The sequence below is a fragment of the Wolbachia endosymbiont (group A) of Conops quadrifasciatus genome, from assembly GCF_964027015.1.
Classification (GTDB): domain Bacteria; phylum Pseudomonadota; class Alphaproteobacteria; order Rickettsiales; family Anaplasmataceae; genus Wolbachia.
Genome location: NZ_OZ034722.1, coordinates 57,672 through 115,342, shown reverse-complemented (window position 1 = coordinate 115,342; position 57,671 = coordinate 57,672). Strand labels below are relative to the sequence as shown.

Annotated in this window: 51 protein-coding genes, 1 tRNA gene and 14 pseudogenes (2 of these 66 cut by a window edge); 19 read left to right on the top strand and 47 right to left on the bottom strand. The window is 35.4% G+C overall.

Going from position 1 to position 57,671, the window contains the following annotated elements:
• Nucleotides 1-867: the 3' portion of an iron ABC transporter permease gene (locus AAGD69_RS00620; protein ID WP_341812219.1), read on the top strand. The gene continues 732 nt to the left of window position 1, outside the view; the window shows 867 of its 1,599 coding nt (coding positions 733-1,599); the start codon falls outside the window, past its left edge; its stop codon occupies nt 865-867.
• Between the two features lie 10 nt (nt 868-877).
• On the opposite strand, the pseudogene AAGD69_RS00615 reads toward AAGD69_RS00620, so the two are convergent.
• Nucleotides 878-1,772, bottom strand: a pseudogene (locus AAGD69_RS00615) (Rpn family recombination-promoting nuclease/putative transposase).
• Between the two features lie 508 nt (nt 1,773-2,280).
• Between AAGD69_RS00615 and ltrA (AAGD69_RS00610) the strand changes: the two are divergent.
• The gene (gene ltrA, locus AAGD69_RS00610) at nt 2,281-3,582 is read left to right on the top strand and encodes a group II intron reverse transcriptase/maturase (protein ID WP_341811720.1); all 1,302 of its coding nucleotides are present in this window, start codon (nt 2,281-2,283) and stop codon (nt 3,580-3,582) included.
• 298 nt (nt 3,583-3,880) lie between these two features.
• On the opposite strand, the gene apaG is transcribed toward ltrA (AAGD69_RS00610), so the two are convergent.
• Complete coding sequence (apaG, locus tag AAGD69_RS00605; RefSeq protein ID WP_265033283.1) at nt 3,881-4,282, bottom strand: Co2+/Mg2+ efflux protein ApaG; 402 nt, start codon at nt 4,280-4,282, stop codon at nt 3,881-3,883.
• Nucleotides 4,283-4,378: 96 nt separating this feature from the next.
• Between apaG and AAGD69_RS00600 the strand changes: the two genes are divergently transcribed.
• Nucleotides 4,379-5,443, top strand: coding sequence for a 5-(carboxyamino)imidazole ribonucleotide synthase (locus AAGD69_RS00600; protein WP_264731642.1), 1,065 nt, complete (start codon nt 4,379-4,381; stop codon nt 5,441-5,443).
• A 219-nt stretch (nt 5,444-5,662) separates the two neighbouring features.
• Here the strand turns inward: AAGD69_RS00600 and AAGD69_RS00595 are convergent.
• Nucleotides 5,663-6,686 (bottom strand): annotated as a pseudogene (locus AAGD69_RS00595) (IS110 family transposase).
• A gap of 546 nt (nt 6,687-7,232) precedes the next feature.
• On the opposite strand from AAGD69_RS00595, the pseudogene AAGD69_RS00590 reads away from it, so the two are divergent.
• A pseudogene (locus AAGD69_RS00590) lies at nt 7,233-7,445 on the top strand (toprim domain-containing protein); the annotation flags it as partial.
• A gap of 633 nt (nt 7,446-8,078) precedes the next feature.
• A pseudogene (locus tag AAGD69_RS00585) lies at nt 8,079-9,102 on the top strand (IS110 family transposase).
• 170 nt (nt 9,103-9,272) lie between these two features.
• Here the strand turns inward: AAGD69_RS00585 and AAGD69_RS00580 are convergent.
• The 4 genes and pseudogenes from AAGD69_RS00580 to AAGD69_RS00565 all read right to left on the bottom strand — a co-directional run bounded on the left by AAGD69_RS00580 (nt 9,273) and on the right by AAGD69_RS00565 (nt 12,425).
• Nucleotides 9,273-9,788, bottom strand: a complete 516-nt coding sequence (locus AAGD69_RS00580; RefSeq protein ID WP_341812218.1) for a hypothetical protein — start codon at nt 9,786-9,788, stop codon at nt 9,273-9,275.
• Nucleotides 9,789-9,811: 23 nt separating this feature from the next.
• A pseudogene (locus AAGD69_RS00575) lies at nt 9,812-11,158 on the bottom strand (IS110 family transposase).
• Between the two features lie 244 nt (nt 11,159-11,402).
• Nucleotides 11,403-12,104: pseudogene (locus AAGD69_RS00570) on the bottom strand (transposase family protein); the annotation flags it as partial.
• A 63-nt stretch (nt 12,105-12,167) separates the two neighbouring features.
• Nucleotides 12,168-12,425: a hypothetical protein gene (locus AAGD69_RS00565; RefSeq protein ID WP_341812217.1), complete on the bottom strand. Its 258-nt coding sequence runs from the start codon at nt 12,423-12,425 to the stop codon at nt 12,168-12,170.
• Nucleotides 12,426-12,820: 395 nt separating this feature from the next.
• Here AAGD69_RS00565 and AAGD69_RS00560 point away from each other — a divergent pair, with 395 nt between their 5' ends.
• Entirely contained in the window at nt 12,821-13,108 is a 288-nt protein-coding gene (locus tag AAGD69_RS00560) for a hypothetical protein (RefSeq protein WP_341812216.1), read from the top strand.
• Between the two features lie 15 nt (nt 13,109-13,123).
• Here the strand turns inward: AAGD69_RS00560 and AAGD69_RS00555 are convergent, their stop codons facing one another.
• The 8 genes and pseudogenes from AAGD69_RS00555 to ltrA (AAGD69_RS00520) all read right to left on the bottom strand — a co-directional run bounded on the left by AAGD69_RS00555 (nt 13,124) and on the right by ltrA (AAGD69_RS00520) (nt 18,256).
• Nucleotides 13,124-13,582, bottom strand: a complete 459-nt coding sequence (locus AAGD69_RS00555; RefSeq protein WP_341812215.1) for a hypothetical protein — start codon at nt 13,580-13,582, stop codon at nt 13,124-13,126.
• 135 nt (nt 13,583-13,717) lie between these two features.
• Nucleotides 13,718-13,792 (bottom strand) — tRNA-Gln (locus AAGD69_RS00550).
• The gene (gene cutA, locus AAGD69_RS00545; protein ID WP_341812214.1) at nt 13,783-14,118 is read right to left on the bottom strand and encodes a divalent-cation tolerance protein CutA; all 336 of its coding nucleotides are present in this window, start codon (nt 14,116-14,118) and stop codon (nt 13,783-13,785) included. Before cutA ends, AAGD69_RS00550 begins: the two co-directional genes overlap by 10 nt.
• Before the next feature lie 130 nt (nt 14,119-14,248).
• Nucleotides 14,249-15,083 (bottom strand): annotated as a pseudogene (locus AAGD69_RS00540) (transposase family protein).
• A gap of 132 nt (nt 15,084-15,215) precedes the next feature.
• On the bottom strand, nt 15,216-15,632 hold the full coding sequence (locus AAGD69_RS00535) for a hypothetical protein (protein WP_341812213.1): 417 nt from the start codon (nt 15,630-15,632) through the stop codon (nt 15,216-15,218).
• Between the two features lie 385 nt (nt 15,633-16,017).
• Complete coding sequence (locus AAGD69_RS00530) at nt 16,018-16,506, bottom strand: recombinase family protein (protein ID WP_341812212.1); 489 nt, start codon at nt 16,504-16,506, stop codon at nt 16,018-16,020.
• A gap of 31 nt (nt 16,507-16,537) precedes the next feature.
• Nucleotides 16,538-16,774: a recombinase family protein gene (locus AAGD69_RS00525; RefSeq protein WP_341812670.1), complete on the bottom strand. Its 237-nt coding sequence runs from the start codon at nt 16,772-16,774 to the stop codon at nt 16,538-16,540.
• Nucleotides 16,775-16,954: 180 nt separating this feature from the next.
• On the bottom strand, nt 16,955-18,256 hold the full coding sequence (gene ltrA / locus AAGD69_RS00520) for a group II intron reverse transcriptase/maturase (RefSeq protein WP_341811720.1): 1,302 nt from the start codon (nt 18,254-18,256) through the stop codon (nt 16,955-16,957).
• Between the two features lie 485 nt (nt 18,257-18,741).
• Between ltrA (AAGD69_RS00520) and AAGD69_RS06910 the strand changes: the two are divergent.
• Together AAGD69_RS06910 and AAGD69_RS00515 are read left to right on the top strand one after the other, a co-directional pair.
• Nucleotides 18,742-18,840 (top strand): annotated as a pseudogene (locus AAGD69_RS06910) (IS481 family transposase); the annotation flags it as partial.
• Between the two features lie 90 nt (nt 18,841-18,930).
• Nucleotides 18,931-20,097, top strand: coding sequence for an aspartate kinase (locus AAGD69_RS00515; protein ID WP_341812668.1), 1,167 nt, complete (start codon nt 18,931-18,933; stop codon nt 20,095-20,097).
• A gap of 259 nt (nt 20,098-20,356) precedes the next feature.
• Here the strand turns inward: AAGD69_RS00515 and AAGD69_RS00510 are convergent, their stop codons facing one another.
• The gene (locus AAGD69_RS00510) at nt 20,357-21,169 is read right to left on the bottom strand and encodes a transposase family protein (RefSeq protein ID WP_410529853.1); all 813 of its coding nucleotides are present in this window, start codon (nt 21,167-21,169) and stop codon (nt 20,357-20,359) included.
• 37 nt (nt 21,170-21,206) lie between these two features.
• Here AAGD69_RS00510 and AAGD69_RS00505 point away from each other — a divergent pair.
• A pseudogene (locus AAGD69_RS00505) lies at nt 21,207-21,933 on the top strand (ComF family protein).
• Here AAGD69_RS00505 and AAGD69_RS00500 read toward each other — a convergent pair.
• The 5 genes from AAGD69_RS00500 to AAGD69_RS00480 all read right to left on the bottom strand — a co-directional run bounded on the left by AAGD69_RS00500 (nt 21,915) and on the right by AAGD69_RS00480 (nt 28,709).
• Nucleotides 21,915-23,339 carry a UDP-N-acetylmuramoyl-L-alanyl-D-glutamate--2,6-diaminopimelate ligase gene (locus AAGD69_RS00500; protein ID WP_341812210.1) on the bottom strand — a complete coding sequence of 475 codons (1,425 nt, stop codon included), beginning with the start codon at nt 23,337-23,339 and terminating at the stop codon, nt 21,915-21,917. The pseudogene AAGD69_RS00505 and the gene AAGD69_RS00500 overlap by 19 nt on opposite strands.
• Nucleotides 23,314-24,555 (bottom strand): cystathionine beta-lyase, encoded by a 1,242-nt coding sequence (metC, locus tag AAGD69_RS00495; protein ID WP_341812209.1) that lies wholly within the window; start codon nt 24,553-24,555, stop codon nt 23,314-23,316. Before metC ends, AAGD69_RS00500 begins: the two co-directional genes overlap by 26 nt.
• Before the next feature lie 7 nt (nt 24,556-24,562).
• Nucleotides 24,563-24,847 carry a BolA family protein gene (locus AAGD69_RS00490; RefSeq protein ID WP_341812208.1) on the bottom strand — a complete coding sequence of 95 codons (285 nt, stop codon included), beginning with the start codon at nt 24,845-24,847 and terminating at the stop codon, nt 24,563-24,565.
• Between the two features lie 88 nt (nt 24,848-24,935).
• Entirely contained in the window at nt 24,936-26,858 is a 1,923-nt protein-coding gene (gene dnaK, locus AAGD69_RS00485) for a molecular chaperone DnaK (protein WP_341812207.1), read from the bottom strand.
• 87 nt (nt 26,859-26,945) lie between these two features.
• The gene (locus tag AAGD69_RS00480) at nt 26,946-28,709 is read right to left on the bottom strand and encodes an Rne/Rng family ribonuclease (protein WP_341812206.1); all 1,764 of its coding nucleotides are present in this window, start codon (nt 28,707-28,709) and stop codon (nt 26,946-26,948) included.
• A gap of 149 nt (nt 28,710-28,858) precedes the next feature.
• Here AAGD69_RS00480 and rpmG point away from each other — a divergent pair, with 149 nt between their 5' ends.
• Nucleotides 28,859-29,059, top strand: coding sequence for a 50S ribosomal protein L33 (rpmG, locus tag AAGD69_RS00475; RefSeq protein WP_341812205.1), 201 nt, complete (start codon nt 28,859-28,861; stop codon nt 29,057-29,059).
• Nucleotides 29,060-29,084: 25 nt separating this feature from the next.
• Nucleotides 29,085-29,360 (top strand): helix-turn-helix domain-containing protein, encoded by a 276-nt coding sequence (locus AAGD69_RS00470; RefSeq protein WP_341812204.1) that lies wholly within the window; start codon nt 29,085-29,087, stop codon nt 29,358-29,360.
• 74 nt (nt 29,361-29,434) lie between these two features.
• Here the strand turns inward: AAGD69_RS00470 and AAGD69_RS00465 are convergent, their stop codons facing one another.
• Nucleotides 29,435-30,316 carry a zinc ABC transporter substrate-binding protein gene (locus tag AAGD69_RS00465; protein ID WP_265033318.1) on the bottom strand — a complete coding sequence of 294 codons (882 nt, stop codon included), beginning with the start codon at nt 30,314-30,316 and terminating at the stop codon, nt 29,435-29,437.
• On the opposite strand from AAGD69_RS00465, the gene AAGD69_RS00460 reads away from it, so the two are divergent.
• Both AAGD69_RS00460 and ubiB read left to right on the top strand, forming a co-directional pair.
• Nucleotides 30,308-31,048 carry a metal ABC transporter ATP-binding protein gene (locus AAGD69_RS00460; protein ID WP_341812203.1) on the top strand — a complete coding sequence of 247 codons (741 nt, stop codon included), beginning with the start codon at nt 30,308-30,310 and terminating at the stop codon, nt 31,046-31,048. The genes AAGD69_RS00465 and AAGD69_RS00460 overlap by 9 nt on opposite strands.
• Nucleotides 31,045-32,475 (top strand): 2-polyprenylphenol 6-hydroxylase, encoded by a 1,431-nt coding sequence (ubiB, locus tag AAGD69_RS00455; RefSeq protein WP_341812202.1) that lies wholly within the window; start codon nt 31,045-31,047, stop codon nt 32,473-32,475. The genes AAGD69_RS00460 and ubiB overlap by 4 nt, the downstream gene beginning before the upstream one ends.
• A 172-nt stretch (nt 32,476-32,647) precedes the next feature.
• Here the strand turns inward: ubiB and AAGD69_RS00450 are convergent, their stop codons facing one another.
• Nucleotides 32,648-33,040: a TraR/DksA family transcriptional regulator gene (locus AAGD69_RS00450; RefSeq protein WP_341812201.1), complete on the bottom strand. Its 393-nt coding sequence runs from the start codon at nt 33,038-33,040 to the stop codon at nt 32,648-32,650.
• Between the two features lie 107 nt (nt 33,041-33,147).
• On the opposite strand from AAGD69_RS00450, the gene AAGD69_RS00445 reads away from it, so the two are divergent.
• The gene (locus AAGD69_RS00445) at nt 33,148-33,795 is read left to right on the top strand and encodes a heme exporter protein CcmB (RefSeq protein ID WP_341812200.1); all 648 of its coding nucleotides are present in this window, start codon (nt 33,148-33,150) and stop codon (nt 33,793-33,795) included.
• A 188-nt stretch (nt 33,796-33,983) separates the two neighbouring features.
• Here AAGD69_RS00445 and AAGD69_RS00440 read toward each other — a convergent pair whose 3' ends face one another.
• Both AAGD69_RS00440 and AAGD69_RS00435 read right to left on the bottom strand, forming a co-directional pair.
• Nucleotides 33,984-34,796 carry a transposase family protein gene (locus AAGD69_RS00440; protein ID WP_410529852.1) on the bottom strand — a complete coding sequence of 271 codons (813 nt, stop codon included), beginning with the start codon at nt 34,794-34,796 and terminating at the stop codon, nt 33,984-33,986.
• Between the two features lie 651 nt (nt 34,797-35,447).
• Nucleotides 35,448-36,884, bottom strand: coding sequence for a hypothetical protein (locus AAGD69_RS00435; protein WP_341812198.1), 1,437 nt, complete (start codon nt 36,882-36,884; stop codon nt 35,448-35,450).
• A 156-nt stretch (nt 36,885-37,040) separates the two neighbouring features.
• Here AAGD69_RS00435 and AAGD69_RS00430 point away from each other — a divergent pair, with 156 nt between their 5' ends.
• The 5 genes and pseudogenes from AAGD69_RS00430 to terL all read left to right on the top strand — a co-directional run bounded on the left by AAGD69_RS00430 (nt 37,041) and on the right by terL (nt 42,346).
• Nucleotides 37,041-37,256, top strand: coding sequence for a hypothetical protein (locus tag AAGD69_RS00430; protein WP_341812197.1), 216 nt, complete (start codon nt 37,041-37,043; stop codon nt 37,254-37,256).
• 82 nt (nt 37,257-37,338) lie between these two features.
• Nucleotides 37,339-38,376 (top strand): FtsH protease activity modulator HflK, encoded by a 1,038-nt coding sequence (gene hflK / locus AAGD69_RS00425; RefSeq protein WP_341812196.1) that lies wholly within the window; start codon nt 37,339-37,341, stop codon nt 38,374-38,376.
• Between the two features lie 2 nt (nt 38,377-38,378).
• The gene (gene hflC, locus AAGD69_RS00420; protein WP_010962867.1) at nt 38,379-39,251 is read left to right on the top strand and encodes a protease modulator HflC; all 873 of its coding nucleotides are present in this window, start codon (nt 38,379-38,381) and stop codon (nt 39,249-39,251) included.
• A 3-nt stretch (nt 39,252-39,254) separates the two neighbouring features.
• Nucleotides 39,255-40,739 carry a DegQ family serine endoprotease gene (locus tag AAGD69_RS00415; protein ID WP_341812195.1) on the top strand — a complete coding sequence of 495 codons (1,485 nt, stop codon included), beginning with the start codon at nt 39,255-39,257 and terminating at the stop codon, nt 40,737-40,739.
• Between the two features lie 176 nt (nt 40,740-40,915).
• Nucleotides 40,916-42,346 (top strand): annotated as a pseudogene (gene terL / locus AAGD69_RS00410) (phage terminase large subunit).
• 11 nt (nt 42,347-42,357) lie between these two features.
• Here terL and AAGD69_RS00405 read toward each other — a convergent pair.
• From AAGD69_RS00405 to AAGD69_RS00300, 22 genes and pseudogenes are all read right to left on the bottom strand, one after another.
• Nucleotides 42,358-43,971: a hypothetical protein gene (locus AAGD69_RS00405; RefSeq protein WP_341812194.1), complete on the bottom strand. Its 1,614-nt coding sequence runs from the start codon at nt 43,969-43,971 to the stop codon at nt 42,358-42,360.
• Complete coding sequence (locus AAGD69_RS00400) at nt 43,956-44,696, bottom strand: hypothetical protein (protein ID WP_341812193.1); 741 nt, start codon at nt 44,694-44,696, stop codon at nt 43,956-43,958. The genes AAGD69_RS00405 and AAGD69_RS00400 overlap by 16 nt, the downstream gene beginning before the upstream one ends.
• Before the next feature lie 47 nt (nt 44,697-44,743).
• Nucleotides 44,744-45,031 (bottom strand): hypothetical protein, encoded by a 288-nt coding sequence (locus AAGD69_RS00395; protein WP_341812192.1) that lies wholly within the window; start codon nt 45,029-45,031, stop codon nt 44,744-44,746.
• Between the two features lie 73 nt (nt 45,032-45,104).
• Nucleotides 45,105-45,317 (bottom strand): hypothetical protein, encoded by a 213-nt coding sequence (locus AAGD69_RS00390; protein WP_341812191.1) that lies wholly within the window; start codon nt 45,315-45,317, stop codon nt 45,105-45,107.
• Nucleotides 45,318-45,350: 33 nt separating this feature from the next.
• The gene (locus AAGD69_RS00385; protein WP_341812190.1) at nt 45,351-45,539 is read right to left on the bottom strand and encodes a hypothetical protein; all 189 of its coding nucleotides are present in this window, start codon (nt 45,537-45,539) and stop codon (nt 45,351-45,353) included.
• 302 nt (nt 45,540-45,841) lie between these two features.
• Complete coding sequence (locus AAGD69_RS00380) at nt 45,842-46,441, bottom strand: hypothetical protein (protein WP_341812189.1); 600 nt, start codon at nt 46,439-46,441, stop codon at nt 45,842-45,844.
• Nucleotides 46,416-47,108 carry a zinc ribbon domain-containing protein gene (locus AAGD69_RS00375; RefSeq protein WP_341812188.1) on the bottom strand — a complete coding sequence of 231 codons (693 nt, stop codon included), beginning with the start codon at nt 47,106-47,108 and terminating at the stop codon, nt 46,416-46,418. The genes AAGD69_RS00380 and AAGD69_RS00375 overlap by 26 nt, the downstream gene beginning before the upstream one ends.
• 84 nt (nt 47,109-47,192) lie before the next feature.
• On the bottom strand, nt 47,193-48,095 hold the full coding sequence (locus AAGD69_RS00370; RefSeq protein ID WP_341812187.1) for a recombinase family protein: 903 nt from the start codon (nt 48,093-48,095) through the stop codon (nt 47,193-47,195).
• Nucleotides 48,096-48,309: 214 nt separating this feature from the next.
• On the bottom strand, nt 48,310-49,923 hold the full coding sequence (locus AAGD69_RS00365) for a recombinase family protein (RefSeq protein WP_341812186.1): 1,614 nt from the start codon (nt 49,921-49,923) through the stop codon (nt 48,310-48,312).
• Nucleotides 49,832-50,083 (bottom strand): hypothetical protein, encoded by a 252-nt coding sequence (locus tag AAGD69_RS00360; protein WP_236514494.1) that lies wholly within the window; start codon nt 50,081-50,083, stop codon nt 49,832-49,834. Before AAGD69_RS00360 ends, AAGD69_RS00365 begins: the two co-directional genes overlap by 92 nt.
• Nucleotides 50,084-50,354: 271 nt before the next feature.
• Nucleotides 50,355-50,918 (bottom strand): ankyrin repeat domain-containing protein, encoded by a 564-nt coding sequence (locus AAGD69_RS00355; RefSeq protein ID WP_341812185.1) that lies wholly within the window; start codon nt 50,916-50,918, stop codon nt 50,355-50,357.
• A 235-nt stretch (nt 50,919-51,153) separates the two neighbouring features.
• Nucleotides 51,154-51,690: an ankyrin repeat domain-containing protein gene (locus AAGD69_RS00350; RefSeq protein WP_341812184.1), complete on the bottom strand. Its 537-nt coding sequence runs from the start codon at nt 51,688-51,690 to the stop codon at nt 51,154-51,156.
• A 60-nt stretch (nt 51,691-51,750) separates the two neighbouring features.
• Nucleotides 51,751-52,488, bottom strand: a complete 738-nt coding sequence (locus AAGD69_RS00345) for an ankyrin repeat domain-containing protein (RefSeq protein ID WP_341812183.1) — start codon at nt 52,486-52,488, stop codon at nt 51,751-51,753.
• 184 nt (nt 52,489-52,672) lie between these two features.
• Entirely contained in the window at nt 52,673-53,833 is a 1,161-nt protein-coding gene (locus AAGD69_RS00340; protein ID WP_341812182.1) for a phage tail protein, read from the bottom strand.
• Nucleotides 53,833-54,624 carry a baseplate J/gp47 family protein gene (locus AAGD69_RS00335; RefSeq protein WP_341812181.1) on the bottom strand — a complete coding sequence of 264 codons (792 nt, stop codon included), beginning with the start codon at nt 54,622-54,624 and terminating at the stop codon, nt 53,833-53,835. The genes AAGD69_RS00340 and AAGD69_RS00335 overlap by 1 nt, the downstream gene beginning before the upstream one ends.
• 2 nt (nt 54,625-54,626) lie before the next feature.
• Nucleotides 54,627-54,962: pseudogene (locus AAGD69_RS00330) on the bottom strand (GPW/gp25 family protein).
• Nucleotides 54,963-54,966: 4 nt separating this feature from the next.
• Complete coding sequence (locus AAGD69_RS00325; RefSeq protein WP_341812180.1) at nt 54,967-55,221, bottom strand: PAAR domain-containing protein; 255 nt, start codon at nt 55,219-55,221, stop codon at nt 54,967-54,969.
• Nucleotides 55,222-55,224: 3 nt separating this feature from the next.
• A pseudogene (locus AAGD69_RS00320) lies at nt 55,225-55,688 on the bottom strand (phage baseplate assembly protein V).
• Nucleotides 55,675-55,960, bottom strand: a pseudogene (locus AAGD69_RS00315) (hypothetical protein); the annotation flags it as partial. The pseudogenes AAGD69_RS00315 and AAGD69_RS00320, both read right to left, overlap by 14 nt.
• Nucleotides 55,939-56,904, bottom strand: a pseudogene (locus AAGD69_RS00310) (IS481 family transposase). The pseudogenes AAGD69_RS00310 and AAGD69_RS00315, both read right to left, overlap by 22 nt.
• Nucleotides 56,826-57,401 (bottom strand): AAA family ATPase, encoded by a 576-nt coding sequence (locus tag AAGD69_RS00305; RefSeq protein WP_341812179.1) that lies wholly within the window; start codon nt 57,399-57,401, stop codon nt 56,826-56,828. The pseudogene AAGD69_RS00310 and the gene AAGD69_RS00305 overlap by 79 nt, the downstream one beginning before the upstream one ends.
• A gap of 12 nt (nt 57,402-57,413) precedes the next feature.
• Nucleotides 57,414-57,671, bottom strand: the end of a protein-coding gene (locus AAGD69_RS00300; protein WP_341812178.1) for an ATP-binding protein. It continues 555 nt past the right edge of the window; 258 of the gene's 813 nt are visible here — the last part of the coding sequence; its start codon lies beyond the right edge, outside the window — the gene reads right to left on this strand; it ends in the stop codon at nt 57,414-57,416.

Here is a 57,671-nt window from a genome sequence, read left to right as displayed (position 1 = left end):
TTCGTTGCAACACTAATAGCTATCGAAAAGAAACTACAAAAAAAAGGAATATCTTACTCTTCAATCAACACTAATGCAGATTATCACAACAAACGGAGTGTAAGTGGCACTATACCATTGATCTTTGCTTATCTTATGTGTGTATTGCCGATATTAATAGGTTTTATTTTGCCAATGATTCCGCTCATATATTGGAGCATAGAGAAGGGGTTTTTCATATACGAAGCAAGGTTCTATAATATAATAGCAAATAGCGTTAGTTTATCATTTATCACCGCATTAATCTCAATTAGCATTGCAATAATGATTGGATATACGGCGCGTAAAAGTAAGGTAATCAATAATGTAGCACGTCTCATTTCTTTAGGCTACGCAATTCCAAATGCAATTATCGCAATTAGCATAATAATATTTTTAAGCAGAATATCTTCTTTCATTACTCAATATATTGTGGAAATTAGCTTGGTAGGAACTATTGGCGCATTAGTTTACTCATATTTATTTCGTTTTTTTGCTATATCTTTCAAGGTGGTAGAATCAGGGCTCAAAAAAACACCAAATGAAATTGAGTGGACTGCATATACCATGGGTCATGGGCCTATTTCCACATGTTTGAATGTTCATATCCCTCTCATCAAGAAGAGTATATTATCGGGATTTTTGCTCGTATTTATGGATACTATCAAGGAGCTCACAGCAACACTCATTATAAGACCATTTAATTTTGAAACTATATCAACTAGAATATATGAACTTGTAAGCGATGAGCGCTATAGAGAAGCTGCCCCATTTTCGTTGATAATAGTTATAATAGGCTTAATCTCTACAATAACCTTATTTACACTTGATGATAAGGATAAAAAATAAACGTAACCGTTCACAGATTTCCACTTAATTCTTCAATCTCACTAATAGAAAGGCCAGTAAACTTGACAATAGTGTTGACATCAACATTATTAGCCAGCATTGCTTTTGCGACTTCAATTTTCCCTTCAATTTTCCCTTTCTCTATACCTTTTTGTATACCTTTCTCTTCAGCAAGATCAAGTCTGTATTCAAGAATGGCTTCTTCTTTCCGTAGATCCATTATTCTTTCTTCGTAAGCTACTAAATCTTTTTCGTTCCAACGAAACTTGTCTAATTCATCATATGCTAGCTTTATTATTGGCGCTTTTTCTGCTATCTCTTTTAAGTCCTCTTTTGTTGTTTCTTCTGCGTATTTAAAAAAGAAACACCACCTTTCTACTATACAGTTTCTAACTGCTCTACTTTACTTTTTGAAAATTTGGGCAATTCTATAAAGATAAATTGAAAATCTTTTAAGTAATATCCGTTAGTTTTTATATCACGTATATTATGAGTAGAGATATAATCAACTTCTTCAGGAAGTAAGTTACAATTTGATATAGCAATAAAGAAGACTTTCTTTAAATCAATGTAGTTGCCAGATTTATCTAATTGTCTTGAGTAGGCTTTAGCAGCATATAATTGAGCGCGTTTTTCGAAGCCCTTGTCTCTAGCGAGCTGCATTTCTGCTATATATCTATTTCCGTGAGAATCCTTGCAGAGAACATCAACAATACTTTGTTTATCAGAGGCAACTTCGGGATCCATAATAGTGCTAAGAAACTCAACTTCTTGTATTGCATTTATCTCAGTAAACCCTAAAATATCGTTCAAAAAGTGGATCAGGATATTCTTATTTTTTCCGTTCCAAAGATTTTTTTGAAACACAAATCATTGCGAGGATCGAGAAATTTTGAAAGAGCCATGGCAAAAATGCAAGGTGCGCCAAGAAGTGCGTAAGGAACAGTTGGTGAAAATCTAACTCAGGTAAAGCCTAGCCAGCAATCTGGAACGAACTATTATGCTACGTAAGGTAACAAGCGTAGTAGGGCTAATAGAAGGGACAATATAGGATGCAACGAAAGTAAAGGTATTGAGTCCCGAAATTTTTGACGATATGGAGGTTGACGCTCTCTTGCAGGCGGAAGACAAAATAAGTGATAACGAAAAGGCAAGATATCACTTGCTCCATCGGGATCTAAGGCCGTGTCATGTGTTGAGATGGAACTTACGTGAACTTGGGAGATCCTTTGTATTCCCAATAGGGTACTCTAGAACAAGTCAATAAAGGCGAGGACTGGGGAAAGATACGAAGGAAGTCGGACTAACTGATAGTACTCAGAGTGTGGGAAAGCCACATACAAGGGGAAGCGGTTAGCAATATAGTAACTGGTATAAGGATTGCTATACAAATACAACAGAGATTGGAGGAATATGCAAGGAAAACTAGACCAGATAGTAGAAAGAGCGAAGCGAGATAAACGATTGAAATTCACATCGTTAGTGCATCTGATAAATGCAGAGAATCTTGCAGAGTGCTATAAGGAACTAAAACGAAACAAGGCTTGCGGTATAGACCAGGTAACAGTGGAAACTTACGGAGAAAATCTTGAAGAGAAGCTTAGAACTCTAGTGGATAGCATGAAGAAAAAGCAGTATCAACCGCAACCGGTGAAAAGGGTATATATACCAAAAACTGGGAGCAAAGAGAAACGCGGGCTCGGAATACCATCAACAGAAGATAAGTTGGTACAGATAATGTTAAAGAAGATACTAGAAAGTATTTATGAAACAAATTTTCTGGACAACTCTTATGGATTTCAACCAGGAAGAAGCTGTCATCAAGCGGTCAAAACACTGAATAAAGCAGTTATGGACAAACCAATTAATTACATTGTAGAAGTGGATATCAAGAAGTTCTATGATAATATTCAGCATAAATGGCTAATGAGATGTCTGAGAGAGAGGATAACAGACCCCAACTTATTGTGGTTAGTAAAACGGTTTCTCAAGGCAGGAATAGTTGAAGCTGGACATTATGAAGCAACCGAACAAGGTACACCACAAGGCGGTATAGTAAGCCCAATATTAGCTAAAATATACCTACATTATGTATTGGATTTGTGGTTTGAAAAGAAATTTAAACCTAGATCCAGAGTGAGTATGCAGCTAATAAGGTTTTGCGACGATTTTGTAGTGTGCTGCGAAAAGGAAGAAGATGCGAAAGAGTTCTTGGAATTGCTGAAACAAAGATTAAGAAAATTTGGATTGGAAATATCTGAAAACAAAACAAGAATAGTAAAGTTTGGCAAGAGAGAATGGTATCAAGCAGAAAGAGAGAAACGAAGAAAGAATAGCTTCAAATTTCTTGGATTTACCCATTATTGTGGAAAGAGTCGTAATGGTAGACTAATGATAAAACAGAAAACTGTAAAAACAAGTCTAGCCAGAAAGATTAAAGAAATCAAAGAATGGATGAAGAGAATTCGAAATCACGATCGTCTTAAAGAATGGTGGCAGAAACTCAAAACTAAACTAACAGGACACTATAGCTATTTCGGAATTAGCGGAAATTATCGATGTTTAAGTCAATTCTATCGATCGATAACAAGGCTAGCATTTAAGTGGATAAACCGACGTAGTCAAAAGAGAAGTATGAAGTGGGAGCAATTCAACCATTACTTACTAGTCAATCCACTACCAAAGCCAAAAATACACTATTCTTTATATACATGAGAGCGAATGCTATGAATGCTATTATTGTGGAGCCGTGTGCGGGAAAGCTGCATGCAAGGTTCTTGTGGGGAAGTTATAAGAACAAAACTCAAACAAGAGGTATAGGACTATGACTTCTACCGAACAAAATATTAATAATTATACACTATTATTAACAATTATTCAACCATATTTTTGAAGATAGCTAGTTTCTGTATTTATTTTAAATTGAAGAAAGCTCAAATGAAAGATCATGTTTTGCTAAAAATCACAGAATGCAGTCTAAAAGTGAACGGTTACAAATAAACTATTTTGATAGTTAATGGGGTCTAGTTTTGACGTATGGACTATCCAAAGAAAAGGGTGGTATCATAACCTCAAAAATTTTTATGCTTTCTTCATTCAGAAATTCATACTTACCCTGCATTATTCCTGACGGTGCATTTAAGTATGTTCCACTTGTGTATTTAAATACCTCTCCAGATTTTATCACAGGTTGTTCTCCGATAACACCAACTCCGGCAATTTCATTTATTTTTCCCTTATAATCTATTATTTGCCAATGACGACTTAATAATTGAATAGTTGATTGGCTTTTGTTTTTTATCTTAACGTTATACATCCATACATAGCAATTTTCATAAGGAATGGATTGCTCTTCAATATAAATTGGTAAAACTGTAACTTCAACAAAGTTGGTAGTTAGTGTGTACTCTATCATTATAGAATATTCATGATAAAAAGATAGTATTTTAATTATATACTTTTTTCATAGATTTTTCAAGTATACTTTAATTAGGAAATATCAATTTATAGTATGAACGAACCAGATGCGCTTAGCAAAAAAGTAATAGGAATAATAGGTGGTGGACAATTAGGTAAAATGACTGCTATCGCTGCAACAAAACTTGGACAAAAAACACATGTTTTTGCCAGTGCTAAGGACGATCCGGCTTGCTCTGTTGCTGATGATTTCACAATAGCAGATTTCTCTGATAAGAAAGCGCTTGAATCTTTTGCACAGAGTGTGGATTTGGTCACTATTGAGTCTGAAAATATTCCATGTAGTGCAATTGATATCGATGTAAATTTTTATCCGGGTAAAAAAGCGTTACACATTGCGCAAAATAGGCTTAGAGAGAAAGATTTCATTAGAAGCTTGAGTATAAAAACTGCTGAATACAAAAGTATACAAAATTATAATGAGCTACTGAAAAGCAGTAGAACTTTTGGCTATCCAACAAGGCTGAAAACAACAGAAATGGGTTACGATGGAAAAGGGCAATATGTGCTTGAGAATGATTCTGAAGTGAAGCAATTTGCTTCCTTTGATTGGAATACAGAGTACATTCTTGAAGCAAGTGTTGATTTACTGAAAGAGGTTTCAATAGTCGTTGCAAGAGATAAAAACGGTAAAGTAGCTTTTTTTCCTATAGCAGAAAATTACCACGTTGATGGAATACTTGATACTTCAACAGTGCCAGCTAAAATAGATAGCAAATTAACTCAAGAGGTACAACGAGCTGCAAAGAAAATAGCAAATGCGCTCGATGTAATAGGAATTCTGGCTATTGAATTTTTTGTTACTAAAGATAACGAATTGTTAGTTAATGAACTAGCTCCAAGACCTCACAATTCTTGCCACTGGAGCTTGGATGCATGTAACGTTAGTCAATTTGAACAGCTGGTTAGGATAATATGCGGGCTACCTATGCAGGAAGTAGTATTACGCTTTCCTTGTATGACGAAAAATATAATAGGTAACGATATATATGATTCTCATAAGTATTTGAGCAACGAAAAAGCTAGTTTAACCATATATGGGAAAAAAGAGGTTAGAGATAAGCGTAAAATGGGACATGTCAATATAGATTTAAGTTAATAGTTTTTCTACGTCATTCCGCCACAACTGTACGAACATTGTGATATGATGAGATGTTACATAGTAAACGGTGTCACTCTAGCACGTATTTGTACGAACATTGTTATTTGAGTACACCAGGAAGGATGTCATTCAAGCAGATACCGTCTAGTTAGTCAACAAGAAAATTACAAAATAAGGCAATATTTCATATAAGATTGAAAGTATTTTTTTTAACAATCAGCTAAGTAAACCTTCCTCCAACAGCTTTACCCTGTAGTTTTTGATATGATCTGGATCAAAAGCCTTCTTTGAACCTTAGAACACCAAAAACAATATGGAGTAACTTACGCATCGCAGCTCCCACAATGGCCATATTATGCTTGCCTTTTTCTTTTAATCTCTTGCAAAAAGTCATAATAATAGGATTGTGATTTTTAACTACTATAGCAGGAAAATACATTGCCTTACGTAGTGTTCGTGAACCTGATTTACTTAATCTGGGCTTGGCATATACAGAGGAACCTGACGTTATATTTCGTGGTATAGCTCCAGCATATGCTGCCAATTGCCTGGCATTTCTAAAAGCTTTTATGTCAGGAACTTCAGCTAAGATAGCTATTGCTGATTCCTCTCCTATGCCTGAAATAGTTAATAGAAGTTGAAAATTTTCCAACAACTCTTTGTGTTGCTTTAATAGTTCACGTATGGAGTTTTTTATTGTTTCTATTTTTTGAGCTATATTCATTGCAAGGTCTTCCCAAGCATTTGTAACTTCTTTAGGCAGTCTCTCTTTTTTTTCTAAGTGGTTATTTACTAATGTCAATTCATCTTTTAACGCAGCCGAGCAACGATAAAGATGTTTTAATTTTTTTAACTCAGGAGAAGGTGGTGTCCAACGAGTTGGTTCCTGTCTTTGTCAGTAATCAGCAATAATTTCCGCATCGGTCTGATCATTCTTTTGTCGTACAAGCTTACTTCTTGCATAAGATCTTATGCAAGAAGGATTTACAACACTTACAAAATGTCCAGCATTGTGTAGAAATTCAGCCAGAGCTTCACTATAACAACCAGTAACTTCCATACAAGCTTTCACTTGCTCTACGTTATGTTTTTGTAGAAAGCTCTGCAGACCTTGAAACCGATTATCATCGTTCTTAAAGCTTCTTTTCCTAGTTTCACGTTTTCCTTTTTTACTTATAAATGAGAGAAAAACATCAAAGCGATCTTTTGATACATCTATTCCCAGAAAGTTGTTGATCATATATAACCCCATACGTTACCATTAAAAATGAAAAGTAAGGCTATTCTTGAGGATATAGAATTAGAACCATTTAGGTCTTTCTACGATACCTTCCAGCCTATACCTTTGAGAAGGGAGCTCTTATCTACTTGACAGATTTTATATCTAAGCCCTATGACAGAGTGCTTCCCTTCTCCATCTAATGCTTAAGCTTAAAACATTAGATGCTTTTTACAAGATACAAAACCAAATGCTGCTGCTCCAAGAAGTGAAAAGAGAACTATTATAGCTGCTTCTGTACTGGCAATAGCTGGAGTTGCTTTAGGAATAACTATTGCAGTTTACTTAGAAATGTTGGCGGTTGGAGTTTGTTGTCTTATTGCTGCTGCAATCATATATTGTTGTAATCAGCCTTCAAAGTCACTTGAAAATAGCAAGGTCCAAAGATTTTCTGAAAACGTTCCACAACCCAGTTTGTAAAATTCACAAGAACCATTAAAATATTTTTTTACTTTTCATCGTATATTTCTCAACATATTATCTTTAAGTACTAAAATAATTAACAATATGGCGTTATTAATAGTTGAATCGCCGGCGAAGGCAAAGACGATAGGTAAATATTTGAGTAAAGAGTTCAAAGTAGCTGCATCCTTTGGACATGTGAGGGATCTTCCAGCAAAAAACGGCTCTGTTGATCCAGATAATGATTTTGCCATAAAGTATGAGATTATTGAGAAAGCAGAAAAATATGTAAAAGAGCTGGCAAAGCAAGCGAGTAAAACATCACCTTGCAACAGATCCATCCCAGTGTCTGGGCACTGGGATGACATCTTTTTTCTTGACTCTATATCTCAATGTTCGTACAAACACAAAGGCAGTGCTTGACACTGGGATGACACCTTGACAACCGTAATCCCGCTACGTGTTAGCGGGATCTAGAGATACCGTGACGGTATGACGTAGAGTCAGCGTTAGCCATAACACAACACTTTTATACTCACCAACTCAGTATCCAATCTTGGATCCCGGTGCTTGACACTGGGATGACAAGAGGGGCTACTTTGATGACATCCTCTTGGATGGAAACCAGTGTCAGCTACTTGGATAACACCCTCATAAAGTGAAATGAGATCCCGCTAACACGTAGCGGGATGACGAGAAAGGGGCTACTCAGATGATAACAAAGGGTCTTGTATCTTGTAAAAAGCATCTAATGTTTTAAGCTTAAGCATTAGATGGAGAAGGGAAGCACTCTGTCATAGGGCTTAGATATAAAATCTGTCAAGTAGATAAGAGCTCCCTTCTCAAAGGTATAGGCTGGAAGGTATCGTAGAAAGACCTAAATGGTTCTAATTCTATATCCTCAAGAATAGCCTTACTTTTCATTTTTAATGGTAACGTATGGGGTTATATATGATCAACAACTTTCTGGGAATAGATGTATCAAAAGATCGCTTTGATGTTTTTCTCTCATTTATAAGTAAAAAAGGAAAACGTGAAACTAGGAAAAGAAGCTTTAAGAACGATGATAATCGGTTTCAAGGTCTGCAGAGCTTTCTACAAAAACATAACGTAGAGCAAGTGAAAGCTTGTATGGAAGTTACTGGTTGTTATAGTGAAGCTCTGGCTGAATTTCTACACAATGCTGGACATTTTGTAAGTGTTGTAAATCCTTCTTGCATAAGATCTTATGCAAGAAGTAAGCTTGTACGACAAAAGAATGATCAGACCGATGCGGAAATTATTGCTGATTACTGACAAAGACAGGAACCAACTCGTTGGACACCACCTTCTCCTGAGTTAAAAAAATTAAAACATCTTTATCGTTGCTCGGCTGCGTTAAAAGATGAATTGACATTAGTAAATAACCACTTAGAAAAAAAAGAGAGACTGCCTAAAGAAGTTACAAATGCTTGGGAAGACCTTGCAATGAATATAGCTCAAAAAATAGAAACAATAAAAAACTCCATACGTGAACTATTAAAGCAACACAAAGAGTTGTTGGAAAATTTTCAACTTCTATTAACTATTTCAGGCATAGGAGAGGAATCAGCAATAGCTATCTTAGCTGAAGTTCCTGACATAAAAGCTTTTAGAAATGCCAGGCAATTGGCAGCATATGCTGGAGCTATACCACGAAATATAACGTCAGGTTCCTCTGTATATGCCAAGCCCAGATTAAGTAAATCAGGTTCACGAACACTACGTAAGGCAATGTATTTTCCTGCTATAGTAGTTAAAAATCACAATCCTATTATTATGACTTTTTGCAAGAGATTAAAAGAAAAAGGCAAGCATAATATGGCCATTGTGGGAGCTGCGATGCGTAAGTTACTCCATATTGTTTTTGGTGTTCTAAGGTTCAAAGAAGGCTTTTGATCCAGATCATATCAAAAACTACAGGGTAAAGCTGTTGGAGGAAGGTTTACTTAGCTGATTGTTAAAAAAAATACTTTCAATCTTATATGAAATATTGCCTTATTTTGTAATTTTCTTGTTGACTAACTAGACGGTATCTACTTGGTTGTTGATTATTGTTTTGAATACCAATTTTTTGATCTGTTGCAAGTGCTTCTACTGAATTTTCTGGTTGCAATCTTTCTAGAACTAACAGTATGTTGCTTTCCTCTGGAGAAACTGACTCATTATAGCATCTTTAAATTCTTCATCCGTGTCGCTCTCGCTACTATTTACACAACTATCATTATCTTTTGCATCAAACCACTCATCTCTATCATCTCCATCAATTTGAGTTTCCATTTCCCCTGTGATATTCTCCTGATGATTAAGTAGCTCTTGATCGGGTTGTACAAAGCGTTGCATTGCTTTCACTTCTAACAATCCCTCGATGACAAGGCCGTATTCGCCTCTACTTGGTATGTTTCTATTGTAATTCTGTAAAACACCCTTAATATTTTCACTAAAATATTTATTTATCTCTGCTAGAATTTTTTGCTGTTCAAAAGTAATTTCTTCAGGCTTATTAATGTCTACAATGCACACAACGAAATCTTCTAAGGTTTCTTTCAATTCCGGATGAAGTTCCACATATTGAATTAGCTTATCAGCTAAACCTTCCAGAAATGGCTTAATATTTTCTTTTGTAATAGCATTTTTTTGCATCTCCTGCTTTTGTTCTTCTTCTCCTAAGAAACTCCCTTAACTAGCGCTTCTTGTTGAACTAATATGTAGCCAAATTCCTGTGCTTTTTTGATTAAATTTTTTACAACTCTCTCTTTGTAACGTGTTTCGTAATAGCTCATTCCTTTTTCCACATACTCTTGTCCATATTTCAACATTTGGTAAAAGATGCATGCTAATTTTCTTGCTGTAGAAGTAATTGCTTTTATTGCTCCTAGCCGTTTTTTTAATCTCCTACAATATGCACCCAATGCACTTTTACTATTTCCCACAGCATAAGCAGCCATTCGCAAGGCATTCGTAGCACGATTAATAACTTTACGAGTTTTTGTTCAAAATACTTTTTCTCCTGTAATCTTATTAGCAGGGCTAAGCCCTAACCATGAGGTAAAATGCCTTTCTGATCGCCATTTATTATGATTAATGCCAACTTCCGCAATAATGGTTTGTACAGTTAGTACATCAAATCCAGGAATTTTAGTGAAATCTATACCAGTTACACGATACAATTCCTCACGCAGGGTGAAATTTGGTCTGCCTCTTCTAGACTTATTTTTTTCCTTACCTAACTCTTTACTCTCATCGGACTTCGTCTCTAATGCTTTGTAATAGTTCTCTATACTTTTATCACATTCAATTATTTTTTCTTGAAAAAAATTATATGCTTCATATTCTTGCTTTAATACAAATAAATGTTCTTCTCTATAATCGCCTGTTAATGCTTTTGCTATAGTAGCCTTATCATTCTTCATATTCACACTTCTGAATTCAGCTAGTTTTTTAGGATTCCTTTCACCTTCTACTATTGCTTTAATAATTTGCATTCCTGTGACGCCAGTAATATCGCTTGTCACTTTATGTAAATGAATATTCATTTGTACTAACACCTTTTGCATGCGATTAATATGTTTAGCAGCGTTTTCAATTAAGTTTTTACGTTGCCGAACATAACCACGCAATACACACATTTGATCATCTGGCCTAAATGATCCTTGGATTAACCCATAACTATGTAGTTGTTGAAGCCATTGACAATCCTGAACATCTGACTTTCTTCCAGGTACATTTTTTACATGTCTTGCATTTGCAAGCTTTACTTCAAGTCCATATGATTCAAGTACTTGGAACAAAGTAATCCAGTATACTCCTGTTGACTCCATGGCTACTGTAGTAACTTTACATTTCTTCAGCCATTTTGCTATGTTATGGAGATCCTCTGTAAAGCAGCTAAATTTTTGTATACGCTGTTCATCACTTCCTTCTGGTACACATACATAATGTACAGCTGAACCAACATCTATTCCTGCTGCATCAGGATTCATGATCTCTAATTTACTTTTTGCTTTTTTCATAGTAACTCCCTTATTATAATTTGTAATAGGGAAACGCTTCAGCTTGGAACGGTTAGATAATACAATCTCCTAACCGAGGTAGCCTAAAAAACTCCATCAATGATTTGACCGTTCCTCCCAAAACCATGCTAAACGACGGGTACTTATGGCACCAGTGAAAATTTCGGTTATAACTTCAGAGGCGCTTCCTATACAACTATACTTAAAAACTACTAAAAACTTAAATTGAGGAGTTTCTTCCTGGTTTGACAGATTTCTTCTGTTCGGTGCTAAATGATGCTAATCTTCTATTATGCTCTTTCTGCTCTGGAGTTAATGGCTTTTTACGATACTTTTTATATGGAATTATAACATTGCTTTGCAATTTTTGCCAACCTTGATATCCAGAATCGGCATATTTTATGCTATCGATTGGTAAATATTTTTCTTGTTTCCTTATGCGAAAATCATTAATTCTACCACGATATGAATTTGACACTGATAAAATTCTTCCACCTTCTTCGATAACAATCTCAGTTTTCATAGTGTTGGTTCTTTTTTTTCCTGAATATGATTTCTTCCGTTTTTTACTATCTTCTGGTCTCTGTATTTGCTGTTCTGTAACATCAGCCAGAATCTTCAGTATTTTTTCTGGTGTCATACTTCTATCTTTTGTTATAGTAACTTTTTTGGCAAGTAATGGCTCTATTTTCTTCAGTAACCTACATACATTTGCGTTGTGCACATTGAACAGGCACCCTAAAAATCTATGTGTTATGTAAGTGCGATAGTACAAAATTACGCAAAATAACTTATCTTCTAGAGTTGGTAGTTGTGATCTTCTACCATGGCACTTTTTCTGTTTTTCAACTCTTTTCCACCCAGACCTAACTTTTTCCACTACCTTTTCGAACTCCTCTATAGTTAAACCTGTTATATTACGAAAGTTTCTTGGGTACTTCTTCATGTTATAGTAACTAAAGCTCATTTTTTTACCTTACTCAATCTGCTTATTCTTCTTCTACTTCTCTCACATTATTTTTTCAATCACCTTTTGCAGCAGGTCTTTAGAAACGAAAAAACTTACTTGACAAACTCCGCCAGCCCCCTTATTATGACAATAAGGGTATTTATGACTCAAAACTTGTTTTTGACCTGCAGGCTCAATGACAAAATTCAGTAAAAAACTCAGGGTATTTTTTGGCGGATTACATAAAATTATAGCGACTGAATGTCTTTTTATTTTTTCTACATTCAGCCAAATCGCGCTTATTTTAAGCGTTAGCACATTATTACAGCGCCAGTTTAAATTATTATAGGGTCAAAACTCCCACCAAGGGGCTTCTTTTGCCTTTTTTTTATTTGGTAAATTTCTTAATGTTTGTAGCTAAAGCAACTTAAGAGACCGAAAATGGTGTCATTCCAGCGCGTGACGCTGGAATCTAGTCTTTATTATGCAGCCACTTATTTAAAGTTAAGTTTTCTGGATCCAAGTAGTCAGGGCACTGGGATGACACCTTGACGATTTGAAGAATCGTCATCCCGCTACGTGTTAGCGGATGAGATACCGCGGCGGTATGACAGTTCGCGGCGGTATAGTAACTCGTCATTCCGCTACTTGTTAGCGGGATCTGCTGTTGCGACATAAACTCAAATCAAATTTCAATCCAAAGAGGTATCATTATGTCAAACAATTTCAATTTTAAAGAATTTTTTAACCACTATGAAACAAATAGTACGTCAGATGATATACAAAGGTATTATTTGCTGTGGAAATCAGTAATAGCGCAGGCAATGACTGATGCAGCAAGTCACTGTAAAAAAACAGAAAGCTTGGTAGAGAAACGTAATGCGATTTCTTGGTTGTCAGACTTTAGTCAAGATTTTGTGCACACATGTATATTGGCTGATTGTGATCCGGTATACGTAAAAAACAAAATACAGCCAATCTTAAAAAGCCTTACTAGATAAAACCTTTTTATATACTCAATGAGGTTTACTCCTTTTACCGAAAAAAATATCATTCAATCTCCTATCTATAGTTGCCTCTATATCTTTGATTAATAGCTGCTTTATCATGTTTGCTTTCCGCTTTGCATCTTGAGCGTGATGCTCATTGTTACCACTGTTATTGCTGTAATTATTCCTATCACTATAACTACTGCCACTTGGTTTACTACTGTTACTGAACTCACTACCCTTTTTTCTTCTTGTGCTGAGTATCTGCACTATCTTTTCCTTTAAAAAAGACTTCCAGCCTGTGCTAAGGAACAACTTATAGAGAAAATGCGGAGTAAGGAATGCTACTAATATTCGAATAGAAATTCCGTAACCGAGGTCTTCCCTATTTTCATAATACCACTTGCAATATTGAAATAAATGGTAAAACGCATTTTTGAAAGAGCCAAATTCTACAGCATACCAAAAACCATTGCTGAGAAACATGAGCACAATGCTGGATGTGTAAAGATACATTGTGAAGAGAAACAGTTTCACAATTATATCTTTTAGACTACCTAATATATAATTCAATAATCTTAATTTATAGAAAAGTGATATCATTTCACACCTACTTCAATATGGCTGGGGTGGAAGGATTCGAACCTTCGCGTGACGGTATCAAAAACCGCTGCCTTACCACTTGGCTACACCCCAATACTACTTACATCAATAACACTATTAGCCCAATTAGTAAAAGATTTATTTGCTTTTTCTATGGGCATCACAGCAATAGCTGGCTGATCATAAGAATGCATTGCTTCGATTTTTTCTACAATTTTATCAACTTGATCATTCCTGCTCTTCATAATTGCCACTACTTCACAACTATTACTAATTTTACCTTCCCATAAATATAGAGAATTCACTTCGGGAAATATATTTACACATACAATTAATTTCTCGTTTAACAATTCTTCAGAAACAGTTTTAGCCTCCTTCAAACTTAAAAAAGTTGTATAAATCAAAACTAAATTATTCATTAGAATCTACATAAATGCATTTCTACTATACTCCACTTAGGTTTATTCATGAAGAGAAAATAGATTAAGACCTGCTGCGAATCAAGCAATAAAAAGAAGGAAAGGAGAGGGTGACTAAAATCAAGGTTAACTAAAAGGCGTGCTTAAGATTCACAATACCAGCAATAATATTGAACCTCAGGTTGTATTTTTTCTGAAAATTGCGGTAAACATGAGACATAATCTTAAATATCTTTATCTCACGGATCTTATTTTCTACTCTCATTCTAAATGATGCTAATCTTCTATTATGCTCTTTCTGCTCTGGAGTTAATGGCTTTTTACGATACTTTTTATATGGAATTATAACATTGCTTTGCAATTTTTGCCAACCTTGATATCCAGAATCGGCATATTTTATGCTATCGATTGGTAAATATTTTTCTTGTTTCCTTATGCAAAAATCATTAATTCTACCACGATATGACTTTGACACTGATAAAATTCTTCCACCTTCTTCGATAACAATCTCAGTTTTCATAGTGTTGGTTCTTTTTTTTTCCTGAATATGATTTCTTCCGTTTTTTACTATCTTCTGGTCTCTGTATTTGCTGTTCTGTAACATCAGCCAGAATCTTCAGTATTTTTTCTGGTGTCATACTTCTATCTTTTGTTATAGTAACTTTTTTGGCAAGTAATGGCTCTATTTTCTTCAGTAACCTACATACATTTGCGTTGTGCACATTGAACAGGCACCCTAAAAATCTATGTGTTATGTAAGTGCGATAGTACAAAATTACGCAAAATAACTTATCTTCTAGAGTTGGTAGTTGTGATCTTCTACCATGGCACTTTTTCTGTTTTTCAACTCTTTCCCACCCAGACCTCACTTTTTCCACTACCTTTTCGAACTCCTCTATAGTTAAACCTGTTATATTACGAAAGTTTCTTGGGTGTTTCTTCATGTTATAGTAACTAAAGCTCATTTTTTTACCTTACTCAATCTGCTTATTCTTCTTCTACTTCTCTCACATTATTTTTTCAATCACCTTTTGCAGCAGGTCTATGCTATAGGTTGCAAGCGAGACGTCATACCGCCGCAGTATCTCTAGATCCCGCTAACAAGCAGCGGGATGACTACCCCTACAACAACATTGCAAGTATTGATTTTTCTCCCCATGAGAAGAGTCTGGAAGCTCTTTCACTCTAAACACGATGTTCACATCCTCAAAATTAATCTCAATTCGCTTAACTAACGTTCTAATAATATCACGTTTAGTTAGCCAGTCTGCATTATCAAGACTTGAGTTAATACTAGAGGAAAATCCCTCTAAATTTGTTACTACTAGAGTGAACTCTTGTGTGAGTTTTTTCTGATCAAATGTTTTTTTCTTTTGTTCTTCAACCATTTTTAAGTTTTGTTTCATTGCTTTAATTCTTGGCTCAAATTCTTCTTGATCAATATATTCTTGAGCATAACTATCAATTAACCTTGCAATACCACGTTTTAATTTATCTTCTTGTGCTTCAAGCAAAGCGCTTTTTTGATCTAGTGGTGATTTTTTAAGTTCTGAAAGTCTTCGTTTATACTCCTCTAATACTCTATTCGGATTTTTTAATAGATGCTTTACTTCTTCCTACACAGCTATGTCTAATGTATCTGTACGAATTAATTTGTTGTTACACATTTTATTACCACCAAAACGGTATGAATCCGTGCCAATACAACGATAATACACCTGATTATTAGTTTTTTTTCCTCCTTATTCCTTGCAGTGCTAGTACCATAATATGCATAATTACAAAGCTTACATACTACTAAACCTTGCAATAAATATCTTGCTCCTCTTTGTCTTGTTCTTGCTATTTTTCTATTCTCTGCTAATTGTTCTTGAACTATATCAAATAAATCTTCGTTTACTATACTAGGTACTTTAATATAAATCCAATCCTCTTTTGGAACAGGATAAGTAGAATAATTATCTTTTGGTTGCTCGCAGGAGTTTTTTTTGGTCTTATATGTTTTAATTTTATGCCTAACCTTGTTTTACCAAAAGCTACTTGTCCTCTATAAGCAGAGTTTTTTAACATACTCAAAACTACAGCCCTATCCCAATATTCTTTTCCTGTTCGCTTCATAACGGACATAGCACTTAGCCCACGACATACTTCTCCTATACTCGCTCTTTCTCTTCCTACCCAAAAAAATACTTTACGCATAACTTCAGCTTCTTCTTCATAAATTTCAAATAAGGCTTGTCCTGTCTCTGTATTTTTATTTATATAATGATAGCCATAAGGAGCAGCTCTCATTACACTTATATAATCCTTATTGGCTGCATAAATCTTTCCTCTGCAGCTTCGTTCCATGATTTTTGCACGTTCATATTCTGCTATCATACCTTGCATTTATAATAGTAATTGAGATTCTGGATTATCGCTAATTTAAAAAAATGACTTCTACTCCTAGTTTCTTGAACTCTTCAAGTAATACCATCTGATATGCATACTTGCGAGATAAACGATCAGGAGAATGAATATAAACCTTATCAATTCTACCTTCTGCTATTTTATCACGTAATTTTTCTAAACCAGGACGGATTATATTAGAACCATTATCAATAAATTTATATTCATTTAATAATTTATGTCCGTCCATACTAATTTGATTCTCTATAGAAGCAATTTGACTTGCTATTGTACCTTCTTGTGCTTGTCTCCCTGAAGAAACTGTTCGGTAGAAGTCATAGTCCTATACCTCTTGTTTGAGTTTTGTTCTTATAACTTCCCCACAAGAACCTTGCATGCAGCTTTCCCGCACACGGCTCCACAATAATAGCATTCATAGCATTCGCTCTCATGTATATAAAGAATAGTGTATTTTTGGCTTTGGTAGTGGATTGACTAGTAAGTAATGGTTGAATTGCTCCCACTTCATACTTCTCTTTTGACTACGTCGGTTTATCCACTTAAATGCTAGCCTTGTTATCGATCGATAGAATTGACTTAAACATCGATAATTTCCGCTAATTCCGAAATAGCTATAGTGTCCTGTTAGTTTAGTTTTGAGTTTCTGCCACCATTCTTTAAGACGATCGTGATTTCGAATTCTCTTCATCCATTCTTTGATTTCTTTAATCTTTCTGGCTAGACTTGTTTTTACAGTTTTCTGTTTTATCATTAGTCTACCATTACGACTCTTTCCACAATAATGGGTAAATCCAAGAAATTTGAAGCTATTCTTTCTTCGTTTCTCTCTTTCTGCTTGATACCATTCTCTCTTGCCAAACTTTACTATTCTTGTTTTGTTTTCAGATATTTCCAATCCAAATTTTCTTAATCTTTGTTTCAGCAATTCCAAGAACTCTTTCGCATCTTCTTCCTTTTCGCAGCACACTACAAAATCGTCGCAAAACCTTATTAGCTGCATACTCACTCTGGATCTAGGTTTAAATTTCTTTTCAAACCACAAATCCAATACATAATGTAGGTATATTTTAGCTAATATTGGGCTTACTATACCGCCTTGTGGTGTACCTTGTTCGGTTGCTTCATAATGTCCAGCTTCAACTATTCCTGCCTTGAGAAACCGTTTTACTAACCACAATAAGTTGGGGTCTGTTATCCTCTCTCTCAGACATCTCATTAGCCATTTATGCTGAATATTATCATAGAACTTCTTGATATCCACTTCTACAATGTAATTAATTGGTTTGTCCATAACTGCTTTATTCAGTGTTTTGACCGCTTGATGACAGCTTCTTCCTGGTTGAAATCCATAAGAGTTGTCCAGAAAATTTGTTTCATAAATACTTTCTAGTATCTTCTTTAACATTATCTGTACCAACTTATCTTCTGTTGATGGTATTCCGAGCCCGCGTTTCTCTTTGCTCCCAGTTTTTGGTATATATACCCTTTTCACCGGTTGCGGTTGATACTGCTTTTTCTTCATGCTATCCACTAGAGTTCTAAGCTTCTCTTCAAGATTTTCTCCGTAAGTTTCCACTGTTACCTGGTCTATACCGCAAGCCTTGTTTCGTTTTAGTTCCTTATAGCACTCTGCAAGATTCTCTGCATTTATCAGATGCACTAACGATGTGAATTTCAATCGTTTATCTCGCTTCGCTCTTTCTACTATCTGGTCTAGTTTTCCTTGCATATTCCTCCAATCTCTGTTGTATTTGTATAGCAATCCTTATACCAGTTACTATATTGCTAACCGCTTCCCCTTGTATGTGGCTTTCCCACACTCTGAGTACTATCAGTTAGTCCGACTTCCTTCGTATCTTTCCCCAGTCCTCGCCTTTATTGACTTGTTCTAGAGTACCCTATTGGGAATACAAAGGATCTCCCAAGTTCACGTAAGTTCCATCTCAACACATGACACGGCCTTAGATCCCGATGGAGCAAGTGATATCTTGCCTTTTCGTTATCACTTATTTTGTCTTCCGCCTGCAAGAGAGCGTCAACCTCCATATCGTCAAAAATTTCGGGACTCAATACCTTTACTTTCGTTGCATCCTATATTGTCCCTTCTATTAGCCCTACTACGCTTGTTACCTTACGTAGCATAATAGTTCGTTCCAGATTGCTGGCTAGGCTTTACCTGAGTTAGATTTTCACCAACTGTTCCTTACGCACTTCTTGGCGCACCTTGCATATTTTGAATTTATATGTTCTCATCTGACAAAGTCTCCTGAATTATTTATAATAGATCCACACCATCACACTCTGGAACCATACATCTTATACTCTACCTTAATTCTAGTTTCCGGACAACCTCTATCTCTACAAAAACTATATTTTTCTTCAGAAGAGAGTTATATTGTAACTATGGACAAAATAATTATAAAAAAATTTGGTGGGACTTCGCTAACTGATTTAAACCGAGTTGCAAATTTGATAAAAAACGATATTGAGAAAGGTTGTAATGTAATCGTTATTGTATCTGCTGTTGCAGGATTTACTGACCAAATGGCTTTTCAGGCTAGGCAAATCTCAAATTTAAGTTGCAGACAAGAGTTATCAGAGTATGACGTTATGCTTTCAGCAGGAGAACAAATTTCTTGCGGTCTATTAGCTATCACTCTCCAATCGATCGGAGTTAATGCTAAATCGTGGCTTGCCTGGCAGTTACCAATTGTAACTGATGATTTTTATTCTGAGTCTAAAATAAAAACAATAAAGATTGACCGTGTGAAAAGATCTTTTGCTGAGGGTTATACTGCTGCGATCATCGCTGGTTTTCAGGGTATAAATGATGATAGAATCACTACTTTTGGAAGAGGAGGCTCTGACATATCAGCAGTTGCCTTCACGGTAGCCTTTGGTGTTAGAACTTGCGAAATTTTTACTGATATTGATGGAATATATACAGCAGACCCGAGAATTGTTCCAAAGGCACGCAAGCTCAAATTTATCTCTTACGATGAAATGTTGGAAATGTCGTCATCTGGTGCTAAAATACTGCATAATCGTTCAGTACAACTTGCAATGAAGCATAACATTAAAGTGCAAGTGCTATCCACTTTTAAAGAAGTAGAAGGCACCACAGTACTACACAAAAGGGATGTACTAGAGAGATACTTAATTACTGGAATAGCTTATAGCACTAATGAAGCTCTTGTAACTTTCACTAACCTTGCAAATAACTTGCGTACTTTAAGAGATATAGTAGGGGCAAACGTTAAAATTGATATGATACATGGGTCAAGTTTTGTTATCTCCAAATTTGATATTGATTTAATGGAAAAGTTACTGAATAAGAATGAAAATTATGCTATAAACGATAATATAGCTAAAATTTCAATAATTGGTATTGGTGTTATGTCTAACACTGAAGTGATGCACCGCACACTCGAGGTTTTAAGCGAAAAAAAGATAGAAATACTTGCTATCACAACATCTGAAATCAAAATCAGTATAATTGTTCAAAAAGAATACGTTGTAGCTTTGGTCAAAGATTTACATACTGAATATGAGCTTGATATGCAACACTAGGATAGGCTCGACGTCCACAACTGTACGAACATTGCAATTTGGGCCTACCAGGAGGGTGTCATCCCAGTGCCCAGACACTGGGATCCAGTTTTTGATCGAAAGTGTTTCATTTTAACTAAAGCCTACACTCACCAAATCCAATGCATTTACTTGCAGTTAAGTTTTCTGTATTCCAGCGTCACGCGCTGGAATGACAAGAGACCTGCTGCGAATCAAGCAATAAAAAGAAGGAAAGGAGGGTGACTAAAATCAAGGTTAACTAAAAGGCGTGCTTAAGATTCACAATACCAGCAATAATATTGAACCTCAGGTTGTATTTTTTCTGAAAATTGCGGTAAACATGAGACATAATCTTAAATATCTTTATCTCACGGATCTTATTTTCTACTCTCATTCTAAATGATGCTAATCTTCTATTATGCTCTTTCTGCTCTGGAGTTAATGGCTTTTTACGATACTTTTTATATGGAATTATAACATTGCTTTGCAATTTTTGCCAACCTTGATATCCAGAATCGGCATATTTTATGCTATCGATTGGTAAATATTTTTCTTGTTTCCTTATGCGAAAATCATTAATTCTACCACGATATGAATTTGACACTGATAAAATTCTTCCACCTTCTTCGATAATAATCTCAGTTTTCATAGTGTTGGTTCTTTTTTTTCCTGAATATGATTTCTTCCGTTTTTTACTATCTTCTGGTCTCTGTATTTGCTGTTCTGTAACATCAGCCAGAATCTTCAGTATTTTTTCTGGTGTCATACTTCTATCTTTTGTTATAGTAACTTTTTTGGCAAGTAATGGCTCTATTTTCTTCAGTAACCTACATACATTTGCGTTGTGCACATTGAACAGGCACCCTAAAAATCTATGTGTTATGTAAGTGCGATAGTACAAAATTACGCAAAATAACTTATCTTCTAGAGTTGGTAGTTGTGATCTTCTACCATGGCACTTTTTCTGTTTTTCAACTCTTTCCCACCCAGACCTCACTTTTTCCACTACCTTTTCGAACTCCTCTATAGTTAAACCTGTTATATTACGAAAGTTTCTTGGGTGTTTCTTCATGTTATAGTAACTAAAGCTCATTTTTTTACCTTACTCAATCTGCTTATTCTTCTTCTACTTCTCTCACATTATTTTTTCAATCACCTTTTGCAGCAGGTCTATTGATGAAAATCTTAATCTGTGTAGTGAATGCAACAAAAAAATCAATTTTCTAACTAAGCATTACTGCAATTTTTGTGGCGTAGTAATCTCAGACAATATTCATACGTGTGGTAAGTGCATCATCAATCCTCCACCGTTTAAAGTATTAAGATCAGTTTTTGCTTATGATCAACATAGTAAAAACATGATTATAAATTTCAAATTTTTTGATAATTTGAATTACGTAAAAATCTATGCAAAGTGGATACACCAAGCTAATCAGGATACGTTTCAGAACGCAGAGGTCATAATTCCTATACCGTTACATAAAATGCACTTGTTTAAACGTAAATATAATCAAGCAGCATTGCTTGCAAAAGAGTTGAGTAAGTTGTCCAATTTATCCTATACGCCATTTGCAATAAAACGTCTTCGCCATACTGCGCCTCAAGCTGGTCTTTCACTTAAACAGCGTGAAAAAAAATTTGAAAAAGGCTTTTAGCATAAGCAACAAGAAAATTATCGAAAATAAAATCGTGATATTAGTTGATGACGTGGTAACAACCGGAGCAACTGTAAGATCTTGCTCTCAAGAAATTTTAAACTCCGGTGCAAAAGAAGTGAGAGTGCTATCGCTTGCAAGAACGGTGAATGATTGTGAAAATCAGCATGTTAAAATGTGATTTTTAATAACCTCAACATCACTAAACTCAAAGGTTTGATTCCCTATGATTTGAAATCTTTCGTGCCCCTTTCCTGCAACTAGCAGAATCATACCCTCGTTATAGGCAATATCTACTCCTTCCTCTATAGCTTCTCTTCTATCTTCTATCTCTAGCGCATTAGGGCAATGTAGTAAAATACCACGACGAATTTCTGCAGGATTCTCATCACGCGGATTGTCATCCGTGATTATCACTTTGTCTGCATATATTTGTGCTACTTTACCCATTTCTGCGCGTTTTGTTTGATCACGATTGCCACCACAACCAAAAACTAGAATTATTTTTTTATTGAAGTGCCATTTTAAAGACAATAGGGCTTGTTTAAGCGCACTTGGAGTATGAGCGTAATCCACAAATGCAAAAGGTTTCACTTTTTCCATTCTTCCTGGTGGAGAAACGAGTTTTTCTACGCATATTTCTCTGTAATTCAGTCCAGACGAGGTAACTATACCCATTGCACACAACAGATTATATGCTTGGAATTGCCCCAGAACCGGAAAAAACGTATCATAAATTTCACCACCAATTTTTATTGTAAGGTGTTGACCATTAGGGGTTGGTGTTTGCTCCAATAAAGTAATATCAGAGCCTGTTTTTCCATAGGTGATAATTTTGTTGCTGCGTTTTTCAGCTATCTTAAGTAACGCGTAGTATTCATCTATATCCGCATTTAAAATCGCTGTTTTTCCTTCTGGTAATACCTCGTAAAATAACCTTTCTTTAGTTTCTAAATATTCACCAAGATTTTTATGGTAATCTAAATGATCTTGCAAGAAATTAGTAAAAGCTGCAGCACTCAACTTTAATCCATGGATTCTATATTGATCAATCCCATGACTTGATGCTTCTAACACTAAGTGTTCTACATTTATACCACGCAATGTTGCGTAAAGGTCATCTGCACCTGGAGTGGTAAGACTGTTGCTATTACCTTTTCTACCATTATTGATGCATGTTCCAAGTGTTCCAATAGACGCAGCATTATAGCCAGCATTCTGCCAGATCTGACGGCAAAATTCTACTACTGAAGTTTTACCATTCGTACCAGTTACAGCAGCAACATATTTGGGCTGTTTGAATTGATAAAACCTGCTGACTATTTCGCTGTATATTTCTTGAGGATTTGGGTGGAAAATATGAATTCCAGCGTCACGCAATGGAATGACACCATTTGTTATGCAATCATTTGCAATTATCGCTTTAGCTCCACAAGATAATATCTGATCTATGTAAATCCTATCCCTTTCTGACACACAAACGAAAAGATAACCTTCCTTGACTCTCTTGGGATTACATGTAACGCCCTTGATTTCAACGTCAAAGTTAACATCAACAATATCATGCAGTAATTCTCTCAGTTTCATGTCCTACTTCATCGTTTTGAAAGTCTAAACATGGTAGCCTTTTTAGTGCGTCATTAAGGTCAAAGATTAAATCTTCAGGATCTTCCAGTCCACAAAATATTCGCACGAAACTTCCACCACAATCTGAATTCATTACAGATCTTGACATAGATCTACGATCTACTGGTAATATCAAACTGTCGCACCCTCCCCAAGAAGCACCAATACTAAAAATTTTCATATGATCAACCATGCAGCTTAGTTCTTCACATGAATATTCTCTATCCAGTGCTATACTGAATGTGCCGCTTGCTCCTTTGAAGTAACTTTTCCATAATTCGTGTTGAGGATGGGAGGGAAGTGCTGGATATAAAACCTTTCTAACTTTTTGCTGTGCTTCTAGCCACTTTGCCACTTCCATTGCTGTATTTTGGTGCCTTTTCATACGTGTGTGCAGTGTTCTTAGTCCCCTGTGTGCAAGGTAGCAGTCGTGCGATTGAATGGTTACTCCATAATTTTTATAGCTCTCATAAAGCAATTTAAAAATTTCACCTTCAGCAATAATAGCTCCCATAACTAAATCTGAGTGACCGGCTAGATACTTTGTCACTGCATATAGTGCAACATCAATTCCATAATCAAGCGGCTTAAATAACAAAGGAGTGGCCCATGAATTGTCGCAAACGGTTACGATTCCACGTTCTTTAGCAACTTTTACTATATGCTCTATATTCGAAATCTCAAACATTATAGAACCAGGAGTCTCGATCATTATCAATGAAGTATTACTCTGAATTAAATCAGTTATATCCTGCGTTGGATCATAAAAAGTTACTTCTGTTCCTCTTTTTGGTAGCTCATTTTCTGCAAACCTCCTAAGCCTATAATAACTATTATCTTGAATTAAAACGTGCGAGCCTGCTTTAGTGAAAGTCAAAATAGCAAAAGTAAGTGCAAATAGTCCGGAAGGATAAATAAGCGCTTGCCCACTCCCTTCAATTTCAGCCAGTGCATTTGAAAGATAATGGACAGTAGGAGTACCAACATTACTGTAGCTATAATCCCTTGCAACACCATCGTTGATTACATCGTATATACTTTCTCCATTTGCTGCATTTAAGTAGTCCTTGTAAGTAGGAAATAATATGGTAGAAGAATGATAAACTGGCGGGTTCATAGAACCTTTATAGTCATTAAATTTTCTTCCTGCTTTAACTAATATAGACTCTTCCTTCACATTTTTATTATTTATTTTTTAAATTGTACCCGTTTTGCGTATACAAGTGAAGAGAAATTGCATGTATTAGCTCTATCTCACCCTTCAATAACTCATAAATCAACTTATGTCTTTTTAGAATGCTCATTCCAATAAAGCCGTCAGATATTAATATTAATTTAATGTGCGAAGGTAATGTTGAAGATGAAGCAAAATAATGATCAGCATGCTTTGCTGATTCATCGACAATGTTCATATCAATTACATCTATCGAATCGCGTATCTTTTCTTCTATTGTTTTAATAATATCCATAATGGTTTCTTTAAGCAACAACATGCTCCTCTTGTCATCCAAGTAGCTGACACTGGGATGAAAGGAAAAGTGATATAACAATACAACCTTATTTATTCTCTTCCTTATTATCTATGTCTTGATAATCAGAATCTACTACTTTTTCTTCTTTATCATTTGGATTCCCTTCTGATGAAAAGCCATTTCCAGCACTATTTTGTTGTGAGGCATTATACATAGCTTCTCCAAGTTTCATAGATAATTGAGAAAGATTAGTAACTTTCTGCTGGATTGAATCAGCGTCATCAATGTTATCAGATTTACTAACTTCTTTTAATTCGTTAACTGCATTTTCAATAGCAGATTTATCTTCTGGTGAAACTTTATCACCATACTCTGTCAGAGACTTTTCTGTAGAATGAACTAAACTATCCGCTTGATTCTTCACTTCAATATACTTTTTGCGCTTTTCATCTTCTTGCGCTTTTTCTTCAGCTTCCTTTACCATGCGATTTATTTCATCATCAGATAGACCACCTGAAGATTGAATGCGTATTTTTTGCTCTTTTCCTGTAGCTTTATCTTTTGCAGAAACGTGTGCTATTCCATTTGCATCTATGTCAAATGTTACTTCAATCTGAGGAACTCCACGAGGAGCAGGAGGTATCCCTTCCAAACTAAACTGACCAAGTAGCTTGTTATCAACCGCCAATTTTCTTTCACCTTGATGTACCTTAATTGTAACGGCTGTTTGGTTATCTTCTGCAGTTGAAAACACCTGAGATTTTTTAGTGGGAATAGTAGTATTACGTTCAATAAGTGGAGTGAATACTCCTCCTAGAGTCTCAATACCAAGAGAAAGTGGAGTCACGTCAAGTAGTAACACATCTCTTACATCACCTTGAATGATTCCCGCCTGTATTGCAGCTCCAATTGCTACAACTTCATCAGGATTTACTCCTCTATGTGGATCTTTACCAAAGAATTCTTTAACTTTCTCTATGACTTTTGGCATACGAGTCATGCCCCCAACGAGAACCACTTCGCCAATTTGACTAGCAGACAAACCAGCATCCTCAAGAGCTTTTTTACAAGGAGCCATAGTTCTTTCGATTAAACCATTCACTAAGCTTTCAAGTTTTGCTCTCGTTAATTTCATATTTAAGTGTTTTGGACCACTTGCATCAGCTGTAATAAACGGTAGATTTATTTCCGTTTCCATTGCACTTGATAATTCAATTTTCGCTTTTTCAGCAGCTTCTTTGATTCTTTGCATAGCCATTGGATCATTTTTCAAATCAATGCCATTACTTTTCTTGAATTCATCTAGTAAATAACTCACTATTGCGTTATCAAAGTCTTCACCTCCAAGATGAGTGTCACCATTTGTAGCCTTTACTTCAAAAACCCCTTCACCTATTTCAAGTATTGAGACATCAAATGTACCACCACCAAGGTCATATACCACTATTGTGTGCCCATGTTTCTTATCAAGACCATAAGCAAGCGCTGCAGCAGTCGGTTCATTTACCATTCTGAGTACATTTAATCCGGCGATTTTTCCTGCATCTTTTGTTGCTTGACGTTGAGAGTCGTTGAAGTATGCTGGCACTGTTATCACAGCATCTTTTACTTCCTCTCCAAGATAAGCTTCTGCTGCTTCTTTCATGTTTTGTAGTATGAATGCACCAATTTGACTAGGAGAGTATTCTTTATTATCAGTGGTTTTAACCCATGCGTCACCATTTTTTGCTGCAAACACTTTATACGGCACGTTTAGATTTTTCATTTCAGAATCACCGTATTGACGGCCTATTAATCTCTTAGTAGCAAAAAAAGTATTACTTGCATTGGTGGTTGCTTGTCTTTTTGCAGGAGCGCCAATCAACCTTTCTCCTGACGAAGTAAATGCAACTATAGATGGAGTAGTTCTTGCCCCTTCTTTATTTTCTATTACCTTTGTATCCTTGCCCTGCATTATTGCAACACAAGAATTTGTTGTTCCGAGATCTATGCCTATTGCTCTTCCCATAATGAGTACCCCATTGTAAATATTATCTGATATAAGAATATATAAGTATAGGACTTATTAATTACAAGCCCAATTTAGGGTTTCTAATTAGTTATTAGAACTTAAAAAGCGCGAAAGCCATTTAGTCAGCCAAAAATTGCCTAGTAGTTTATTTGAATTATCAACTTCTTCATTGCTGCTATCCTCAATTTGGTATCCAGAGTTCTGTAATGGCTTATAACCGTTTGAATTAACATCATCTCCTTGTTTTAAAACAAATGTATTTACATCTAAACTGTTATCAATACTAATGTTCAATGTAATATTAAACTCTTTTTCGATTGTAGAAACTGTATTCCGTTTATTATTAAAAATATGCGCTATAACCGCACTATGCGCTACTAAATCAAAAGACTTATTTTGGTTCCTATGAGCAATGTGTTGTAAATCCCTTAGTATCGATGCAACAATTACTTCGTTCGATTTTACTCTTCCAATACCCTTGCAGTGTAAACACTCTGTAGTATTAATTTCTTGTATGTTTGGTTTAATTCTTTGTCTTGAAAATACCATTAAACCAAAGTCATTTATGTAGCTAAATTGAACTTTAGCTTTATCGTCTTTAAACGCTTGCTTTATAGCAGACTCAACAGCTCTGCAATACTGATATTTCAACATGTCAATAAAATCGACTACTATTAATCCTGATAGGCCCCTAAGATTCACCTGTCTTGATATTTCAGGTACTGCTTCCATATTGGTTCTATAAGCTGTTTCTTCTATGCTATCTTCTCCTGTCATCTTTCCTGAATTTACGTCTATTGAAACAAACGCCTCAGTTAAAGTTATTACCAAAGACCCACCAGATGGCAACTCTACCCTATTGCTATATAACTCAGAAATTTGATCTTCGATTCCATAGTAAGTAAAGATTGGGATAGAACCTCTATACAATCTGTAACGCAACTTACTACCTTTTAATGCATTTTTAGTATATTGTCTCACTGCTTCAAAAGCTTCCTTCCCAGATACTATGACTTCTATACCATCGCTACAAAAATCACGAACAGATCTCATAATTACATCTGCTTCGTTGTAAATTAATGATGGAGCATTTACAGAGAAGGCATTTTTTTGAATGCTCTGCCATAATGAGGATAAGTAATTGTAATCCTGCTCAATTTCTTTCTTATCTTTTCCTGAACCAACAGTTCTTACTATTAAACCTGATCTTTTTGGCAAGTTTATTGAACTAAGTATATCCTTTAACTGCTTTCTGACATTAGCATCTTCAATTCTGCGAGACACTCCACCTTTACTCATGGAATTTGGCATGAAAACACAGTATCTACCCACTAAAGTTATGTATGTTGTAAATGAAGCTCCTTTATTGCCTCGTTCCTCTTTAGTTAGCTGGACCAATACTTTTTGATTTACTGAAATAACATCTTGTAATTTGTATTTTTTATATAAAGGTACCTCTCTTACAAAACCACTACCTAACTCGTTGACATTCTTACTAGCTGCAGAATCTGAAGAAACATTTGCTGAAGCTTCTTCTGTACAATCGTCATTTGAGTAGCCCTCAAAGATAGTTTCCTTTTCTTTTTCTGGAATATTGAAGTAATCTAGAGATATCTCGGAAAAAGATAAAAAACCTTGCTTGTTTTTTCCATATTCAATAAATACGGCTTGCAAAGAAGGCTCTATACGCTTTACATAAGCAACGTATATATTACCTCTTAATTGTTTTTTTTCCTTGAATTCTTGTTCAAATTCTACAACCTTATTATTAACTGATAAGGCAACTCTTACCTCATTAGAATAGGCAGAATTTTCTATCAATAATAACCTTTTGCCACTATTTGCCACTTATTTACCGTTTGCTTTTCATTCTGAAGTTAACTTCATGCTACTTAATGCACTGTTGATTGTCAAGAATTTTACGATCTGCATTATTCGGTTGACTTTTAGTGTTTTGCGTAATAAACTCGCATAGAATTTATTATATCATTATAAGTATGGCGAAAAAAAATGCTTCTTTGCTCGTTAAGTTAGTCAGCACTGCAATCAAGATAACAAAAACTGGTGAAGAAAAATCGACTGGCTATTTTTATGTAAAAAAGCGTAATCCAAAAAAGCTCACCAGAAAACTGGAGTTTAGGAAGTATGACCCAGTAGTCAGAAGGCACGCATTATTTAAAGAAGAAAAATTAAAGTAGTTTTTTTATAAGGAATTTTATTATTATGCAAAATTTACAATTAAGTTATCCTATAATAGTAGAGTTGGGGGATGTAAAAGATACAAAACTGAAATTAATAAAGGTCATTGCACAATTAATAAGTAAGAGGTACAAAACACAGAAAAAAGCAGCAAATGCTCTAAAGATTGATCAACCTAAAGTATCTCAAATCAATAGGTCAAAAATCGAAGGGTTTTCCTTAGAATACTTGCTTAACTTATTGATTGCATTGGACCAAGACATAAACGTAAGAATAAAGCATAATTCTAAACCTGTATAATATGTAAAGGACAAATGGTGATTTAAATGCAGAACAATAAAACAGTAAGTCAGAGGCATTTTAAAAAGAACTTGTTACTCAACAAAACAAGATTTGAAATTTTGTGCAATGCTATTGATTATAGCTAGATATGCATCTTTTCCAGGCTCTATGTCTGATCCAATAGGATCAAGAACTACCATTTTTGCGTCATTAGAAAGAGCATTAGGCTTTATGCTATCTTCTTGTGAATGAGCAAATATACATTTAACGTTTTCTTCCTTCATTATCTTTTTTAGCTTCATTAAACTCTTCATACCTATGTACGAATCCTCTTCTATAGAAAGAATGGCACTTGGGTGATTTAAACCAAAATATTTTTCAAAATATTGATAAGCATCGTGAGTGACGATGTATTTTTGATTTTTAAAATCATTCAGTTCTTTCACGATTTCTTTTACTTCTTGGTCTATTTTTTTTATGGCTTTTGTTGCATTAGAGTTGTATCGATGGAAATTTTCTTTATCTATGTTAGACAATGTTGCACTTATAAAAAGTACCATGCTCTTTGCATTTTCGGGACTCAGCCAAATATGTAGGTCTTTTTCATCTTGAGTATTGGTAATTTTTCTAGAAAATGAATGTGGACGAGCAGGAAGTAGGTTGATTACCTTTGACAATTGCACTAGTTCTTTATTATTTTTGGCGAAAGTTTGAACAAACGTCTCTAAGTTATCGTCAGTGTAAAATATGACATCACTTGATTCCAAATTACTCGCATCAGACGGCTTTAATATATAATTATGCGCAGATGTTGCATAGCCAAGCAATTCCGGTTCTAAAATCCCTTCTGTCACAGAAGCTACAAGTGAGTGGATAGGTTTGATTGTAGCTACAACTTTTAAATTGGATGAAAAGGCAATATTATAGTATAGTGTAAATGAAAGTAATAGAAAAAAAGCCAGTAAATGTCTCATATAAACGTTGAGAAGAAGTTAAATTTTGCCAAAAAGTTAAATAATGTCAATAATCGTGTTCTAAAAATAGAAAATCTTGCTCTCACATATGATGGTAAAAGAATCCTTGACAATATCAATATGTTCATGGAAAGAGGAGACGTAATTACAATACTTGGTCCAAATGGTGGAGGTAAAACCTCTTTAGTGAAAGCAATTGCTGGCATAAATAAAAGCTGTACCGGTAGTATCGTATTTGCTGACAACATAAAAATTGGCTATATGCCGCAAAATTTTAGTATTAGTAATTTGATGCCAATAACAGTTGAATATTTCCTTTTAAATAGCTCCTTAAAAAGACTAAAGAAAAATCAATCCATTATTACAGAAGCGATAGAGTTGGTTGGTATCGGTAACATTTTGAAGAATCAAGTGTTAGAAATTTCTGCAGGGCAAACACAACTACTACTGCTTGCACGTTGTTTAATTACAGAGCCTGACTTGATCATTCTAGATGAACCAGTCAGTGCAATGGATATTAACGCGCGGGCTAAATTTTATGATATTATAAATAAAATAGCAAAAAAACGATTGGTATCGATTCTTATGACTTCTCATGATCTTAACTCTGCTCTACCATCCTCAGATTACGTAATTTGTATAAATAATACTATCTATTGCCAAGGCAAGCCTGATGAGATTATGAAAAATAGAACCCTAAATGAAATATTTAGCAGTTACGCAGCAAAATGATTCAAAATATTTTGCGTCTTCTGCACATAACTACAGTGCTGACACGTTACAATATATTACCTTATTTACTTCCACCATCAAAGAAATCAATAAATAAAATACAAGGCCATAAGCTAAAGTGTACTCTTGAAAAATTAGGTCCGGTGTTCATTAAGTTTGGGCAGTCTATCTCATCACGTACTGATGTTTTAAATGAGGATATAACAAATAACTTGTTATTGATATGTGATAGATTGCCATCATTTTCACATAAAATAGCAGTTAAAACTATAGAAAGTGAGTTTAATTGTAAATTGAGCGACATTTTTTCAAGCTTTTCTGAAAAGCCAATTGCAGCAGCATCGATTTCTCAGGTGCATAGAGCGGTTACAACTGAGGGTAAGGAAGTTGCTGTGAAGGTTTTAAGGCCAAATATTGAGAAAACATTCTCAAGGGATATAAAAATGCTTTCTTGGCTTGCAGAAATTGTAGAAAAATTTAGCGAACAATCAAAAAGGCTGAGGCCAATTGAATTAGTCAAAACTTTTACTGAAATTTGCCGATTAGAGTTAGATCTACGTTTTGAAGCTGCTCACTCTTCAGAACTAAAGGAAAACACAAAAAATGACAGAGGTTTTTATGTACCTGAAATAGATTGGAATAGAACTGCAAAAAAGGTTTTAACATTAGAATGGATAGAAGCAACACCAATATACGAAGTTGAAAAACTGAATAATCGTAAGCAAATAGCTATCAATCTTATAGAATCGTTTTGTAGTCAGGTATACAGGGATTGTTTTTTTCATGCTGATATGCATCCTGGAAATCTAATGGTTGATAGTAATAACAATATTATTGCCCTGGATTGTGGAATCATGGGTAGAATAGATCGTGAGACATGCTATTACGTTATAGAGATACTCAAAGGCTTTTTAAATCGGGATTATGACCACGTTGCAAAAATACACTTTAAAGCTGGTTACGTTTCATCACAGCATAGAAATTTTGTCACAGCTTGCAGGGCAATAGGTGAACCCATTATTGGGCAGCCTATACAGAAGATTTCATTTGCTAGTTTACTTGCTCAGCTATTAAAAATAACTGGTGATTTTGATATGAAAGTTCAAACACAATTGTTATTGCTGCAGAAAACTATGATCTTACTGGAAGGGACATGTAGAAAGATCTACCCAGAAATCAATATGTGGAAAGTAGTTGAAGCGTGGATAAGCAGTCAACATGAAAGTAAAATAGGGTATAGGGAAAAAATTAGAAATTCTTATCCTGTAAAAACAATCCAAGGGATATTTAGCCTTATAGAAAAATTAAACCTAATAGCTGATAAAAAATTAGAAAACATCCAAGTTAAAAATAAATCAAATGGAAAAGTCTATTTTTTACTGTGGTTTGTAATTATAATTCTAATCGTTAAATTTTTAATTTTTTAAACTATGGGAAAAAACTGCGTCAAACCCAATTTTTAATTCAACTTAATTTTTAATCTGCAGGAGTCGAGTTGAGAATGTCCAATTTTCCACTTTCTTTATAGCATAACATACTTCAGTCCTGATCCGCCTCTTGCTCCTCTTGAAGCCCAATGGCTCACCACTTATGTGTAAATTAATCGTTAATGTTGTACACGTTCTTTTCTTTTTCTACTCTCTCTTGCTCTTCAATACAATATATAGCAAGCGGATTAGCTTTAAGTCTTTCGACTCCTATTTCTTCTCCTGTTCCATCGCAGTAACCATAAGTGCCTAATTTTATTTTTTCTAATGCCTCCTTAATCTTTTCTTTTCTATCTTTTCGGCGCTTGATTAATTCCTCATTTCCACTATCTCCATCAGAATAGTATGTATCAATACTATTATCTTCTAGTTCTTGTTTCTCCAACTCAGCGAGTATTGATTGTAACTTTAAGCTGAAGTATTCCAGTTGTTTTACGCTCATATATTCTTCATTTTCTGAAGGAGTGTAATCCTCTGGTGACTTTATTTTCGGTAACTTTTCCATAATTGCATTATCAAAAAAATAATAAAACCTATATAACTTATGAACAAAAAATTATACTACCCTCAAAGTAAACACTATAATTTATAATAAACATTTAAAAGCCTAGTATGATCGACTTAGTAAAAAAATTAGTAATAGATGGTAAGAATCTTACCTATATAGTATGTATTTTTATTATAATGTTAAGTTTATCTTCATTTACACTTGAAAACAACAATAAACAAGAAGTTATGTTAACATTAACATGGATATGTGCTACATTTGTTTTGCAGATCTCTACAAATAATTTGTTTACATCTGATTATCATGATGGAATATTAGAGCAAATCTTTGTACAGCCACTCTCTTCTAGGCTTATAGTTGCTTATAAAATTTTCGTTCACTGGTTATTATTTGGGCTACCGATTTCAGTGGTTTCTTCCATATTCAGCTTTGCAGTTCTAGGCAATAGTATTGAACACTCAATAGCAGTTGGAGTGTCTTTATTATTTAATACGCTGATAATCATTAATATTTCAGCTACTGGAAATGCATTGATGATTGGTCGAAACAACTTAGCATCAGGAGTATCGCAAATTCTTGTTTTGCCAATGATAATGCCAACCTTTGTGTATTTTAAAATGCTAACTCAATTTGAAAATTTGTCCTTTAATATTTATACACTACTAATCACCATGTTAATTTTTGTCGTTTTGATTGTTAACAGCACTATAACTACTCACATGGCATTAAAATTTGCTGTGGAACAGGATTGAAAAATCTTACTGTTATTCAGTAGGTATCCGTTTAGCAGAGTGGCAAAATAGGTAGACAAGATAAACCAAAAAATCAAGAAAAAGTGAGTTTACAACAAATGGTGTCATGCAAGTAGCTGACAACATAAGACCTGCTGAGAATCAAGCAATAAAAAGAAGGAAAGGAGGGTGACTAAAATCAAGGTTAACTAAAAGGCGTGCTTAAGATTCACAATACCAGCAATAATATTGAACCTCAGGTTGTATTTTTTCTGAAAATTGCGGTAAACATGAGACATAATCTTAAATATCTTTATCTCACGGATCTTATTTTCTACTCTCATTCTAAATGATGCTAATCTTCTATTATGCTCTTTCTGCTCTGGAGTTAATGGCTTTTTACGATACTTTTTATATGGAATTATAACATTGCTTTGCAATTTTTGCCAACCTTGATATCCAGAATCGGCATATTTTATGCTATCGATTGGTAAATATTTTTCTTGTTTCCTTATGCGAAAATCATTAATTCTACCACGATATGAATTTGACACTGATAAAATTCTTCCACCTTCTTCGATAACAATCTCAGTTTTCATAGTGTTGGTTCTTTTTTTTCCTGAATATGATTTCTTCCGTTTTTTACTATCTTCTGGTCTCTGTATTTGCTGTTCTGTAACATCAGCCAGAATCTTCAGTATTTTTTCTGGTGTCATACTTCTATCTTTTGTTATAGTAACTTTTTTGGCAAGTAATGGCTCTATTTTCTTCAGTAACCTACATACATTTGCGTTGTGAACATTGAACAGGCACCCTAAAAATCTATGTGTTATGTAAGTGCGATAGTACAAAATTACGCAAAATAACTTATCTTCTAGAGTTGGTAGTTGTGATCTTCTACCATGGCACTTTTTCTGTTTTTCAAGTCTTTCCCACCCAGACCTAACTTTTTCCACTACCTTTTCGAACTCCTCTATAGTTAAACCTGTTATATTACGAAAGTTTCTTGGGTGTTTCTTCATGTTATAGTAACTAAAGCTCATTTTTTTACCTTACTCAATCTGCTTATTCTTCTTCTACTTCTCTCACATTATTTTTTCAATCACCTTTTGCAGCAGGTCTTTAGATTTTTCTGTCATTCCAGCACTCTCTTCTGTCATTCCAGTGCCTCCTTCCCCTGTCATCCCAGTGCCCAGACACTGGGATCTCATTTCTTAATTTCACAATATAGATCATCCAAATTGGACCTATTTGCAAGTATATAAATATAATAATTTTGCATAAAAACTTAGATCCCAGTGTCACGCACTGGGATGACAAGAGGGGGTATTGGGATGACAAAAAAAGGAGGCTACTGGGATGGCAAGAAAGGAGCAGCAGGATGACGCCTCACCATGTCATTCCAGCGCGTGACGCTGGAATCCAGCCTTTTCATAATCATCAAAATGTTGTATTTTAACATAAAACGGCTACTTTTATGCTTCACAACTTAATAAAATTCCTGGATCAAAGTAGTCAAGGCACTGGGATGACACCTTCCCTAGTGGAGAAATTACAATGTTCATACGGTTGTACTCGTACCGCTGGGATCTAGGATTTTTCTATAGTTTAAAAACAAAAAAAGGATGTTACTCAATGAGTAACATCCTTTTGGAGAAGGTGAATAGCTTCGTTTAGTCCGTTTTCATAGCTGTTTGTGCAGCTTGCTGTTGAACGTCAGTGTCAACAGCTACTTTCGTAGAAGGCTGTTCCACCAGTTTGTTCAGATGACCTGTCTCTTTCAAATTTGCACGAGCTTCGGATAAGTTATTTTGAGAAAGATTTAGCTTCTTTGGTATAAGAGGATCAGGTAAATCTCCACTATCAACCCTGCCAAAGGAGTCCAAATTAATAAAAGAACTTTTTCTTTTCGGTGTAGAAGGACCAGATGAACCTCTTCCACTATCAAAAGAATTACTGCAAGTGAAAGTTCTGTTACTCAAATTATCCAGGTTTTGCTCCACAATAGGATCACTGAGAACATCTTCACTGAAAGAACTTTGTCCATTTAAGTTAGTCAATGAGGCGCCTCTAGGTAGTTCTGGTGGAGCAACTGGAATAAACTGCTTACCAGAAGATTTTTGTCCTATTGTCATAGTGTTATCAAGCACCCCACAATCAGAACTAAAAGATTCTTGAGGTAGTTTTTCTACTCCACTCCCTCCAAATTGTGATTGCATTGAGCCTCTTCTGCTTTCACCATACCTTTTTGCCACTTCATTAAGCTTCTCCACAACATTGGAAATCCCGTGCTCTGTTTTGCATTGTTTAACAATTCTCTCAACTTTATCGTGATGCTCAGAGAAAATAGTATAAAGAAAATAAGTATCTTTAGGTAATGACTGTTTCGTTAGCAAATCATGTAACTTCTCAGCATTTAAATGCTTAATAAAATTTATCTGCTTATCCCATTCAGGTGCATATTTCTCCGAATCTGTTCCTTGCGCATGGTCTTTTTTCGATTCGATCTGTAACACTATGTCTTTTAGTATCTTTTTAAGCAACTTATCTTTGTTTGCTATTTCTTTATCGTTAAAAATACCCATTAATTGCTCTTTAATACTAACAATTTTGTTCTTCGCATCACCTGAAAGCAATTGACTATTCAACATTGCATCTGAGTAGTTAGTTTGACTAGATAAGCGATCTAACGATTGTGATACATTGTGCACTACATGACTTGTACTACTTTTTATCTTATCTTTAGCACACACAGCACCATCTCTAATTTTTCCTGCAGCGTATGTTGACGCGTCCTTAACTTTCTCGGCAGTATATTTCGCCCCATCAACTGTCTTTTCTGCTGACCATTTGAGCCCTTTGAATGTGTATTCAACTGCTTTCACAGCAAAAAATAGAGTAAGGGCAACTATTGCACCTGTTGCAGCAACCGGTAAAGCAACTGCCACAAATGGAAGTAATGCACCAACCATCACACCTACTGCAATCATTTGCTCTTTTGCAGACCAATTAGAAAAATTTTTTATATCTTTTAGTTTATCCTGCACAGTTTCCATGAAAGGAGAATTTTTTTTAACAGGACTTGAATTTGTTTGTTCACTGGCTAACATTTTAAACCTCACTATTAATTAAATATATTCATATTGTACACCCTCAATTCTTAAGTTAGTGTTAATTTGGCTGTTAATGTTCATTTGTCTTTGAATAATTCTGCTTGACGTGTTTTTTGGAAGCGTAGAAAATTAGGTCAAGAAGCCGGAGTATTTATGAGGTGCATAAAAAGGGCACTCATCTTTTTGGCTGTTATAACTTTAATAATAATAGCTTTACTATTTAGGTATAATTCCCATTTTCACGAAGACGTAGTGCACTTAAAGAGTGACAATAAAGAATTCAAAAAAAAGCCAGAAAATTCCATAGAGTCGACCATACTATATAGAGAAAAGGAAGTGTACGATCATGTTTTCCATCCTGATGATTAATTTGTAAATAAAATAGCAATTTATGTTTGCATTTTCTTATTAAAGAAGTAATATTAGCGTATTAATTATAGAATCAATCATTATGTTTGATGAGAATAATCCTTGGAATTTGGGAAAGAAACCGGTAGGGAACAAAACTCCTAATAATGAAGATATTTTAAGTAAAGCTGTATCTGATGTAAGGTTCTTTCTTAATGGATTAACCAGAAACAGGGGCAAAAAACCTTATTTCATCATTTTCATTATTTTACTGTTCTATGCTTGCACTGGCTTTTATATTGTCCATCCTAGTGAGGAAAGTATAGAACTTACTTTTGGTAAATATTCTAATACAGAAACACCTGGTTTGCGTTATCACTTCCCCTACCCTATTGGCAAGGTTTTTAAAGTGAATGTTAAGGAAGTAAATCGTGAAGAAATTGGGGTAAGTAGTTCTTATGGGCGAGACACAGATCGCGGTGAAGGTGTGATGCTAACTGGAGATGAAAATATAGTCAACGTTAACTTCGAGGTTCAGTGGCGCGTTAGAGATGCCAAAGATTATCTATTTAAAGTGCGAGATTATAAACCTGGTTTTAGTGTTAAAAATGCTGCTGAAAGCACCATGAGGGAGATAATAGGCAAAAACACGATCTCTTTTGCACTTAGTCATCAAGGCAGAGTTGAAATTTCCAGAGATACCAGAACTTTATTGCAACAGATCCTTGATGGATATCAAATGGGTATAGAAATTTTATCTGTCCAGATGAAAAAAATAGACCCACCAGAAAAAGTAATCAGTTCATTTAGAGACGTACAAAACGCTATTGCAGACAAAGAACGTACCATAAATGAAGCATATGCTTATAGGAATGACATTATACCTCGAGCAAAGGGTGAAGCGATAAAGATAAAACTAGATGCAGAGGCATATGAGAATGAAATAATAAATGAAGCAAAAGGTAATGCAAATCGCTTTTTATCTCTTTATGAGGAATATAGGCAGAATCCTTCTCTCGTTAAGAATCGTATTTATCTTGAAACTATGGAAAATATTTTCAGTAAGGTAGACAAAGTTGTTGTAACTGATGATCTGAAAGGTATGTTTTCTTATTTACCTCTTACAAATTTAGGGAAATAACCATGAGTAGTAATATTAAAATTGTTTTTGTTTCTGTATTTGTTGTTTTATTGATTGTTTTATTTAATTCAATATTTGTTGTGCAAGAAACAAAGCAAGCGATAGTTATACAACTCGGTAAAGTTGTAAGAGATGTTAGGGAAAGTGGCTTATATTTTAAGTTACCATTCATAAATAGTGTAGAGTTTCTTGATAAAAGAGTTTTAGATTTAAGTCCTGATAAGATCCCAAGGGAAGTGATAACAGCGGATCAAAAACGTATTATAGTAGATGCGTATGCAAAATATAAAATAACAAATCCTGTTACTTTTTACCAGGCTGTGAGGAATGAATCAGGGCTGGTTAGAAGATTGTATCCGGTTATAGAAGCACACATAAGAGAAAATATAGGCAGATTTTCGTTGATTAGTTTGTTGAACGAAAAAAGATCAGAGGTTATGCAATTGATTCAGCGTGGAGTTTATTCTGAAGCTGAAAAATTTGGCATAGAAATAATAGACGTAAGAATTAAGAGAGCAGATTTACCAGAAGAAAATAGTTCTGCAATATTTCGCCGTATGCAAACTGAAAGGGAAAAAGAAGCAAAAGAAATTAGAGCAGAAGGAGAGCAAGCTGGGCAGGAAGTTAGATCAAAAGCTGATAAATTAAAAAGGGAAATTATCTCCAGTGCAGTAAAAGAATCATATGAAATAAGGGGCCGTGGTTATGCTGAAGCAACTAGAATTTATAATGAGGCATTTAAGGTTGATGAAGAGTTTTTTAACTTTTATCGCTCTATGAGCGCTTACAGTAAATCATTTGCCGAAAATAATACTAAATTTGTACTTTCACCAAACAATAACTTTTTAGATATTTTAAACAAAGGATGGAAATAATTTATGAAAAGTAAGGCATTTATTTTATCTATATTTGCATATTTTCTAATTGCGTTTTCTTCATACGCTAATATATTTGATTGGAATGCAAAAAAGGTCGTTGATGCTAGCACTACTGCATGTAACTGTAATCAAGGACTTGCCGATTTAGTGGAAGAACTCATTCCTGCAGTTGTGAATATTTCAAGCGAACAAATAATCAAACAAGAAAGTAACAATAGAACTAAAATCCCTTTTATGCCAAGAAATAATTTCTTTGATGATTTTAGAGAATTTTTTGAGCATTTTGATCAGTTTTTTATGGATAGGGGCCCTAGTGTTAACAGAGAGGTGGTGTTGCTTGGTTCTGGGTTTATTATAGATAAAGGTGGAACTATAGTAACCAATTATCACGTTATTAAAAACGCCCAAGATATCACAGTTACTATGAACGATAATACTTATTTCAAAGCAGAAGTTTTAGGCTATGATGCAAGAACTGATCTTGCTGTGCTTAAGGTTCATTCTAATAAAGATCTTCCTTTTGTTGCATTTGGTAATTCTGATACAGCAAGGGTTGGCGATACAGTTATTGCAATAGGTAACCCATTTGGTTTGGGTAGCTCTGTAAGCACAGGAATTATATCTGCAAGGTCCAGAGACATTAGTATCGGCACTATGAATGAATTTATTCAAACTGATGCTGCAATTAATAGAGGCAACTCTGGAGGGCCATTATTTGATTTAAATGGAAAAGTTATAGGCATTAACACCGCTATCTATTCCCCATCTGAGTCTGGCGGTAACGTGGGTATAGGCTTTGCTATACCATCTAATTTAGCTATGTCAATTATTGATACATTAAAAAGTGGCAAAAAAATAAAACATGGTTGGCTTGGTGTGCAAGTTCAGCCTATAACGAAAGAATTTGCTGAGTCTTTGGGTTTAAAAGATACAAAAGGTGCACTGGTTGCAAGTATAGTAAAGGATAGCCCTGCAGAAAAAGGTGGAATTAAGGTGGGTGACATATTATTAGAATTTGATGATAAAAAAATTGATAGAATGACACAACTGCCTCAAATGGTTTCAAGAACTGAACCTGGAAAAAAAGTACAAATTAAGTTACTTAGAAAGGGCAAAGAGGTCAATATTAAGGTTGTGATTGAAGAATCTGCAAATGATGGTCAAGGTAATAATCAAAAAGAAAATAAATCAACATCCGATTACATAACTGGTTTAACTGTTTCAAACCTGCCAAAAGAATCAAAAGAAAGTAATCCTACAAAAGGTGTGATAGTTACTAATGTAGATAGTAACAGTAATGCCACGCTGCGTGGTATTAAAAAAGGAGACATTATTATCCAATTAGATGGAACCGATATAAAAAATACTAATGATTTTCAAAAACAAGTTGATTCAGCAGTAAAGAAAAACGGTAAAGATTCAATAATGTTGCTCATTTACCGCAATGGAAATCAGTTTTTTACTTCAATAAAGTTAAAGAAATAGCACTTTTCGTAGGTTATTTACTAAATTCACAAAGCAGTAGCGTTTGCCATTATAGCTACTTCAATCTTATCAAATAAATCAAATCTACATTAGATTTATTGCATAACCATATATAAAAACCAAAGGATGTCATTCCAGTGTCAGCTACTTGTAAGAACATTTACTAAAATATACACATGAACAAAATCAACTTCCTAAAATTCATTGAACTATGCTTTCAAACGGTGGTGCCGGGATGTTAGTATAATGATTATCAGTACATAAAAGTCATAGAAGAAAGGCTGAAAGCAGCGAATGCTGGCGAAGTAAGGCGCATAATATTCAATATGCCCTCCGCGTTCAATGAAGTCCATGTGCATAAGCGTTGCGTGGCCCGCATGGATACTGGGAAATCAGCCAACTGCAAGAATAATAGTTGCAAGTTATTCTCGGCTGCTCAGCGAAAAGCACTCGCTTGATACCAGGCGCATAATGCAATCTGATTGGTATAAAGAGCTGTTTCCAGAGGTAAAATTATCCAAAGACCAGAACACTAAATATAAATTCCAAACAGTGCAGAGAGGATTTAGAATCGCAACATCAGCTGGAGGGACGTTAGCCGGTGAAGATGGAGATTTTATTATTGTGGACGATCCGCTTAACCCTGCTCAAGCTTTGAGTGAAACGTTTAGAAAGCGTGTTACAAATTGGTTCGATCAGACTTTGGTAACGAGGCTCAACGATAGAAAAAAGGAGTAATTGTGCTTGTTATGCACAGGCTGCACCTGGAAGACTTAACTGGGCACCTTCTCTCCAAGCCAAAAAACATATGGCATCACATTTGTTTGCCAATGATTTCTGAAAAAGTGGAGATAATCGACTCAATTACGACACAAGAAAAAGGTTTATATTCAAGAGAAGAGAATGAGTTATTATATCCCCTCGAGGGAGGAAGAGAAGAAGTTGAGATGATAAAAGTTGAACTCGGGAGTTACGCTTTTGCTGCTCAATATCAACAAAACCCCCTGCCGCTTTCAAGCGGTATAATTAAACAAGAGTGGCTAAAGCGCTATAAAAATTTCCCTGATAATCCCTCACATGTAACTCAAAGCTGGGACAATGCAGTTTCAACAAACGATTCCAGCGACTTTAGCATCTGTACCACCTGGGCAAAAATAGATAATAAATTCTATTTACTTGATGTATATCGAGCAAAGCTTGAGTACCCAAAGCTTAAAGAGCAAGTTCTGTCACTAGCTGCAAGATGGGCACCACACGCAATTTTGATTGAAGCAAAAACGAGTGGTCAGCAATTAACACAAGGGCTAAAGGCAAATAGCGATCTACCGATTATTGAAATAGTGCCACACAATGACAAACTCACTCGATTTTATCAAATTGTTCCGGTGATAGAGTCTGGCAGGGTTTTTTTGCCACAGCAAGCAGTATGGCTCAATGATTTTGAGTATGAGATTTTAATGTTCCCAGAAGCTCGCCACGATGATCAAGTGGATAGTACGGTGCAATATCTGCAATGGATGAGAAAAACTAACACCAGTGCTTTCAGGGTCAGGGGCTTTGGCCCCAACCCTAATAAAACACTTAGGTGGCTCAGAACGGTGGATTAGGTACAAACCGCTTATACAAAAACTTCTCTTTCTTCTTGCAAGTGTTTCTCGGTCTTAGGAGAATCTACCTTAGAACTTATAAGAAAGTTATCACTAATTTTTTGATTACTAAAAAACGTGTGAAGTAAGTGTAATACCTCCTCAGGAGAACTTGATTGTACTTGCTCCATCTTCTCAGGAGGAAGAGAAAGAACTGAGCACACTTGCTCTTTTGCCTTAGGCTCAGAAAGAAGTAAGCGCAGCTCTCTCTTATCAACATAAAGTAAGTGTAATAACTTCTCGTACCCAGGAGGAAAAGAGCTGGAGTTTAGCTTCTCCTTCACCTCATCAGAAAGAACTTTATATAGTTCCTCCCTCTGGCTAGAGGTAAGAGATGTTTGCCTCTTTGGTCCACCTGGCACACCTTTATGTGTAGAAGAAGCCGGGTTTTTGAGTAGATTTTGAGCAGAATTTAATAATTCACTAAGCATATTTCCAAGTTTAACACCTATTAACAGGTTCTGCTGAGATGAATCACTAAACTCTTCAGTAAGCGGCAGTGACTGTTTCCGCTCAAGCGACCCTAAACCACTATCTGCAAAAATTTTAGAACTACGGTCCCCGGGCATGTTTAGTTTGCCTACGACACCTTGTGAAGGAAGTCCTGGAATACTACCATTAATTGTAGAATGTACAGGAGAAGTCACTTTTGAGGGTGGATTACTTTTTGCTTTTCTTTCTGAGTGAGATCGTTTAGAAAGAGGTGGTTTTTTACTTACAAAACCCCCAGGAGCACTTACACTTGAAGATATCGAATCACGTTCTTCGTTATTTCGCTCAAAAGACGTGTCCTCTAGAAACCCTGATGGAGTGCTACCATCTGAAAACGAATTATTTTTTGACCCTTTCTTTTTCTTAAAAAACTTGCCTATTAGATGCTCTCCAATTGATCGTAACCTTGATGAAGTGTTTCTATCTAAAGATAAATTACTTTTTGACTCTTTCTGGCTACTCGGAAATTCACTCTTTTGTGACTTTGCTTCAGAACACTCATCACTACTTTCTCTATTACTTTTATCAGTAACTTGCTGTTTTTCAGGTTCCACACTAAAAATGCTCTCCTTACCTTTAACACTTGGAGAATCTGCAAAAACCCCAAGACTTGAGGACATTGGATCATTCCCTGTCGTAAGAGGAAAAGACACATACCAAGTAGTTCGCGCACTTTTATCAGCACCTTTCGATGATGAACAAGGGTTCTGAGTACAAGTATTAGTCCCTGCTGATCCACTTTCATTAGCACCTTTCGATGATGAAGGTTCACTAGAACTCACCTGTATCGGTGGCCGGAATCGTGGAACAATACCACCACTACTTGACATAAGAGTAGGCGGTGATGAATAAGAGCCCCGAGTACTAGTCCATGCTGATCCACTTTTATTAGCACTTTTCCATGATGAAAGTTCACTAGAACTCTGTGTCCATAATGAACCACTAGATCCTGGTTCAGTAAATTGCAGTGGCTGCCATTTATTTCCGGACGTACCTTTTGGTGACCAAGAGTTTGTTTGCTGAGTCCAAGCACTAGTCCCTGCTGATCCACTTTCAGCAGCACCTACCTCAGCAGCACCTACATGATGGCGCACTTACCTGAGAAAACACGACTGTGGCTCTGTATCTCTTCAAAGGATGATCTTGGATCGCTACTTGAAGAATGTGCAACAGAATCCTTAGGTTTCGGAGGTGAATTACTATCATAACCACTGTCTGCTTTCCTTTGGTTGGGGGGTGTTCTTAGTCCACTCTGTCCTGCATGTGTAGGAGAATTGAATGGAGAAGTTACTTTTGAGGAGGATCGACTCGAGCCATGTCTCTTAAAATTCTTAAGATCAACTGCAAATTCAAAACGTCCGTTTATTTCATTATATGCAATTGGAAACTCCATAATTTTAGGGAGTAAAAGAGCAATCTGTTTATTAGAGAAAGCATATACTGACTCTTTACAATTAGTGTATTGTGGATTTGCAGTTTTGCCTTTAATATCACTTATAAAAGTGTTAAATACTCCATTAATCTTTGATGCATCCCTAGAACTTAAAGTTTCAAACTGACCATCATCCATTTCTATTAAAGTTATAAGAACAAAACTATCACCGTTTTGCATCTTCTTTTCGTCTGTAAAAATATCATAATCATAAGCGTTAATGGATTTTCTCACCCATTTAGACATTAGACTGCTAAGAACATCTTTAAAATTTTCGACTTTAGAATCCTCCTTGCCTGGAGTTCTAAAATCAAGCGCTACTCGCCCTTTAACATATTCTGTTACACTCTTGATTACCTTATCGTTAACATTTTTGACGTACAACATACCACCTTTATAGTCATAAAAGTCTGAGCTCTTAAGACCACACGACTCTAATCTTGGATATAAAAACTCTTAAACAGCTCAAAAATCCTCGGATAATACCTTTTTTCGAGGTACTCGTTGCTAAAAGCTATACAGTATAGATAAGGACTACCTATCGCTCCTGTTTGAACAGTTCCTCTTATCCATTCATATGCTTCTTCCTTCGTTCTTCCTACTTCTTTTTGTAGACGTGCAACCACTTTGGATATCACAGCCTTCTCAAACTCATTAGCAAAATGAACCTTCAAGTTACGAATTACTTCATTATTTGTAGAATCTGCAAGCTTTACTTTCACTATGCCATTACCTAAATACTCTTTATCAGGATTAGAACCTAGAACAAATGGGAAACAGTTTAAGTTATAATATCTATTTGCTACCTCTTGCTACCTCAGTTCCACCAAGATATTGCCGCTTTATTATCTCCTCTCCTATTCCTTGCAGATATTCTTCTGCACTAGTATCACTAGCAAACAAACCAACAATCTTTTTACCTTCTACAGTAAAATTAGTATTGATCTTATTAGAAGAATAATTATTGAAGTTAAACGCATTAACCAGCTCTTTTGTAGAATTACCCATAACTATCCCTACTAAAATTGTGATGAAACAACATTACTTACTTTTACCTCTACTACTGTCAACGCTAGTAGCACTACTACTACCCAGTTGCTTATCAGGCTTGCTATTTTCACGTTCACGTTGCCGTGCTTCTCTCTTATGCTTATCAGGACCAACTCTTTCAAACTTGTCACTTGGAATCACCCTATTACCCCTACTTTCTTTATCGTTATTACCATGCATATTAACCTCCAGTAAAAATATTATGTAATTAATATACTAAAAATAAATTGTAGTGCAAGTACTTTTTTTATATTTCTTAGTATAAATTTTATTCACTCTTTTTTCATAAAACTTAAGTTTTCGAGATTCCAGTGTCACACGCTACCCTTTCTTTTCATCCCAGTGCCCAGACACTGGGATCCAGTCTTTTTTGCAATTTCATCAAAAACGCTCCCCTTTAACATAAAACTCCACACTTATCAAACCCAATGCACATCCTGGATTCCAGTACTGGAATGACAAGAAAAAAGCACTAACTATTTTCATGATGGTGTCTTTCCTATAATATTACCATTCAGACGGCTTGCTGCATAACTAGCAGACTCGTTTTTCTTCTCATCATTAAACTTGTTTCCTTGTTCATTAGTGGGTGGCGTGGTTCTTCTTTCATTAACACTAGTATTCGTATCCCTTTCTTCGAAACCAATATACTTTTTTACATCTTTAGAATCAAATTTTATCCCACTTGCCACAGGCTTCTTCTCCGTAGGTTTCGGTGGACACACCTCTTTCTTCGGTTCCTCCGGCTTCGCTTTTTTCTCTTCGTTCACTTTTTCTGGTTTTTGTGAATTTTCATGATATTTTCTTTCAAGCTCAGTAAGACGCAATAGATGTTTTAAAGGATCTGAAACAATTTCAAGTTCTGGTTTGCTCAGAACAACCGGCCTTACAAATCCGGGTGAGACGTTAAAAAGGGAAACTGGCACTTTAGGTTTTTCTCTTTCATCCACTTTCATTTCTACGTTTTCGCAAACTTCTTTATTTTCTTCCTTTAATGATGTTTTTTCTGCTTTTTTATCTTCTTTTTCTGTAGATGCCTCTATCACAGCCGCCAACTCAACTCCAAACATCTCTGCAAACATTGTAATAATCCATCCGGTAACGGCCATCTGTAACTTGAATTTTAGGAACCCTAGGACAATGTTGCATATTTTGATTTTGCCTACTCTGAGCAACAAATTCCTTTATTCGAAATACTATAGTTATATCATCAACGTTAACCTCTATCCTCTTAACTAATTTCCTTATTACACTACGCTTTTCTAACCAATCATATTGATCAATCTCTGACTCGATTCCGGAAGAAAACTTCTTTATGCTGCTTATGATCATTGCAAACTCTTGCTGTGTCTCTTTCTGATCTTTCATCCTTTCTTTTTCCTCTTCCACTTCTTTTAAGTGTCCTTTCATTTCTGTGATTCTTAACTCAAATTCCTCTCGATTTATGTACTCGTTAGTATAACTATCAATCAACCTCGAAATGCCTCGTTTTAATTTGCTTTCTTGCCTCTCAAGATCTTGCTCCAATGGTGACTCTTTGCTTCCCTCCAGTCTTTGTTGGTATTCATTCATCATCCCTTCTGGCTCATTCAATATGCTTTTTACTTTTTCCCATATAGCCATCTCTAATACATCTGCATGGACCGGTTTACTGTTACATATTCCCCTAACACTACTGCTAAAAGCATATATGGTGCTACAACGATAATAGTAGTTAATCCCTCCTTTTTTTTTACTCCCACCACGCACACCGCAATAAGCATATCTACAGTGTTGACATACAATTAAACCTTGTAGCAGGTACGCTGCTTTCCTTTTCTGTATTCTCGCTCTTTATCTATTTTCAGCCAGTTGTTCTTCCACTGCATTAAATAATGCCTCATCTACTATCCTTGGTATTGGAATGTAAATCCAATTCTCTTTGCTTGGATAAGTAAGAGAACGCTTTTGCTGGCTGCCAGCATTTCTTTGTGGTCTTATTCTTGGTTTTGCTGGATTTGACTTTGTTTTACCAAATGCTGCTTGCCCTTTATACGCAGGATTTTTTAATATCTGCTGGATTGTGCTTCGGTTCCACATCTCTCTTCCTTTTTGTGTCCTTACCGACCTTTCTTTTAGCCTACGTATTGTTTCATTAATGCTTACTCTTTCTTCACCTATCCACATGAACAGTTTTTTTACTATTCTCGCCTCTTCTTCATTAATTTCAAATCTCCTTTCTTCACCTGTTGTGCCACTCTTTATGTATCGATAACCATAAGGCGCTATAGCCATTACACTTATACAGCCTTTTCTCGCTGCATGCAGTCTTCCTCGGCGATTCCTCTCCATAATCTTTGCTCGTTCATACTCTGCTATTGCTCCTTGCATTTGTAGTAGTAAATTAGATTCTGGACTATTACCAACCTGATGGTTTAAAAAGATCACCTCTGCTCCTGCTTTTTGAAATTCTTCCAGCAATATCATCTGATGTACGTAATTACGTGATAACCTATCTGGTGAGTGAATATACACTTTATCAATTTTTCCTTCTGCTACTTTATCTCGTAATTCATCTAAACCAGGACGCTCTAATTTTGATCCACTATACCCATTATCTATGAATTTATGCTCATTTAGTAGTTCTTGCTTATCCTCATTAATTCTACGCTCCAACTCAGCTACTTGACTTTCTATTGTTCCTTCTTGTACTTGCCTCTTCGATGAAACTCTTGCATATAAGCTCACTACTTTCATTTGCACCTTTCTTTCCTCCTTTAACTTCTCACACTAAACTCATAACAGCTTTTTACGGTTTGTTGTTCTTACAGTTAGTAGCTTTTCTGTGAAAAACTGACTATTCTAATTTTGTCTTACAATTTTTCCTACAAATGCAACTTTTGTTTTCTCCATCTACTATATCAATTCTTTTTTATTGACCTTGCCTATTTCTATCATAAATTGCTGCACCTTACTCGCTTTTTGGTCGTGCAATTCTTTCTCTGATAGCTTGTATATCTTGATTTTGTTTATTTTGGGTAACAAATTCTTTTATTCGAAATACTATAGTTATATTATCAACGTTAATCTCTATTCTCTCAATTAACTTCCTTATTACACTACGTTTATCTAACCAATCCAATTGATCTAGCTCTAATTTTATCCCAGAGCAAAACTCCCTTATGTTACCTATTATATTAGTCAACTCTTCCTGTACCTCTTTCTTATCTTTTATCCTTTTCTTTTCCTCTTCCTTCTCTTTTAAACGCTGTTTCATTCCTTTGATCCTTAACTCGAATTCCTCTTGATTTATATACCCACTTGCATAACTATCAATCAGCCCAGAAATACCTCGTTTTAATTTGCTTTCTTCCCTCTCAAGACCTTCCTCCAATAGCAACTCTTTACTTCCTAGCAGGTGCCGTTGATATTCATTTATCAACCTTTCTGGTTTCTTCAATATACCTTTTACTTTTTTCCATATAGTTGTTTCTAATGCATCTGCTTGCACCAGCCTTTTGCCGCATGCTTCCTTATAACTTGGAGCAATACAACGATAATAATAATAGTAGGTTCCCCTCCTATTTATAACATATGTACCGCAATAAGCATATCTACAGCGTTGACACACAGTTAAACCTTGTAGTAGGCGCGCTGCTCTCCTTTCCTGTCTTTTCACTCTTTCTCTATTTTCAGCTAGTTGCTCTTGTACTGTATTAAACAATTCTTCATCAACTATTCTTGGTACTGCAATATAAATCCAATTCTCTTTATCTTGAGAGTACCTAGAACAACTTTTCTGCCTACCAGCATTCCGTTGTGGCCTTATTTCTGGTTTTACTTGGCCTGCCTTAGTCCTGCCATACACTGCTTGCCCTTTGTATACAGGATTTTTTAATATCTGCCGGATAGTGCTTTGGTTCCACCTCTCTTTTCCTGTTTGTGTCCTTATTGACCTTTCTTTTAGTCTACGTATTGTTTCATTAATGCTTATTCTTTCTTCACCTACCCACATGAACAATTCTCTCACTACTTTTGCTTCCTCTTCATTAATTTCAAGTTTCCCTTCTTCACCTATTGTGCCCTTCTTTATGTATCGATAACCATAAGATGCTTTGCCTATTACACTGACACTGCCTCTTCTTGCCGCATGGAGTTTTCCCCGCCGATACCGTTCCATCATCTTCGCTCGTTCATACTCCGCTACTGCTCCCTGCATTTGCAATAGTAAGTTTGACTCCGGACTTTTATCCGTTTTATAGTTTAAAAAGATTACCTCTACTTCTGCTTTTTCGAATTCGTCGAGCAAGATCATTTGATATACAGTTTTTCGTGATAACCTATCTGGTGAATGAATATAAATTTTATCAATTTCTCCTTTTCCTACTTTATCGCGTAACCTATCTAAACCGGGACGCTCTAAATCTGATCCACTATACCCATTGTCTATGAATCTATACTCATTTAGTAGCTTGTGCTCATCTTCACTAATTCTACGCTCCAACTCCACTATTTGACTCTCTATTGTTCCCTTCTGTGCTTGCTTTTCTGATGATACTCTCGCATATAAACTCACTACTTTCATTTGTTTCTTTCTCTCTATTTTCTTTTTTTCTCTTTATTAATCTCTCTATCAGTTGCCCGTATACATCCGATAAGCGTTTATCTGCTAACTCATCAGGCTCATATCGACAGGTCACAGTTAATGTTCTTTTTCTCATAGTTTCTCCTGTAAATGTTTTCATAGTTCAGGAGCCTTACTACTCCCTTTTTCCATAAATCCATTACTCTTGCGAAAAAGACGCAATTGTTAACCTTCGTTTTGTTTTACTTTTATGCACAATTTTGGAAACACATAGCTCTATCTTTCATCAATTAAGCTCTCTTCCAAATAATTGTCCCTTTTCCCTCAGCTCTGCCAACGCTTTTTTCTCTAAATTCAATACTTTCTTTTCTATTTCTTCCTTTTTTTCCATACCTCTCTCCTAGCTTCTGAATTTTAAAAAAAGTTGCGGCTCATAGCACTTTTTCATCCACAGTTTCTACCTCTTCTTTTACACCTGCTGCCGTACTTTCCCTTGTTCTTTCTATAAACTCCCTCTGTTTATTTGCCATTTTTACGTTCTCTAACACTTCTTTTATCTCTTTATTATTTCTCGCATAATACATTGCTGTTTTGCCAAATTTATCCTTTTGCTCTACATTCGCTCCCGCTTTTACTAGCTCTTTTACTATTTTTATTTCACTTACCATGCAGGCAAGGTGTAACGCGGCAAATTTGCTACTACGTTCCACTGCGTTTACATCGGCTCCTACCTTTATCAGCTCTTTTGTATTTTCTACACGTTGCCCCATCACTGCTAGGTGTAGTGGTCTATATTTCCCGGCATCTGCTGCATCTACATCTGCTCCCTTTTTGATTAATAACCTCACTTTTTTTGGATCTGGCATCCCTACTGCATAATGCAACATCGTCCTCCCTTTTGTGTCTTTTTGATTAATATTTTCTATTGAGTTATCTAATACTTCTTTCCACGACTTATTAAATTCTTCTCTTTCTTTCTTACTAAATTTTACCATAACTTTCCTCAGCTATTAATGCAATGTAAAGTGGCTCCAATTTGGCTCACTTTAGCGCTTAGTAAATTTTGTTTATTTACCAGCTACTTTTTCACTTAGGGCTGTTTTAGCATAAAAAGCAAGTTTTTTTTTACAAAATATACACATTTTTTCCGCATATTATATTAAGATATAAATCTACATACCTAATATATTAAATTTACCTTCTTTTGCTTTTTCCAATAATATTAATTTTTTACTTCTTCAACTCCATTACCTCCTCTATTGCCTTGTTTGCTTCTCCATACATCACTTCTACATCTCTCATATTCACTCCCTTCTTTTCTAGATAACTTGTCACTTTCGGGTAAATTTTTGCATAGTTTAGTGGGCTACATCCAAATTTATCTATTGCACTCGTATCTCCTTCTGCATTTATTAGCACTTCTATTGTTTTTATTCTTCTTGCAAGACATGCCAAGTGTAGTGGCACTGCTTTATTGTTCGACTTTGCATTTACCTCGGCTCCTTTCTCTATCAGTGCCTTCGCGTTTTTTGCTTTTCCTGCAAATGCAGCTATATGTAGTGCTGTTTCTCCCCTATCATCTCTAGCATTGACATTTGCACCTTGTTCTATTAATAACCTTACTATTCCAACATCTGACAGTTGTGCCGCATAGTGCAATACTGTACGACCCTTTTCAATCCTTTCATTAATATCTTTAAACGGATTATCTAAAAATTCTTCGATAAATCTGTCAAAAGCTTTTCTTCCTTCTTGATTAACCAACATAACATACCTCACCATATCTTTGAAATTTTTCAACTAAGCTCATCTTTTTGAGCTCCCTTCTCACCACATTTTGCTTAAGTCTGCCTCCACCACTTCATCAATCATTTCGTTCACTTTGCACATTATCTTGCTTGCTAAATTTTTACACTCTTCCCTTATTAGCGCCTTATCTCTCTTTCTTATTTCTTTTATCTCTATTATTTTTAACTCTGGTAAATAGCTTCTATCCAACATATATGCTATTTCTTCCACTAAATTCTCTATTTCATAGCATGTCACTTTTCTACTTTTTGTTATTCCACCTTGTTTTCTCAAGAATTTCCTTGCTTTTTCATTCTCTCCATTATCCCATAGACAATACCTTTCACTCTCCCATATATAATACATTGGTGTTGCACCATATTTATCCAGTTGATTAATTGCAGCTCCTGCTTTTACTAGCTCTTTTATTATTGCAATTCCTGCCCCTATCCTGCATGCAGAGTGCAGTGGTGTACATCCGCCGATATATTGAGTGGCATTTATTTCTGCTCCTCCCCTTATCAGCACTTTTACATTTTCTAAATTTCTCGCAAATACTGCCCAGTGCAATGGTGTAAAACCTTTGTTATCTCTTGCATTGATGTCCGCTCCTTTCTTGACTAGAAAACTTACTTTTTCTCTTGTCGACATTCTTGCTGCCTTATGTAGTATCGTTTCTCCTTTTTCATCTTTTTCATTAATATTCTTAAACGAGTTCTCTAATAATTCATAAAATGACTTATTAAAAGCTTCTCTCTTTTCCTTGCTAAACCTCATTTCATACCTAACTATAAAAACATACGCCAATTTGGCTCACTTCAATGCAAGATCAATTTCTTATGTTTACCTACACCTACCTAATTTATAGCTGTTTTGGCATGGAAAAGCAACTTCTTTTTTTCAAAAAACACACATTTTTACCGAATGTTAATGTAATATATGAAGATATAAATATAAGTATTTAGCGTATTAAACATATGACCTGTTTTTCTTCCCAACTTCTGTTCAAATGTCGATGTTCGTGCCACGTTAGTACACCTGGGTAAAACACTAAAATGTAATTTTCCGGTTCATGTATTGAATCCTTTTGCTCTGAATTTAAATCGCTTTCATAATGAACATAGTGCTCTGCTATACCAAATCTTATAACTTTTTGGTTGGTAAAATCTTCTACCTTGTAATGATGAGTAACGCTAAACCTTTCTAAAATTGGCTTGTATTTTAAATTCCACAGTTGTTCAGATAGTTTGCTACTTCCTAGTAAAAATTTATCCCCTTCCTCTTCTACGATCGTAACCGGAAAACATGCGTTTATTTCTCGCAAATTCCAACTATCCGACAATACTATCTGCGCTTTAGCAAACTTAATTACCGGTAATAAGCTCTGTGGTAGCGGATATAGCGCTTTGAAGTTATACCACACATGATTTCTTTCATAGATGCCTCTGTAATTCTTCATGTGGGACTCGGTTTCTCCAAGTATTGCTACATCTAGGCGATATATATCATTGCTTAAAGCTCGTTCATAATGATCGCGTAGATAGTTTTCTATAATCCTAATAACTGGACCACTAGACCTGAAAAAATTTACTCTCCCAAATGATAACACTGGTCCATCTTTTTCTATTTTTACCCCCGAATAGTCAGAAAGAAGATATCCAAATAAACTCTCATCCAATATAAATCTCTGCGCATTATAATAATCGTTAAAAATCCTCATCAATCTGGATCTTACAGGCAGTGATAGTTTTGCCAGCTCTACTACTGCATCAACAAAAAAATCATTTGGTACGTCCCTTATCCCTATCTGTAATTCAAAGAAATGTTTACCAGGTGGCTCTTCAATAATCGTAATATCTTCTATACTTGCCCATTTTAATGCTATTTTCAGTGACGCTGGTGTTCCTCTTAAACGCTGAAATTTTATTCCTTCTTTTATCGCTTTTCTTTTCTCTTTTGCCCAACGCAGAATCTCTTCTAACCCATATTCCTCTATTATCCATGGCAATATTTCATCTTTAGGATTAAACTTAAATCCTCTTATCCTGCTTGGTTCTACTTTGTAGTCTATTGCATCAACCAGCGCTTTTTCTTGCTTTGTTGCATTTGGGGGTAATAACATTAACTTTTACCCATTAGTTCAATATTTAAGCTTTGCAAAATAGCACACTCATTCCCCAGTACCACAACATCCTCTCTTGGCTCGATTAATTCTACGTTTTCTACCCCATCCACAAACAGGTTGGCTATAATCCATGATTTCGTTACTTTCCATCCTAATCTTTTCGTTGTTTCAAATTTTTCGATAAATTTCTTCTTCACCGTTTCAATAATGTCTGGTCTGTTAATGCTAATTTTACTGTGGATATCTACTTCTATAATATTGCAACTTACCACTTCTATTGTATCTGTTAAAATCTTCACATCCTCCCTGTTTAGCTGATTTCTGACAATTTCTAGTAATTCTTCTGGGGGTGTGGATAATTGTGTTGATAAGATCGAAACTTGTACTTTTCCTGGTACAGGTGATTCTACTAATGCATCTTTTACTCTCGTATCTGCTGATAATGCATAATACCGATAATTTCCTCCAGTACTCCAGCCTACTATTTTTGCTTTAATCCTTTTCCTAAAATTTTCATCTTTTTCTTCTTTTTCCCTTTCAACTCCGTAAAATTCAGCTAAATTATCAAGATCATTTCCCGTCGCAAACTTCAGTAAATTACTTTTTACCGCTTCTTTTATTCTTTCTCTCAGCAAAAGCTCTCTCCAGGCTGCCACTTCCACAATCTTTATTGCTGGATCATTTTCTACCAATGCTGTGAAACTTGAGTCTCGACGTATCAACTCCTCCTTCATACGTGAAAAGATTTCTTCGAAGTTCAGTGGCTCAATAATATTAGGCTGCTCCATCTTTATACCACAACTCCATCAAAGCGAATCTTTTCCCCCATTGGTAAGTACAATCCTTCTAGGTCAAGCGTTACTTTTCCTTCTTTCACTTCTGTTATTTTTACTTTTTCTAACTTAAATCTCTTTTCCCATTTTTGTAGTGCTTCTGCTGTTGCTGCGTAAATTTCTAGTGTAAAATCACGATTTACTGGCTTATCTACTAATTCAAATAATCTTGATCAATATTCTCTTCTCATAATACGTGATCCAATAGGAGTGGTTAAAATATCAGTAATTGATTGTTTTAAATGCTCCAAACCTTCTAATGCCTTACCTGTTTCAGCACTCATTCCCTTCATATCTTTATCCAGAAAAAACGCTGCTACTTCCGCTCATTACCTTAAAACCACAAGATACTGAATCCCCAACTCTTCCTATACCATGACCATTTGCAAACACTGCTTTCGACCCTTGTGCCATTACCTTACCTTCTGTAAAACTATCTCCTTGCCGACAAACTGGTCTTCCGTTTACAAAAACGTCGTTACTACCACTCATACAAACATGTGCCGGTATTCCACTGCAATAATCCCCTATACAAACGATTGCTTGACCCATATGCTAGTTTAGATCTATTCTTTTTGCTTTGAGTTTTATACCACCCTTGGTAATCTTCACACTTGATTCTCCAACCCTAAAAGTAATCTTATCAACTACAGATACTTCCAAATGATGGTTTTTCTTGTCATATGATATTTTTGTCCCGTCTTCAAATAAAAAACAATCTACCTCTTTTTTGCTTTCCGGAGCAGGGTATTTTTGTTGCCATATTCCAGCCAAAATAACTCCTAACGATAGTTCACCTAATGGCGAAATATTACTACTTGCTCATCAATACTTGGTGGGAACCAGATGCTATCTTCTCCCGCTCTTGTTGTTATACACGGAAGCCAATCGGTCAAAAATTCTCCTACTTTTACCCTTACTCTCGCTTTTTCATAATCTACTTCTTTAATAAGCCCAATACGGATAATATTCGCTAACTTCCTATTCAGCTCTGAAATCGCAAAATTATGGTCCAACACGTACGTCACCTATCTCTATAATATGCGCCAGTTTCTGACCACACTGACTTCCCTACATGGATTTCATTCACCCATTCAACTATCCACACTAGATATGCATCTAATTCTGGCCTAAAATTATCTCCTCCTGCTGATAAAAACTCTCCAGGTGCAATATTTTTCACGTTCCAAGTATTTTTACTTAGAACCCTTGCAACTTCCGCTGCCAGTGACCTTACCACTACCTGAGAATCTTCAACTGTTCCATCAACTACAATTCTCGCTTCAAATTGTATGGTCCCAGAGTGTGATGGTAAGGATTTAGTATAAACAATTCAGGAGATTTTGTCCACTGAGAACATGTAAATTCAAAAGGAGTAAGACCATTAAGAGTTTTGAGTCTCTTTGCATAATTGTAAGCCATGACAAAGTCATAAAGATGCTTTGTGAGTTGCTGATGTGATTGGTAGTAGTATTTTTTAACAGTAGCATTTTTTAAAGTTTTGTTCATACGTTCAACTTGCCCATTTGTCTAAGGATGGCTGATTTTTGTTAGACGATGTTCAATATTATGTTCTTCACAAACTCTATCAAATATGTGTTGGAAAGCGTATTTATGGCGTTTCTGGTTGGTAAATTGTATACCGTTGTCTGTCAAAACAGTGTGGATTTTATACGGTAGAATTTTAATCAAATTACGTAAAAACTCAGCAGCTATGGGTTTTGTAGCACTTTTATGTAACTCAATATAGGTGAATTTGGATGTTCTATCTATAGCAACAAATAGATATAGTTTTCCCTCCTCTGTTCTGACTTCTGCAATATCAATATGGAAATAGCCTATAGGATATTTCTTAAATTTCTTTTTTGGTTTAGCTTCACCATCAACATCTGGCAGTTTGCTAATGTTATGTCTTTGTAAACAGCGATGCAGGCTAGAACGAGTTAAGTGCGGAATTGTAGACTGCAAGGCATAAAGGCAATCATCTAATGGTAGAAGTGTATGCTTCCGAAATGCGACGATTATTGCTTCTTCTTCTAAAGTTAGAACAGTTGATCTTGGATGTTTTGGACCCATATCAGCGTCTTTAGTGAATGAGCGTTTTCTCCACTTAATAATAGTTTTTGGATTAAGGTTATAATACTTTGAGAGTTTTGCTATGCTCTCTTTACTATTTTGTATTGCTCTACGAATCGTCTCTGTTGTTTTGGCACACCCATGTAATACTTGTCCCATAATTCCTCCTTTGATGGTATTTTTTTCTCACATTTTATCATACTATCACACTCTGGGACTGTACAATTAGGCTTAAAACATTTGTCCTCTAGAGAATTTTTTATTTCATCTATCTCTTCACTACTAAACGATAGTTGTACTCTTGGTGTGATCATGAAATTGTTTGCACCAACGTCCAAAAATTCTTTATCGAGTTTTAACTCTTGTAGACGCTCTTTTAAATATCCATCATCAATTTCAGTCTGCAGACAGAGAACTTTCATAGGCTGATTGGGAATCATACCCAGAAATGAAACGCCAGCAGCCATGTGCATGAGCCATGAAATTAGAAAATCGCTTTTACCAATTTTAGGTGGCCCGCCAAATACCAACAAACCCCTTGGAGTTAATATCCTTGGGTAGATGATGTCTTCCGGGATTGGTGCTTTGTCACTTAAATACTCTTTTACGCTGAAAAAAGGAATTTTTTGACCAATAGTGAAAATGTTTTGTAGCATAATTATTCTCCATTAAGCAGCAGTAGAAAAGGCTTTAGCTTTGATTTTCGTAAGTAATTTTCCCAGATGCGGCTCTTCAACCATGTCCAGGCATCCACTTCGATCTTTAGCGGGATATCCCCAAGGATTAAGGGTATGACAAACAAAAGAACGAACTTCTTTCCCTTCATTATTTTTTAGTCCAACCATACTGATCATTTCATCAACAATTCCAGGAATTTCGTTAGTAGTTTTGTTACCTTCACACTGTAGAGTCCAAATTTGACGATT

Bases quoted from the DNA above. Each gene is read 5' to 3' on its own strand.
- ltrA (WP_341811720.1), top strand. From the start codon at position 2,281: ATGCAAGGAAAACTAGACCAGATAGTAGAAAGAGCGAAGCGAGATAAA.
- apaG (WP_265033283.1), bottom strand. From the start codon at position 4,282: ATGATAGAGTACACACTAACTACCAACTTTGTTGAAGTTACAGTTTTA.
- AAGD69_RS00600 (WP_264731642.1), top strand. From the start codon at position 4,379: ATGAACGAACCAGATGCGCTTAGCAAAAAAGTAATAGGAATAATAGGT.
- AAGD69_RS00580 (WP_341812218.1), bottom strand. From the start codon at position 9,788: ATGCAAAAAAATGCTATTACAAAAGAAAATATTAAGCCATTTCTGGAA.
- AAGD69_RS00560 (WP_341812216.1), top strand. From the start codon at position 12,821: ATGTCAAACAATTTCAATTTTAAAGAATTTTTTAACCACTATGAAACA.
- AAGD69_RS00555 (WP_341812215.1), bottom strand. From the start codon at position 13,582: ATGTTTCTCAGCAATGGTTTTTGGTATGCTGTAGAATTTGGCTCTTTC.
- cutA (WP_341812214.1), bottom strand. From the start codon at position 14,118: ATGAATAATTTAGTTTTGATTTATACAACTTTTTTAAGTTTGAAGGAG.
- AAGD69_RS00530 (WP_341812212.1), bottom strand. From the start codon at position 16,506: ATGCAAGGTATGATAGCAGAATATGAACGTGCAAAAATCATGGAACGA.
- ltrA (WP_341811720.1), bottom strand. From the start codon at position 18,256: ATGCAAGGAAAACTAGACCAGATAGTAGAAAGAGCGAAGCGAGATAAA.
- AAGD69_RS00515 (WP_341812668.1), top strand. From the start codon at position 18,931: ATGGACAAAATAATTATAAAAAAATTTGGTGGGACTTCGCTAACTGAT.
- AAGD69_RS00510 (WP_410529853.1), bottom strand. From the start codon at position 21,169: ATGAAGAAACACCCAAGAAACTTTCGTAATATAACAGGTTTAACTATA.
- AAGD69_RS00500 (WP_341812210.1), bottom strand. From the start codon at position 23,339: ATGAAACTGAGAGAATTACTGCATGATATTGTTGATGTTAACTTTGAC.
- AAGD69_RS00490 (WP_341812208.1), bottom strand. From the start codon at position 24,847: ATGGATATTATTAAAACAATAGAAGAAAAGATACGCGATTCGATAGAT.
- dnaK (WP_341812207.1), bottom strand. From the start codon at position 26,858: ATGGGAAGAGCAATAGGCATAGATCTCGGAACAACAAATTCTTGTGTT.
- rpmG (WP_341812205.1), top strand. From the start codon at position 28,859: ATGGCGAAAAAAAATGCTTCTTTGCTCGTTAAGTTAGTCAGCACTGCA.
- AAGD69_RS00470 (WP_341812204.1), top strand. From the start codon at position 29,085: ATGCAAAATTTACAATTAAGTTATCCTATAATAGTAGAGTTGGGGGAT.
- AAGD69_RS00460 (WP_341812203.1), top strand. From the start codon at position 30,308: ATGTCTCATATAAACGTTGAGAAGAAGTTAAATTTTGCCAAAAAGTTA.
- AAGD69_RS00465 (WP_265033318.1), bottom strand. From the start codon at position 30,316: ATGAGACATTTACTGGCTTTTTTTCTATTACTTTCATTTACACTATAC.
- ubiB (WP_341812202.1), top strand. From the start codon at position 31,045: ATGATTCAAAATATTTTGCGTCTTCTGCACATAACTACAGTGCTGACA.
- AAGD69_RS00450 (WP_341812201.1), bottom strand. From the start codon at position 33,040: ATGGAAAAGTTACCGAAAATAAAGTCACCAGAGGATTACACTCCTTCA.
- AAGD69_RS00445 (WP_341812200.1), top strand. From the start codon at position 33,148: ATGATCGACTTAGTAAAAAAATTAGTAATAGATGGTAAGAATCTTACC.
- AAGD69_RS00440 (WP_410529852.1), bottom strand. From the start codon at position 34,796: ATGAAGAAACACCCAAGAAACTTTCGTAATATAACAGGTTTAACTATA.
- AAGD69_RS00435 (WP_341812198.1), bottom strand. From the start codon at position 36,884: ATGTTAGCCAGTGAACAAACAAATTCAAGTCCTGTTAAAAAAAATTCT.
- AAGD69_RS00430 (WP_341812197.1), top strand. From the start codon at position 37,041: ATGAGGTGCATAAAAAGGGCACTCATCTTTTTGGCTGTTATAACTTTA.
- hflK (WP_341812196.1), top strand. From the start codon at position 37,339: ATGTTTGATGAGAATAATCCTTGGAATTTGGGAAAGAAACCGGTAGGG.
- hflC (WP_010962867.1), top strand. From the start codon at position 38,379: ATGAGTAGTAATATTAAAATTGTTTTTGTTTCTGTATTTGTTGTTTTA.
- AAGD69_RS00415 (WP_341812195.1), top strand. From the start codon at position 39,255: ATGAAAAGTAAGGCATTTATTTTATCTATATTTGCATATTTTCTAATT.
- AAGD69_RS00400 (WP_341812193.1), bottom strand. From the start codon at position 44,696: ATGTTGTACGTCAAAAATGTTAACGATAAGGTAATCAAGAGTGTAACA.
- AAGD69_RS00390 (WP_341812191.1), bottom strand. From the start codon at position 45,317: ATGGGTAATTCTACAAAAGAGCTGGTTAATGCGTTTAACTTCAATAAT.
- AAGD69_RS00385 (WP_341812190.1), bottom strand. From the start codon at position 45,539: ATGCATGGTAATAACGATAAAGAAAGTAGGGGTAATAGGGTGATTCCA.
- AAGD69_RS00380 (WP_341812189.1), bottom strand. From the start codon at position 46,441: ATGTTTGCAGAGATGTTTGGAGTTGAGTTGGCGGCTGTGATAGAGGCA.
- AAGD69_RS00370 (WP_341812187.1), bottom strand. From the start codon at position 48,095: ATGAAAGTAGTGAGCTTATATGCAAGAGTTTCATCGAAGAGGCAAGTA.
- AAGD69_RS00365 (WP_341812186.1), bottom strand. From the start codon at position 49,923: ATGAAAGTAGTGAGTTTATATGCGAGAGTATCATCAGAAAAGCAAGCA.
- AAGD69_RS00360 (WP_236514494.1), bottom strand. From the start codon at position 50,083: ATGAAAACATTTACAGGAGAAACTATGAGAAAAAGAACATTAACTGTG.
- AAGD69_RS00355 (WP_341812185.1), bottom strand. From the start codon at position 50,918: ATGGTAAAATTTAGTAAGAAAGAAAGAGAAGAATTTAATAAGTCGTGG.
- AAGD69_RS00350 (WP_341812184.1), bottom strand. From the start codon at position 51,690: ATGTTGGTTAATCAAGAAGGAAGAAAAGCTTTTGACAGATTTATCGAA.
- AAGD69_RS00345 (WP_341812183.1), bottom strand. From the start codon at position 52,488: ATGAGGTTTAGCAAGGAAAAGAGAGAAGCTTTTAATAAGTCATTTTAT.
- AAGD69_RS00340 (WP_341812182.1), bottom strand. From the start codon at position 53,833: ATGTTATTACCCCCAAATGCAACAAAGCAAGAAAAAGCGCTGGTTGAT.
- AAGD69_RS00335 (WP_341812181.1), bottom strand. From the start codon at position 54,624: ATGGAGCAGCCTAATATTATTGAGCCACTGAACTTCGAAGAAATCTTT.
- AAGD69_RS00325 (WP_341812180.1), bottom strand. From the start codon at position 55,221: ATGGGTCAAGCAATCGTTTGTATAGGGGATTATTGCAGTGGAATACCG.
- AAGD69_RS00305 (WP_341812179.1), bottom strand. From the start codon at position 57,401: ATGCTACAAAACATTTTCACTATTGGTCAAAAAATTCCTTTTTTCAGC.